This window comes from Limnohabitans sp. (assembly GCF_046052765.1).
In the GTDB taxonomy this organism is placed as follows: Bacteria; Pseudomonadota; Gammaproteobacteria; order Burkholderiales; family Burkholderiaceae_C; genus Limnohabitans.
Genome location: NZ_JAVLFQ010000064.1, coordinates 1 through 51,220, shown reverse-complemented (window position 1 = coordinate 51,220; position 51,220 = coordinate 1). Strand labels below are relative to the sequence as shown.

At 49.4% G+C, this 51,220-nt stretch carries 52 protein-coding genes and 1 pseudogene; 21 read left to right on the top strand and 32 right to left on the bottom strand.

What is annotated here, in order from left to right:
* The 5 genes and pseudogenes from AC9UG7_RS09070 to AC9UG7_RS09050 form a co-directional block, all read left to right on the top strand.
* Positions 1-396: pseudogene (locus AC9UG7_RS09070) on the top strand (hypothetical protein); the annotation flags it as partial.
* Positions 397-407: 11 nt separating this feature from the next.
* Positions 408-1,946 carry a caspase family protein gene (locus tag AC9UG7_RS09065; RefSeq protein WP_509586811.1) on the top strand — a complete coding sequence of 513 codons (1,539 nt, stop codon included), beginning with the start codon at positions 408-410 and terminating at the stop codon, positions 1,944-1,946.
* Between the two features lie 10 nt (positions 1,947-1,956).
* Positions 1,957-3,303: a Tol-Pal system beta propeller repeat protein TolB gene (tolB, locus tag AC9UG7_RS09060; protein WP_509586808.1), complete on the top strand. Its 1,347-nt coding sequence runs from the start codon at positions 1,957-1,959 to the stop codon at positions 3,301-3,303.
* The gene (locus AC9UG7_RS09055; protein ID WP_509586806.1) at positions 3,300-4,181 is read left to right on the top strand and encodes a formylglycine-generating enzyme family protein; all 882 of its coding nucleotides are present in this window, start codon (positions 3,300-3,302) and stop codon (positions 4,179-4,181) included. The genes tolB and AC9UG7_RS09055 overlap by 4 nt, the downstream gene beginning before the upstream one ends.
* A gap of 54 nt (positions 4,182-4,235) precedes the next feature.
* The gene (locus AC9UG7_RS09050) at positions 4,236-4,799 is read left to right on the top strand and encodes a hypothetical protein (protein WP_509586804.1); all 564 of its coding nucleotides are present in this window, start codon (positions 4,236-4,238) and stop codon (positions 4,797-4,799) included.
* A 145-nt stretch (positions 4,800-4,944) separates the two neighbouring features.
* Here AC9UG7_RS09050 and AC9UG7_RS09045 read toward each other — a convergent pair whose 3' ends face one another.
* From AC9UG7_RS09045 to AC9UG7_RS09010, 8 genes are all read right to left on the bottom strand, one after another.
* Positions 4,945-5,073 (bottom strand): hypothetical protein, encoded by a 129-nt coding sequence (locus AC9UG7_RS09045; RefSeq protein WP_509586801.1) that lies wholly within the window; start codon positions 5,071-5,073, stop codon positions 4,945-4,947.
* Between the two features lie 142 nt (positions 5,074-5,215).
* Complete coding sequence (locus AC9UG7_RS09040) at positions 5,216-5,518, bottom strand: HGGxSTG domain-containing protein (protein WP_509586799.1); 303 nt, start codon at positions 5,516-5,518, stop codon at positions 5,216-5,218.
* A 39-nt stretch (positions 5,519-5,557) separates the two neighbouring features.
* A complete protein-coding gene (locus AC9UG7_RS09035) occupies positions 5,558-7,285 on the bottom strand; it encodes a hypothetical protein (RefSeq protein ID WP_509586797.1) in 1,728 nt (575 codons plus the stop codon).
* The gene (locus AC9UG7_RS09030; protein ID WP_509586795.1) at positions 7,282-7,740 is read right to left on the bottom strand and encodes a hypothetical protein; all 459 of its coding nucleotides are present in this window, start codon (positions 7,738-7,740) and stop codon (positions 7,282-7,284) included. The genes AC9UG7_RS09035 and AC9UG7_RS09030 overlap by 4 nt, the downstream gene beginning before the upstream one ends.
* Before the next feature lie 84 nt (positions 7,741-7,824).
* Entirely contained in the window at positions 7,825-8,064 is a 240-nt protein-coding gene (locus AC9UG7_RS09025; protein ID WP_509586793.1) for a hypothetical protein, read from the bottom strand.
* A 154-nt stretch (positions 8,065-8,218) separates the two neighbouring features.
* Entirely contained in the window at positions 8,219-8,911 is a 693-nt protein-coding gene (locus AC9UG7_RS09020; protein ID WP_509586791.1) for a hypothetical protein, read from the bottom strand.
* 2 nt (positions 8,912-8,913) lie between these two features.
* Positions 8,914-10,260 (bottom strand): tyrosine-type recombinase/integrase, encoded by a 1,347-nt coding sequence (locus AC9UG7_RS09015; protein ID WP_509586789.1) that lies wholly within the window; start codon positions 10,258-10,260, stop codon positions 8,914-8,916.
* A 455-nt stretch (positions 10,261-10,715) separates the two neighbouring features.
* The gene (locus AC9UG7_RS09010) at positions 10,716-11,705 is read right to left on the bottom strand and encodes a helix-turn-helix transcriptional regulator (protein WP_509586787.1); all 990 of its coding nucleotides are present in this window, start codon (positions 11,703-11,705) and stop codon (positions 10,716-10,718) included.
* A gap of 285 nt (positions 11,706-11,990) precedes the next feature.
* Between AC9UG7_RS09010 and AC9UG7_RS09005 the strand changes: the two genes are divergently transcribed.
* The 9 genes from AC9UG7_RS09005 to AC9UG7_RS08965 all read left to right on the top strand — a co-directional run bounded on the left by AC9UG7_RS09005 (position 11,991) and on the right by AC9UG7_RS08965 (position 19,900).
* Positions 11,991-12,260 (top strand): hypothetical protein, encoded by a 270-nt coding sequence (locus tag AC9UG7_RS09005; protein ID WP_509586784.1) that lies wholly within the window; start codon positions 11,991-11,993, stop codon positions 12,258-12,260.
* Between the two features lies 1 nt (position 12,261).
* Positions 12,262-12,564 carry a hypothetical protein gene (locus AC9UG7_RS09000; protein ID WP_509586782.1) on the top strand — a complete coding sequence of 101 codons (303 nt, stop codon included), beginning with the start codon at positions 12,262-12,264 and terminating at the stop codon, positions 12,562-12,564.
* Between the two features lie 694 nt (positions 12,565-13,258).
* Positions 13,259-14,038, top strand: coding sequence for an ABC transporter ATP-binding protein (locus AC9UG7_RS08995; protein ID WP_509586780.1), 780 nt, complete (start codon positions 13,259-13,261; stop codon positions 14,036-14,038).
* Positions 14,028-14,750, top strand: a complete 723-nt coding sequence (locus AC9UG7_RS08990; RefSeq protein ID WP_509586777.1) for an ABC transporter ATP-binding protein — start codon at positions 14,028-14,030, stop codon at positions 14,748-14,750. Before AC9UG7_RS08995 ends, AC9UG7_RS08990 begins: the two co-directional genes overlap by 11 nt.
* A 20-nt stretch (positions 14,751-14,770) precedes the next feature.
* Positions 14,771-15,985: an ABC transporter substrate-binding protein gene (locus tag AC9UG7_RS08985; RefSeq protein WP_509586775.1), complete on the top strand. Its 1,215-nt coding sequence runs from the start codon at positions 14,771-14,773 to the stop codon at positions 15,983-15,985.
* Positions 15,986-15,990: 5 nt separating this feature from the next.
* Positions 15,991-16,875 carry a branched-chain amino acid ABC transporter permease gene (locus tag AC9UG7_RS08980; RefSeq protein WP_509586773.1) on the top strand — a complete coding sequence of 295 codons (885 nt, stop codon included), beginning with the start codon at positions 15,991-15,993 and terminating at the stop codon, positions 16,873-16,875.
* Between the two features lie 4 nt (positions 16,876-16,879).
* Complete coding sequence (locus AC9UG7_RS08975; protein ID WP_509586771.1) at positions 16,880-17,830, top strand: branched-chain amino acid ABC transporter permease; 951 nt, start codon at positions 16,880-16,882, stop codon at positions 17,828-17,830.
* A 45-nt stretch (positions 17,831-17,875) separates the two neighbouring features.
* Positions 17,876-18,937: a cyclase family protein gene (locus tag AC9UG7_RS08970; RefSeq protein ID WP_509586768.1), complete on the top strand. Its 1,062-nt coding sequence runs from the start codon at positions 17,876-17,878 to the stop codon at positions 18,935-18,937.
* A gap of 159 nt (positions 18,938-19,096) precedes the next feature.
* Positions 19,097-19,900, top strand: coding sequence for a globin family protein (locus tag AC9UG7_RS08965; RefSeq protein ID WP_509586765.1), 804 nt, complete (start codon positions 19,097-19,099; stop codon positions 19,898-19,900).
* Here AC9UG7_RS08965 and AC9UG7_RS08960 read toward each other — a convergent pair.
* From AC9UG7_RS08960 to arsH, 20 genes are all read right to left on the bottom strand, one after another.
* Positions 19,893-21,071 carry an MFS transporter gene (locus AC9UG7_RS08960; protein WP_509586762.1) on the bottom strand — a complete coding sequence of 393 codons (1,179 nt, stop codon included), beginning with the start codon at positions 21,069-21,071 and terminating at the stop codon, positions 19,893-19,895. The two genes, AC9UG7_RS08965 and AC9UG7_RS08960, sit on opposite strands and share 8 nt — an antisense overlap.
* Before the next feature lie 297 nt (positions 21,072-21,368).
* Positions 21,369-21,782, bottom strand: a complete 414-nt coding sequence (locus AC9UG7_RS08955; protein WP_509586759.1) for a nuclear transport factor 2 family protein — start codon at positions 21,780-21,782, stop codon at positions 21,369-21,371.
* A complete protein-coding gene (locus AC9UG7_RS08950) occupies positions 21,779-22,954 on the bottom strand; it encodes a CaiB/BaiF CoA transferase family protein (protein WP_509586756.1) in 1,176 nt (391 codons plus the stop codon). The genes AC9UG7_RS08955 and AC9UG7_RS08950 overlap by 4 nt, the downstream gene beginning before the upstream one ends.
* Positions 22,954-24,123, bottom strand: coding sequence for an acyl-CoA dehydrogenase family protein (locus tag AC9UG7_RS08945; protein WP_509586753.1), 1,170 nt, complete (start codon positions 24,121-24,123; stop codon positions 22,954-22,956). The genes AC9UG7_RS08950 and AC9UG7_RS08945 overlap by 1 nt, the downstream gene beginning before the upstream one ends.
* Positions 24,124-24,132: 9 nt before the next feature.
* Positions 24,133-25,002 carry an HTD2 family dehydratase gene (locus tag AC9UG7_RS08940; protein WP_509586750.1) on the bottom strand — a complete coding sequence of 290 codons (870 nt, stop codon included), beginning with the start codon at positions 25,000-25,002 and terminating at the stop codon, positions 24,133-24,135.
* Positions 24,999-26,300, bottom strand: coding sequence for an ABC transporter substrate-binding protein (locus tag AC9UG7_RS08935; RefSeq protein ID WP_509586747.1), 1,302 nt, complete (start codon positions 26,298-26,300; stop codon positions 24,999-25,001). Before AC9UG7_RS08935 ends, AC9UG7_RS08940 begins: the two co-directional genes overlap by 4 nt.
* A gap of 19 nt (positions 26,301-26,319) precedes the next feature.
* A complete protein-coding gene (locus AC9UG7_RS08930; RefSeq protein WP_509586744.1) occupies positions 26,320-27,072 on the bottom strand; it encodes an SDR family oxidoreductase in 753 nt (250 codons plus the stop codon).
* Positions 27,073-27,092: 20 nt separating this feature from the next.
* On the bottom strand, positions 27,093-28,526 hold the full coding sequence (locus AC9UG7_RS08925) for an aldehyde dehydrogenase family protein (RefSeq protein WP_509586741.1): 1,434 nt from the start codon (positions 28,524-28,526) through the stop codon (positions 27,093-27,095).
* 21 nt (positions 28,527-28,547) lie between these two features.
* Entirely contained in the window at positions 28,548-29,219 is a 672-nt protein-coding gene (locus AC9UG7_RS08920; protein ID WP_509586738.1) for an ABC transporter ATP-binding protein, read from the bottom strand.
* Positions 29,219-29,962 (bottom strand): ABC transporter ATP-binding protein, encoded by a 744-nt coding sequence (locus tag AC9UG7_RS08915; RefSeq protein ID WP_509586735.1) that lies wholly within the window; start codon positions 29,960-29,962, stop codon positions 29,219-29,221. Before AC9UG7_RS08915 ends, AC9UG7_RS08920 begins: the two co-directional genes overlap by 1 nt.
* A complete protein-coding gene (locus tag AC9UG7_RS08910) occupies positions 29,959-30,900 on the bottom strand; it encodes a branched-chain amino acid ABC transporter permease (protein WP_509586732.1) in 942 nt (313 codons plus the stop codon). Before AC9UG7_RS08910 ends, AC9UG7_RS08915 begins: the two co-directional genes overlap by 4 nt.
* 1 nt (position 30,901) lies before the next feature.
* Positions 30,902-31,807 carry a branched-chain amino acid ABC transporter permease gene (locus AC9UG7_RS08905; protein WP_509586729.1) on the bottom strand — a complete coding sequence of 302 codons (906 nt, stop codon included), beginning with the start codon at positions 31,805-31,807 and terminating at the stop codon, positions 30,902-30,904.
* Between the two features lie 122 nt (positions 31,808-31,929).
* The gene (locus tag AC9UG7_RS08900) at positions 31,930-32,211 is read right to left on the bottom strand and encodes a DUF427 domain-containing protein (protein WP_509586726.1); all 282 of its coding nucleotides are present in this window, start codon (positions 32,209-32,211) and stop codon (positions 31,930-31,932) included.
* Complete coding sequence (egtD, locus tag AC9UG7_RS08895) at positions 32,208-33,170, bottom strand: L-histidine N(alpha)-methyltransferase (RefSeq protein WP_509586723.1); 963 nt, start codon at positions 33,168-33,170, stop codon at positions 32,208-32,210. Before egtD ends, AC9UG7_RS08900 begins: the two co-directional genes overlap by 4 nt.
* 10 nt (positions 33,171-33,180) lie before the next feature.
* Entirely contained in the window at positions 33,181-34,386 is a 1,206-nt protein-coding gene (egtB, locus tag AC9UG7_RS08890; RefSeq protein ID WP_509586720.1) for an ergothioneine biosynthesis protein EgtB, read from the bottom strand.
* A 17-nt stretch (positions 34,387-34,403) separates the two neighbouring features.
* Complete coding sequence (locus AC9UG7_RS08885) at positions 34,404-34,766, bottom strand: glutaredoxin domain-containing protein (protein ID WP_509586717.1); 363 nt, start codon at positions 34,764-34,766, stop codon at positions 34,404-34,406.
* Positions 34,767-34,840: 74 nt separating this feature from the next.
* Positions 34,841-35,254 (bottom strand): type II toxin-antitoxin system PemK/MazF family toxin, encoded by a 414-nt coding sequence (locus AC9UG7_RS08880; protein WP_509586714.1) that lies wholly within the window; start codon positions 35,252-35,254, stop codon positions 34,841-34,843.
* The gene (locus AC9UG7_RS08875; RefSeq protein WP_509586711.1) at positions 35,251-35,529 is read right to left on the bottom strand and encodes a hypothetical protein; all 279 of its coding nucleotides are present in this window, start codon (positions 35,527-35,529) and stop codon (positions 35,251-35,253) included. The genes AC9UG7_RS08880 and AC9UG7_RS08875 overlap by 4 nt, the downstream gene beginning before the upstream one ends.
* A gap of 328 nt (positions 35,530-35,857) precedes the next feature.
* Positions 35,858-36,379 (bottom strand): DinB family protein, encoded by a 522-nt coding sequence (locus tag AC9UG7_RS08870; RefSeq protein WP_509586709.1) that lies wholly within the window; start codon positions 36,377-36,379, stop codon positions 35,858-35,860.
* Between the two features lie 446 nt (positions 36,380-36,825).
* The gene (gene arsH, locus AC9UG7_RS08865) at positions 36,826-37,527 is read right to left on the bottom strand and encodes an arsenical resistance protein ArsH (RefSeq protein WP_509586706.1); all 702 of its coding nucleotides are present in this window, start codon (positions 37,525-37,527) and stop codon (positions 36,826-36,828) included.
* An 82-nt stretch (positions 37,528-37,609) separates the two neighbouring features.
* Here arsH and AC9UG7_RS08860 point away from each other — a divergent pair, with 82 nt between their 5' ends.
* The gene (locus AC9UG7_RS08860) at positions 37,610-39,364 is read left to right on the top strand and encodes a cation:proton antiporter (RefSeq protein WP_509586703.1); all 1,755 of its coding nucleotides are present in this window, start codon (positions 37,610-37,612) and stop codon (positions 39,362-39,364) included.
* 203 nt (positions 39,365-39,567) lie between these two features.
* Positions 39,568-40,110 carry a hypothetical protein gene (locus tag AC9UG7_RS08855; protein ID WP_509586700.1) on the top strand — a complete coding sequence of 181 codons (543 nt, stop codon included), beginning with the start codon at positions 39,568-39,570 and terminating at the stop codon, positions 40,108-40,110.
* Positions 40,111-40,115: 5 nt separating this feature from the next.
* Here AC9UG7_RS08855 and AC9UG7_RS08850 read toward each other — a convergent pair whose 3' ends face one another.
* Both AC9UG7_RS08850 and AC9UG7_RS08845 read right to left on the bottom strand, forming a co-directional pair.
* The gene (locus AC9UG7_RS08850) at positions 40,116-41,261 is read right to left on the bottom strand and encodes an alpha/beta fold hydrolase (RefSeq protein ID WP_509586697.1); all 1,146 of its coding nucleotides are present in this window, start codon (positions 41,259-41,261) and stop codon (positions 40,116-40,118) included.
* Between the two features lie 49 nt (positions 41,262-41,310).
* On the bottom strand, positions 41,311-43,623 hold the full coding sequence (locus AC9UG7_RS08845) for a xanthine dehydrogenase family protein molybdopterin-binding subunit (RefSeq protein ID WP_509586694.1): 2,313 nt from the start codon (positions 43,621-43,623) through the stop codon (positions 41,311-41,313).
* Here AC9UG7_RS08845 and AC9UG7_RS08840 point away from each other — a divergent pair.
* From AC9UG7_RS08840 to ntrC, 5 genes are all read left to right on the top strand, one after another.
* The gene (locus tag AC9UG7_RS08840; RefSeq protein ID WP_509586691.1) at positions 43,615-44,445 is read left to right on the top strand and encodes a competence/damage-inducible protein A; all 831 of its coding nucleotides are present in this window, start codon (positions 43,615-43,617) and stop codon (positions 44,443-44,445) included. The two genes, AC9UG7_RS08845 and AC9UG7_RS08840, sit on opposite strands and share 9 nt — an antisense overlap.
* A gap of 202 nt (positions 44,446-44,647) precedes the next feature.
* The gene (gene glnA / locus AC9UG7_RS08835; protein WP_509586688.1) at positions 44,648-46,063 is read left to right on the top strand and encodes a type I glutamate--ammonia ligase; all 1,416 of its coding nucleotides are present in this window, start codon (positions 44,648-44,650) and stop codon (positions 46,061-46,063) included.
* A 92-nt stretch (positions 46,064-46,155) separates the two neighbouring features.
* Complete coding sequence (locus AC9UG7_RS08830) at positions 46,156-46,563, top strand: hypothetical protein (protein ID WP_509586685.1); 408 nt, start codon at positions 46,156-46,158, stop codon at positions 46,561-46,563.
* Between the two features lies 1 nt (position 46,564).
* Positions 46,565-47,632: a nitrogen regulation protein NR(II) gene (glnL, locus tag AC9UG7_RS08825; RefSeq protein ID WP_509586814.1), complete on the top strand. Its 1,068-nt coding sequence runs from the start codon at positions 46,565-46,567 to the stop codon at positions 47,630-47,632.
* Between the two features lie 49 nt (positions 47,633-47,681).
* Complete coding sequence (gene ntrC / locus AC9UG7_RS08820; RefSeq protein ID WP_509586682.1) at positions 47,682-49,214, top strand: nitrogen regulation protein NR(I); 1,533 nt, start codon at positions 47,682-47,684, stop codon at positions 49,212-49,214.
* 69 nt (positions 49,215-49,283) lie between these two features.
* Here the strand turns inward: ntrC and xth are convergent, their stop codons facing one another.
* Together xth and bioB are read right to left on the bottom strand one after the other, a co-directional pair.
* On the bottom strand, positions 49,284-50,066 hold the full coding sequence (xth, locus tag AC9UG7_RS08815; protein WP_509586679.1) for an exodeoxyribonuclease III: 783 nt from the start codon (positions 50,064-50,066) through the stop codon (positions 49,284-49,286).
* 8 nt (positions 50,067-50,074) lie between these two features.
* Positions 50,075-51,073: a biotin synthase BioB gene (gene bioB / locus AC9UG7_RS08810; protein WP_509586676.1), complete on the bottom strand. Its 999-nt coding sequence runs from the start codon at positions 51,071-51,073 to the stop codon at positions 50,075-50,077.
* Positions 51,074-51,220 lie beyond the last annotated feature (147 nt).

Genomic DNA, 51,220 nt, shown 5'->3' with positions numbered 1-51,220 from the left:
TCAGCATTACAGAAAGTGCAAGCAAAGTCTGTGACGATGTTCATCGATGCTTGCTACAGCGGTCAAACAAGGGGCGGTGAAGTACTTATTGCAGGTCTGAAGCCGATTGCTTTGAAAGCAGATGAAAAAGCGTACCCACCAGAGTTCACGGTTATCACAGCCTCTGCGGCAGACCAGTTTTCATCAGCGAGTCAAGACTTAAAGCACGGCATATTCAGCTTTTATCTGATGAAGGGGATGGAAGGTGATGCAGACTTAAATAAAGACGGCAAAATCACTTCAGGAGAACTACAGCAATACCTATCTGAAATGGTTGGTAGGCAAGCTATGGGACTTAATCGCACGCAGAACACGCAGCTATTTGGTGATGCTGCAAGAGTGCTGGTCGGCAGGTAAAGGACGAAATTGTGAAAATATTTAGCAGATTAGCAATAATGGCGTTGACGGTTTTTTTAGCTGGCAGTTCTATTGCACAAAGTCAACTGCCTTCTTGCGTGGGTAAAGATGCCAGACGCTGGACAAATTGCCAAGGGATTCATAACTTTGCCAACGGTGACCGTTACGAGGGTGAGTTTCAGGACGGCAAGTTCAATGGATGGGGTACTTACTACCATCTGGCAAATAACCAATTCCGTGGCGATAAATATGTTGGTAAATTCCAAAGCGGTTCGCGTCAAGGTCCCGGTCGATATACCTCAGCTAATGGTGGAGAAACTCTAGAAGGTGTCTGGAACGTAGGTGCGTTTGTTCGTGCTGAGAAGGTCAACCTTCAGGCTCCAACTGACTTTGCTTTGCTGGATGAACGTAAACGCATTGAGGAGGAAAAGATGCGGCTGGCTGAAGAGCGCCGCCAGATGGAAGAAGAGCGCAAAAGGCGTGAAATAGCCAAAGCCAATACAAAGATGGATTTGCGCATCACCACATCTGAGCCTGATCCAAGCGGGCTTGTCCTGCTATCAATCCAGACTGGGGTGGATACCAGTTCATTGAGGATCAATGGCGAAGAGCTGGGTGGCAATGAAAAAGGGGCATATCAGATCAAGCGCCTGCCTAAGGTGGGGCAGGACACAACCTACAGTGTAGTAGCCGTTGACGGTTACGGTAATGCAGTAAATAAAAGCATTGTGGTCAAGGGTCAGAGTGTAGCGACCTCCAAATTTGTTACTACCTTGAACCCTGAAACTCTAAAAAAATCAGCCACAAGGGATGCGGTTGCCATCATTATTGGCATTCAGGATTACAAACGCCTTCCTAAAGCGGATTTCGCCAACGATGATGCTCGCTCATTTTATGACTATGCTGTAAGGGCTTTGGGTATCAAGCCTGAGAATATTAAGATGTTGATTGATGGAGAAGCCGAGCAGGTCGAGATACTTAGTGCATTCAAGAGTTGGTTGCCCGCTTATGTCAAAAAGGATAAAACTGATTTATATGTGTTTTATAGTGGACACGGGCTATCATCCACGGACAGCAAATCACTTTTTTTCCTGCCGCAAAACGGTCACAAAGACTTTTTGTCTGAGACTGGTATAGACCAGAGCAGTCTTGTGTCTGCTATTTCAGCTGCAAAGCCCAAGTCAGTTACCCTTTTTATTGACAGCTGCTACAGTGGTAGCACACGCACAGGTGAGACTTTGCTAGCCAGTGCCAGACCTTTTGCTCTTAAAGCCAGTGAAATTATGTTTCCAAGCAACTTTACGGTAATCACAGCTTCATCGTTAGATCAGATCTCATCATCCAGCCCAGAACTAAAACACGGGATATTTAGCTTTTACTTGATGAAGGGCATGGAAGGCGGGGCTGACTTAAATAATGACGGAAAGATAACGACAGGTGAACTGCAAAGCTATCTGGCTGATGCCGTCCCGCGCCAAGCCATGAGCATGAATCGTAAACAGGAGCCGCAGTTGGTTGGAGACGCTGATAGAGTGCTTGTTACGCGTTAAATAAATGTCTGTGAAAAACAAATTCGGTTTCATTTTATTTAGTGCTGTACTGATTTATTTTCTTTTTAATGGATTGACAGTATTAGCTCAAGTTTCATTTGTTGATGAGTTGGCACCAATTGAAGGTATTGATATTGAAAAAGAAAAGAAGAAATTAAAAATACAAACGTTAAACATAAGCGATAAACAAATATTGATTGGCATTGCTGACTTAAGCGGTGGTAATTCGTCACCGCAAAATATCTCGCAAATCATTGCGGCTGACCTTGACAGAAGCGGGAAATTCAAAACCTCTAACCTCGGAATTGCAATAGCTGAAAACATCCGGCCAGACTTTGTAGTCATCAATTCAAAAAATATTAATGTCTTGCTGACAGGAAGTGTGACCCCTCTTTCAAACGGAAATTTTGATACCCGTTATCGCTTGTGGGACACCGTCAAAAACCAAGACTTAGGCGGTAAAGTCTTCGTTAGTACCCCAGCAGATTTGCGTTTCGTCGCGCACAGAATTGCAGACCAAGTCTACGAAAAATTAACAGGCGATAAAGGTATTTTCTCCACACGTATCACTTATGTCACTAAGTATTCAAATCGACATATGTTATTGGTAGCAGATGCAGATGGTGAAAATGCACAGACTGCGCTCACCAGTCCCGAACCCATCATTACACCGAGTTGGTCTCCTAACGGTAACGAATTGGCTTACGTGTCCCTAGAATCGGGAAAACCCGTGGTCTATATTCACAACATAAGCACTGGCAAACGCCGGGTGCTGGCCAATTTCAAGGGTTCTAACAGCGCGCCCACTTGGTCACCTGACAGCAAAAATTTGGCCTTCACGCTCAGCATAGATGGCGGCTCACAAATTTTTCTGATTGACGCTGCCGGTGGTGAGCCTAAGCGCATCACCCAATCGTCTGGCATTGATACAGAACCCGTTTTCACTCCCGATGGCAGTGCGATTTATTTCGTCAGTGATCGTGGCGGGTCACCTCAAATCTACCGCATTCCCTCGTCCGGCGGTATTGTGCAGCGGGTGACATTCAGTGGCGGCTACAACATTTCTCCTGCTCTGAGCGCAGATGGAAAATGGCTTGCCTACATATCCCGAACAGGTGCTGCCTATAAGCTTCAGTTGATGGAGTTGTCTACTGACAAAGTTACCACACTGACTGATACAACGCATGATGCAAAACCCAGTTTCGCCCCGAATGGCAAGCTTATTCTTTATGCAACTCAGATACAGGGAAAAGAAGTTCTTATGACTACCACACTCGATGGTAATAGCAGAGTAATTCTGTCTGTACGAACATCAACTATTGGAGAACCACATTGGGGGCCTTTTTTGAAACCATGAACATAATTTATATATTTTTAATTGATTTGTCGGTGGTTTTCTTTTTGAATTCAGCTCATGCACAGGTATCCAACATAGAAGGCCTTACGCCAATAGAGGGTGTGATGATTCCAAAATCACAGTCAATGCATCAACAAATATTGAAGCCCCTTGCAGTATTCAAAGATTGCGATGAGTGTCCTGAGATGGTTGTGATTCCTACTGGTAGTTTTTTGATGGGTTCACCACCTGATCCAGAGCAAGATCCCTTTAGTAATGCAAAGCCCGTCAAAGCTGGAGAAGAAACCGAAAGACCTCAGCACCGTGTCAATATTCAACCATTCTCAATCGGTAAATATGAAGTTACGCAGGGGCAATGGTTTGCTGTGATGGGTAACAACCCAAGTTCAAATAAAGGACGCACACTTCCTGTTGAAAATGTATCTTGGGATGATGCTCAGGTGTTTGTGCAAAGGCTCAGTCAAAGAACAGGTAATAAATACAGACTACCTTCTGAGGCTGAGTGGGAATATGCCGCACGGGGAGGAAGTACCACTACATATCCTTGGGGTAATAGTGACGCTGAGTTACATGTTTATGCTTGGTTCAAGGGAATTGCTAATGCAACAAATCCTGTGGGATTAAAAAACCCAAATCAATTTGGTCTGTATGACATGCTAGGTAATGTGTGGGAGTGGACTCAGGATTGCTGGAATGGCAACTACAAGGGTGCGCCTACAGACGGCAGTGCATGGACGCAAGAAGATTGCTCCCGGCGGGTTTTGCGCGGCGGTTCTATGTACAACGATCCGCAGTTTTTGCGTACCGCTAACCGCAGCTGGTACACCACAGCCTTCCGAATCAGCAACTACGGTTTCCGTGTTGCCATGACCCCTTGAATCTTGAATCTTGGCTTCTTTACATCTTTGCTTGCGTGAGCATGATTTTATTTCATGAAACTACTTAAAAGAGTCTTTGCGGTTACCTTGTTTAGCTTGTCGCAGGTGGCATACGCACAGGTGTCTAATGGTGAAGGCTTTACCCCGATGCAAGGGGTTGTGATACCCAAAGAAATTCAAATCACTCCCAATTCAAAAAAAGCTTTATTTATAACTGCAAATCTTGAAGTCGAATCAAAAAACTTCATTCAACAATTATTGAAAAACTGGTCGTCAGATAACGTTTCCGCATTGGGTTTTCTAAAAGATTCCTTAGCTGATGAAGTAGATTTTTTTGGAAAAATGACTCCAAAGAAATCAATAATTGAAGAAAAGTCAGTTGCTATCAAACGCTGGCCTATACGTTCTTATGTTGAGCGACCTGCATCACTTTCTGTAATTTGTGATAAATCAAAAAGAATTTGCAAAGTATCTGGCTTACTTGATTGGAATGCAAAGAATCCAGATAAAAATCGAACTTCATCTGGCGTAGCTCAATTTGAATACCAATTAGATTTTACAAACGGATCACCCCAAATCATATTGGAATCAAGTCGGGTAATTGAAAGAAAAAATTGATTTGATCCTTAAAGTTACCGTGAATTCAATAATTTTGTAAATCTAGAATTAATTGATTTTTAAACCTGATCATTTGCTAAATTACCAGTAAATGCAAGACCTCAACTCGCAGTTAATTCTTAACTTTAAGTTAAGAGCAGTTAATTTACAGGAAGTTTTGCAGTTGTTCAAACCCCATGACGCGCACATCCGTGCGCGATGCGTCCCGAAAGTCTGCACCTGCCTGTTCAATTGACTGCACCCACATAGCCCAGACTTTTTTCGTAATCAGCATATCGATCGGCTGTGAGCATTATTTGCCGATAAGGGCTTCCAGCAGAACCAGTATACCAACACGCCTTGTGCGGTATTTGGCCCCATTTTGTTGATTAGGCAATAAAGCCCATGACGCATGCGCACGATACATGTGTGGAAATTCATGGGGTCAGCATCCGTTTCAGCCACTGAGACCGATTAAAACGCTGCTTAGCGAGGTTTGATAGGTGTTCCCTGCCTCCAGCATTCAACCAAGCTTGAAAGCCCTTCTTGGCCCTTTCTTTCTGCCCTGATGCCATGCGTTTAGCAGTTGCTTCCCCAATAGCTTTTCTACCCTCAGAAGTCCGTGGGCCTGTACTCATACCGCCATGGTTTTTGCACCTTCCGTTAGCCAGTGCTTGGGCTTGGCACGGATGCCCCGTGCTTCTAGCGTGTGCGTGGCATTTTTTGTGTAAACGTTTCATTTGAAAGAGCCTATGTTTTTCAATTTTTTGAAGATTAAATTAGAAAATTTCATTTTCTATTGCGTCAAAGTAATCCGCTGAATCCGCTGAATCCGATGCTGGGGGTGTTTCATTTATAGACATGGCTGTATCAAACGAATAGACTTTCCATTTTTCAGCGTTTCCTGTGCTCTTGACCTTTTGGAGCTTCATGCCGTTGACAACCCGTCCCTCGTAACGTGAGAGCGCTTTTCCAAGCTTTTGGCGGTTAATGTCTTGGCCTGAGCCTGCAATCTCATGTAACACCTCCATGAGTTCAGATTCATTTTTCCCATTGAATTCCACCCGTTTGACCACCTCTCGAACCATCATTGGAATAGCACCAAAGACGCTTCGCCAAGCCGCAAGTAGCCTTCCCGCTAACTCGCGGTCAGGGTCTTCAAGTTGCTGATCAAAAATACGGGTGGCAGGGTCTGGTTTGCCAAGCCAAATGAGCGGCTTTCTTACTAACTGTGTCCAAGTATCAAAACTTGCAATCGGTTTTGTTTTGATACCGCTAACCTCTGGGTTAGTAATACCCCCCCTTACGATCGTGAGCGCCGCACAGAGGTACTTAGCTCTTGCGGCCCTGACCTTTTGAACTGGATCACTTTTGAATTCACGTGCCGCAGGCATTTCCATGTTGGGGTCTAGAAATATGGTGAGAGTTCTTCGCGTCATATCCCTGACTGGGCCTACATTGTTGCCAGAGCTGAGGAGCAAGCTACGCGTTCCAACTCGGGCAACTTTTGTTTGTCCCAAAATTCTTCCCTCAATGAACTCTTCGGTGATGGCTGAGCAAAGCGTTTTAAAAGGCTTTAGGTCGCTGGTCAGGTTGTCAAAAACAATAGATGATGGTGCCTCCAAGAATGTTGCGAGTAAATGCTTTTGGCACTCCTCTTCGGAACTTGGAAATGCAAGTGCTGAGGGTTTTGTGTCGGACGCAAATGCACAAAACAATGCACACAAGTACGACTTACCACTTGCAATCTGGGGGGCGCTCACGTGGGTAAGTGGCGCGGCTGGGAGACTAACCCTGATACTGGCGGTCAGGATTGTTGCAAGCGCTGCCGACCTGTCGTGTGGATGTTGAAATGGAAATTCATCGAGTAAATCATTAAGTTCGGCAAGCGCAGTAGTGCATTGCTCTCGCGTGGGTTCCTCTGGCACGATGTATTCCGACTCATTAAACACGCCAAATATCCCTGTAGCAAGGTCGTAACCAGAATTTATCATCAACGAGCCATCCTCACGAAGGTAGGGCTGCCTGACGATGGATCGTAGGATGTTTAGGTGCTTGAAGACCGCTGAGTCAAACAGAACATTTACATGCCTAGCAGGGGGGTCAATGTCATATTCCCCCCCACCCTTGGCAAGACGCTTCCAATTAATATTAACTGCAAGGTCTTTAACCAGTGCATTTTTGGTCAATACACGAATGCGTTTCCCTCCAAACTCTGGGTCAGTGTCAACAGTCACGACCATCCCTGCGCGTTGGTAGTAGTTCCCTTTTTCAAAGAGAACCTTTTCAGCTTGTTCTACAACGTCGTGAAGGTTTCCACCGAACACCAAGATTGATGTCTTTTCATCATCCAAGCCATAGTGATTTGTTACAACCTCAAAATCATTTAGCGTTAAGACTCCATCGGTTTGATCGGATTCATCGCATCCGTTAGGCATAAGTTTTTTCGCCTGTGCTATTTTGGCATCGATGATCGCGGTAGCTGATGTGCTTTGAAATTTGCTCATGGGTTGTCCCCCCAGCCAAGTTTGCGCGGTTTTACTTTCGTCTCATATAAGATATATGCAATACGTCCTGAGGATTTATTGAGGCGTTCGAGATCGGATTCATTCAGGTTGAGGCCATTGGCAAGATTATTTGCACACACTGCAACGAAATTCGCCTCTATGTCTAGTATTTCCAATGCCTGCGACGGTGCAATAAGCCTAGGTGTTTTCCTTGGCTCCTTGCCTGATCTATTCCTTGGTGGGAAGGCTTCACTTACCTCAAGTCCCATACATGCAAATATTCTTTCAAATGAGCATCCTGCAAAGCATTTAGCAAGAACAGCCCCCTCATCAGTTTCACAAACGCTTAGCGAAGGTTTTTTATCTTCATGTGCTGGGCACCTCGCCGACCACTGCCCATCTTGACGTTGTCTTGGATGTTCAAGTCTGGAAAGCACTTTGTCTATGGGTTGCATGCCAGTCTCCTTTGTGCAGTGGAGTGGCCTTCTAACTCAAAGAAGCATTTTGGATCGGGCAGTTGGTTTCGGTCGTAGCTCATATCAACCTCCAACTAAGCGACGGATTTCATTAACTGACCAATGAAGCCTGCCGTTAATTCGCTTTGGCCTTATGGGGCCATTTTCTCTACAGGCCCAAATTCTCAGTGTTTGAGGCTTGCGATTCAGGTAGAACGCACCTTGCACGGTATCAACTGTTGGGCTGTTTATAGATGAGAGCAGGGGGAAGAAGGGGTTTGAGGTGACTTGCTCAATTTCTGCTTTGGCGTTTTCGGTTTTCATGATTTTTCTCCAAGTTGGCGACCATCGCCAGTTCGGACTGTGAAAACCATCAAAATTTTTTTAAAGCCGGTGGTTTTAAAAAGTGTTTATTTACAAGCGTTTAGATTATTTAGCGTTGACAAACGGAGGATTTAAGTGGGGTATTTAACAATGTTTACTCGTCTTGTAGATGAGTTGTTTTGTATTCAACCCATTGATCTTTCCATCTTGATAGCTCTTTTGAATTCTCAAAAGCCTTTGAAATTTTAGCTACTGAGTAACCTCTATGCGTTAACGAGGTCGCGATTATCAAAGGGTTCCATGTCGCCTCATACATCACTCCTTTCTTTTGTCGTCCGGGAAGACCTTTTGTCATTTGAGCGGTTAACAGCCACTTACTTGGATCGCTTAAATATTTTTTCCATTTCTGATAATCTGCGTGTATACCGTCAAATGCGTGCGCAATTTCAGTTCCTGAAACACCCCGTATGTGAATAACTTCTTGAGGCTTGTTCGACTCAATTGAGAGGGGTATATTTTCCTTTTTGTTTGGATCGATAGCACAAGCAAGAGCCTCAGGAACAGGCCAATTATTTCTGATGAGCAATTCAACCCATTCTGCTTGCGATGCTGGGGTTTTACCCTGTCTTTCAAATAACTTGAACCTTTCCCAATAGTTGTAAGCATACGCAGATAGATCGGCATCATCGTCTTTAAAGAAGCGTCGATTCCTTGGTGAGTACCCTGCAAAAATAAGTGCGGCTTCTTCTATTGACCATGGTTCTGTGAAACTTAGCCATAGTTGAGCTTCCTCCAAGGTCAGTTCTATGATTTTGTCCTCAAAGTTAGTGATATTTTTTTCAATCATATTTAAACCACCAAATGAAGTTTATTGTTAGTCTCAATAGATTTATGTGCGATCACACCAGCTTGTTCAAGAACCCAAGACTCAATCCGTTCATGATGAATTCGTAACAAATCCAGTGGTCGAACGGTATAGTGCTTTTCTGCGGTTGCGCTTGGTTTGTGACCCATAATTTGTGCAACTACACCAGTTGGAATTTCCAACCACTCGCTCAGACTTCTGAATGAGCGCCGGAGTCCATTCAGCGTCAAATTTTCAATGGAAGCCGACTTGCATGCGGCTGAGTGCATAGGGTCGAGGCGAGACATATGCTCATGAGGACGATCCAGTCTTGGACTTGAGAACACCCATTGATTTCTTCGCGGAAGTTGATCCAATAAGCTCCGCACATACGGAGTTAAAGGAATAACTCGCACACCTTCAACCTTGTCCCGGATGGTGATGCCATTCCATTGCCAATTGATATCTTCCCATTTCATGACGAGAATTTCACCCGGCCTTGCCCCTGTGAGAAGCACTGTCTTCAAGTAGGCGGTAACGGTGGGATTGGTGAGTTTCTCCACTGCATCAAACCAAGCAAGTAGCTGCTCTTTCATCAGTGCGTCATTTTTGACTTTCACTTTGCCAAGAGCTTCTTTGGTTTTTTGAGTTTTTGCAGCGTTTTTTATCGGTGAAATAGCCGCGTAAGATGGTTGCTCTGCACACCAGTTAAGAAATGCCTTCAAACAGCGCCACCCCAGTTGCGCAACAGTTGGCCTAATCTTGCCTTCCTTTTCGGCCCATGCTTCTACGACTGCGGGTGACACATTTTTTAATTTCATGTCCATGAAATGATTCAGCGCACCTGCTGTTGATGTCAAAGTAGGGTGATTAGTTCTTGGAATTCCCCCGTCTTTGCATAAGCTGATGTGATCTTTGTAGTGCCTTTCGCCCCAGTAGGGTTTACGAGCGGCAATATACAAGCCCCAAACCTCCCTGACAGTTATGGAGTCCACTTTTTCTTGTTGCCGTTTAGCTGCTTGTTCGGCAATTTGTTGTCGACTCTGTTCGCGTGGGTCAATGCCAGTGTCCAGAGTGACGCGCAGTCTGTTGGCTTCTGCTCGTGCTAGATCAATACTCCATGCGGCCACACTTCCGATTGTTCTGCGTATGGTCTGGCGGTTCAGTTTTGATTCAAAGACGAATGATTTGGCTCCACTGGCCGTAACTCTGACTCGCAAAGACGGTGATTTGCTGTCGCGCAAAAAAGCCTGAAATGCGCCAGCAGGGCAGTTCAGTCGCTCAATAAGACCAGAGGTCAATTCATGCGGTACGGTTAGGTCTATCGGGCTGTTACGACTTTTTCTTGGCATCCGATTGCTCCTGCTTCAAATTCATGATCCATGTAGCCACCATGTAGCCACCTTTCTTCAATTTTGATGAATCCCAATCAACAGGAGTACTGTGCATTTGATCAGTAATTTGCACGTAAGATGTTGATTTATATTGATTATAGTTGCATTGATCAACAAAAGCAAATGCTAATTAGAGCGGATTGCAAATCCGTGTAGGTCGGTTCGACTCCGGCTCGCGCCTCCATCTCAATCAACAACTTAGCCCATGAGGGGCATTTGTTATGACTGATTCTGATTGCTAGTCCTTTGGGTTGAAGGACAGTAAAACGACAAGCAACCCTACTTGATTCCCACCGACACATAACTGATGCTGCGCTGACTTTTCCCCTTCGGGGTAACCAGATGGCCGGCGATACCCCCTTATCCCCATCAACTTACTAGCAGTTCAACCCTGCCGTATGCTTACCCTCAATTTAATTATTCTCTTTTCTTAATGACCCGGGAGTGACGCCAAACTTATTTTTGAAAGCGGTGATGAAATGGTTCACATGCGAATAGCCAATTTTGTGAGCAATGGTCTTCATCGGAATATCAGTCTTTAATAATCCATAATGGGCTTGTTCTAACCTCTGGTTGGATAAAAAGTTATAAATGGATTGACCGTATTTCTCAAAGAATGCTTGATTCATTTTTGCAGGGCTTACACCGTACTTTTTTGCAATATCGTTTAATGTCGGTATAACGCCAGAAATTTGTAGAAGTTCAGTGTGTAATCCGATTAAATCAAATTTAGCATTCGAAATCTTATTTTTAAAATTTATGGCAGAAGATATATAAATATTCAAATCAACTAGATATTGAAGAATGAGAGAATTTGCAAATAGTTGTCGAATACCACCAGATAGATGTGATGGAGTGCAATTTGCAATCTGCATTGAAATGGAATCGGGTACTTTGATTTGACAGTAATCAGTAATTTGTAACAGACCTAAATTTTTAAATAGCTCTTCAACTTCTTCTGACCCCAAAAGTTTAATCAATTGATTCTCTGGAATAAATAAAATAGAACAATGGATATCTTCATCAGTAAGCAATATTTGACTAACATCTAATATTTCCGTTCGACCAAAAAGATCAAAGCCAGACACCCTGCTGATTCGATCATTATTTTTGTGATTGATGGTGATCATGCTGCCCTTGTGCATCATATGAATGACAAGGGTAGCTGTTGACGGTTCTACTGTAAATCTTCCTAATGGTATTTCTGCAGGGCGATCTTCATTAATGAAATGATGAAAATCCTTAACTAAAGAGATGCCGTCATGAAACTCGATGTGTTCTGCGAAGCCCTCCGCTAATTCAGCTGGGTAGGGATAGGGTATTTTTACAATCGAACCTCTCCATTCTGAGGGTTCAATATCAGTATCAAACAACCAATCAATTTTGTGAATTACAGACGGCATATTTTTTTATTAAATTTCTCAAAGGATAACGTTTCCTGATTAAACAGACAATTGAAACTTTACCTAAATTGACTTGGAGATATTTCGTAGATTTACAAAAATATTTCGTAGAAATATTCCAATAGAAAATTAATCCGTAGCAAATAGTTTATTTTTTGTAGTTATCAGGAGATGACTTGACATGTCTAATTTATAAAATATTTTATGGTCATTTAAATCGAAAAAATTTATTTGTTAATTCTAAATTATTTTTACAAATAAATTCAAACTTGGAACTATGAGTCAATGACAAAAAAAATATTGGTAATTTATGAGGTAAAAAATGTTGATTGGTGGATTTTGAATAATAAATTGAAACAAATTGGTGGATCATTGGGAATCAAGTTTCAAATTTTCAGAAAAGCTAATACAAATTTGGTTGGCTACATTGCAGAAATACCCAATGTGGATCTGTTGGACGGGATATTGCTCAACACCACTCTTTTATCTGACTCATTCAAAGCCCATGGAGTAATTGTTGAAACCATAGAAATGCTCGAAGAAGTGGAAATTTGATATGCTGAAGGTAGATAAATTAAATCGACTGGGAGATGTTGAAAATTTAAAGTTGTTAGATGAGTTATGCCTGTGGATAGATAAAAACTTGGATTCATCTATAAGCATCAATGATTTAGTGGAGCAAACCAAACTGTCAAATAAGGATCTTCAATACTTATTTGAAAAATACAAGCAAACTACGCCGATGACATACATACGAAAACAAAGAGAAATTGCAAGAATAAATTTGGAAAATAAAAATAAATATTTAATTACCAAAGAAAGAATAACGCCCATCTTTTGGGGAAAAGAAATTGAATAATTCAAAGCGCAAAACTATTGCGTGTAATGACAGTACTTGCACGCTCATCCACTATTTGCCATAGCTAATCGGTACATACCACCTGTGAGCCAAGGAAAACTCATACCGCATTCCTTCAATCCTTGATTGCCAAGTATCCTGAGTGATATGACTACCTACAAAGCAAAGTTACACTTTGTATTTGAAAGATCAAATATAAAACGACAGTTTTTTATAAGTAATGCAATTTTAATAATATTCGCGAACATAAGCGCAGGGCTTATTGATGGCATTACGCTTGAAATAAGATTCAGCCCTGTGTCCCACAGACCTGTTTTTAAATACCCAGCTATTTACTTTATACTTTGACTGACTTTGTTCAATCGCATTGCATGCTGTCAATCTTCCTTGTGCTGATTGGGAAAATAAACTGCAAAAGCAGGTGAGCAAAGCAAACCACTGTGAGTTAAAACTGAAAGCGTGTATTGACAAACAATACGGCAACCCTAGGCGTGAATTGAATTACTGCCGGCACATAGATAAAACTTCTCTGGCCTTAGATGCCAAAGCCAGCAACATTTCGCTAACTTAAGACATCGCTGACTGTAAAAAAACATGCGTCAAAGATTGATTTCGAGGGTTAACCATAGGTATTCAAGCCCATAGCAGGCGCGAAGATACTTTGTTGCAGACAAGTAGTGAATAGGCGCTGAAGATGGTCGACGATGTCATCCTGGAAACACATAAGCTGGTCAAGGAGTTCAAAGGATTCGTTGCTGTCAATAGCGTGGATTTACACATACGCCGAGGTCAGATTCACGCTTTGATCGGTCCTAACGGTGCGGGTAAAACAACCTTCTTCAATCTGCTGACCAAATTTCTCATACCCAACAGTGGTCGTATTTTGTTCAACGGCCATGACATTACCGCTGAAAAGCCAGCCCAAGTTGCCAGACGCGGCATTGTTCGTTCATTCCAAATTTCAGCAACCTTTCCCCACTTGACGGTTTTGGAAAATGTGCGCATTGCATTACAGCGCTCTCAAGGCTCTTCATTGGATTTCTGGCGATCTCAAAACAGTCTCAATCGGCTGAATGACAAGGCCATGCAATTGCTGGCAGAGGTAGATTTGGCTGATTTCGCCGCTGTGCAAGCGGTCGAATTGGCTTACGGTAGAAAACGTGCGCTGGAAATTGCCACCACCTTGGCTACTGAGCCTGAACTGATGTTGCTGGATGAGCCCACACAAGGCATGGGCCACGAGGACGTGGATAAAGTCACACAACTGATCAAAAAAGTCAGCGCCAATCGAACGGTACTCATGGTGGAGCACAACATGGGGGTGGTCTCTCAAATCGCCGATACCATCAGCGTACTGCAGCGCGGACAAATCATTGCCGAAGGGCCGTATGCCAAGGTTTCAACCGATCCCTTGGTGCTAGAAGCGTACATGGGCAGTACACACAACACCTTGGAATCCGCGCATGTCCAATGAATCCAATGATTCAATTCCTTTTTTGCAATTGCAGGGAGTGAATGCTTTTTACGGCGAGTCGCACATCTTGCATGGCGTTGACATGGTGGTGAATCAAGGTGAACTGGTGACCTTGCTCGGGCGAAACGGTGCGGGCCGCACCACCACCATCAAATCCATACTGGGTCTTGTCGGGCATAGAAGCGGGTCTATCAAAGTGCTGGGTCAAGAGACCCAGGGGTGGTCTACGCATCAAATTGCTCGGCTGGGTGTGGGTTACTGTCCAGAAGAGCGCGGTATTTTTGCGAGCTTGAGTTGTGAAGAAAACTTGTTGTTGCCGCCAGTGATTGCGCCAGGCGCGATGACGCTGGAAGAGATTTACAGCTTGTTTCCCCACTTGTATGAACGTCGTCACAGCCCAGGTACCCGCTTATCTGGCGGTGAGCAACAAATGTTGGCCATTGCCCGCATATTGCGCACAGGTGCCAAGTTATTGCTGCTGGACGAAATTTCTGAAGGACTGGCGCCGGTGATCGTGCAATCTTTGACCCGCATGATCCAAACCTTGCGCGAACGTCAATTCACCATTGTGATGATCGAACAGAATTTTCGATTCGCCAGTGGTTTGTCAGATCGTTTTTATGTGATGGAGCATGGCAGGGTGGTTAAAGGTTTTGCTGCAACTGAACTTGATTCACACATGGCTATGCTTAACCAATATTTGGGTGTTTGATTTTTTGTAAGGACAGAGATATGAAATTTTCATTAAAAACTTTATTGGCCTTGATGTTGACCGCTGCTGGGTGGCAGGCACATGCACAAATTTCAGATGGCATAGTCAAAATTGGCGTACTGAACGATATGTCCGGTTTGTATGCAGACATCTCAGGCCCTGGCTCTGTGGTGGCAGCGAAAATGGCAGTAGAAGACTATTTGAGATCCAGCAAAAGTACGCTCAAGGTTGAAATTGTCAGCGCCGATCACCAAAACAAACCTGATATTGGCTCTAACATCGCAAGACAGTGGTATGACACTGACAAGGTAGACATGATTATTGATGTGCCCACTTCTTCTGTGGCGTTAGCCATCAGTCAAGTCAGTCGCGAAAAAGGGAAAATTCATATCAATACGGGCGCTGCCACTGCAGACTTGACGGGTAAGTCTTGTTCGCCCAACACCATTCACTGGTTGTATGACACGTGGATGTTGGCCAACGGCACGGGCAAGGCGGTGGTTCAGCACGGTGGCACCACTTGGTTTTTTCTGACAGCTGATTACGCCTTCGGTCAAGCGCTTGAGCGTGACACGGAAGCGGTGATCTTGAAAAACGGTGGCAAGGTTTTAGGCAAAGTTCGTCACCCATTGGCAACACAAGACTTTTCATCATTTCTTTTGCAAGCGCAGGCATCGAAAGCCAAAGTGATAGGACTGGCGAACGCTGGCGGGGACACCACCAACTCCATCAAACAGGCTTACGAATTTGGAATTGTCAAAGGTGGTCAAACACTGGCTGGCTTGTTGGTGTTTTTGACCGATATCCATTCTTTAGGTCTTGAAAAAGCCCAGGGTTTGTATTTGACTGAAACTTTTTACTGGGACTTGAATGACCAGACCCGTGCTTGGTCCAAGCGATTTGCAGCATTGAACAATGGCAAGTACCCCTCCATGGACCAAGCCGGTGTTTACGCAGGCATCATTCATTATTTAAAAGCGATTGATGCGGCCAAGACTGACGACGGCACCAAAATCGCACAAAAGATGAAAGACCTGCCGACGGACGACATACTGTTTGGCAAAGGTTCGGTACGCAAGGATGGCCGCAAACTTCATCCCGCTTATTTGTTTGAAGTCAAAAAGCCTTCGGAATCCAAAGGCCCTTATGACTATTACAAATTGTTGGCCACTATTCCTGCTGATCAAGCATTTCGTCCGTTGAATGAAGGCGATTGTCCGCTGGTGAAGAACTGATACTGATGGAAATTTTCGGCATCCCATCCCAAGCTTTGTTTGGTCAACTGTTGATCGGATTGATCAACGGATCCTTTTACGCATTGCTGTCGCTGGGATTGGCCGTGATTTTCGGATTGCTCAATATCATCAACTTTTCTCACGGTGCGCAATACATGATGGGGGCGTTTGTGGCCTACCTGTCTTTGCAATGGTTGGGCTTGAACTACTGGGTGGCGTTGATTCTGTCGCCCCTGTTGGTCGGTGCGACGGGAGCCATGATCGAAAGAACCATGTTGGTCAGGCTCTACAAACTTGACCATTTGTATGGTTTGCTATTGACCTTCGGACTGGCTTTGATGATTCAAGGCTTGTTTAGAAATGCCTATGGTGCATCCGGCATGCCTTATGCTGTTCCAGAGGTGTTCATGGGTGCGGTTGATTTAGGTTTTATGTTTTTACCCAAATACCGGGCCTGGGTCATCGTGGCTTCCATGTTGATTTGCTTTAGCACTTGGTATGTGATTGAGCGGACCAAGCTGGGATCGTATTTGCGTGCTGCTACCGAAAACCCTTCCTTGGTTCAGGCGTTTGGCATTAACGTTCCTCGCATGATCACTCTCACTTATGCATTTGGCGTTGGTTTGGCTGCGATTGCTGGCGTCATGGCTGCCCCCATTTACCAGGTCAGCCCGATGATGGGTGCGGACATCATCATTGTGGTGTTTGCGGTGGTGGTCATTGGTGGTATGGGCTCTATCATGGGTGCGATTCTTTCTGGGTTTGGATTGGGTTTGATGGAAGGATTAACCAAGGTTGTGTATCCGGAAGCTTCGAATACGGTGATATTTGTCATCATGGCAATTGTGTTGTTGATCAAGCCTGCAGGGTTGTTTGGAACGGAAAAATAAAGCCATGAACAACCCTAATTTCGGTACGCAAGATGTGAAGCACCAATGGGTGGCGTTTGCTTTGATGTTTGCCTTTTTTGCCGTGGCGCCTTATTTTGTTTATCCGATTTTTTTAATGAAGGTCATGTGCTTTGCTTTGTTTGCATGTGCATTCAATTTATTGTTAGGGTTCGGTGGTCTGCTGTCATTTGGTCATGCCATGTTTTTTGGCACTGCAGGATATGCGGCCGCCCACGCATCCAAGGCCTGGGGATGGAACCCTGAGTTCAGTGTGTTGTTTGCTACTTTATGTGCAACCGCATTGGCATGGTTGGTGGGTTTACTGGCGATTAGACGACAAGGGATTTACTTTGCCATGATCACTCTGGCTTTATCGCAGATGGTGTTTTTTGTTTTTCTGCAAACCCCTTTCACTGGCGGTGAAGATGGTATCCAAGGCGTACCTCGTGGCTTGCTGCTGGGCCTTTTTGATTTAAGTAACAACACTGCCATGTATATATTTGTCATGGTTGTATTTTTTGCGGGCTTTGCGCTGGTTTGGCGAATTGTGCATTCACCCTTTGGGCAGGTGCTTAAAGCGATTCGAGAAAACGAGCAACGGGCTTTATCGCTAGGGTTTGACACTGACAATTTCAAATTGATTGCATTTGTTTTGTCGGGTTTGGTGGCTGGTATGGCGGGTGGTACCAAGGCACTGGTATTTCAATTGGCTTCATTGACCGATGTGCACTGGACCATGTCAGGCGAAGTGGTGCTGATGACATTGGTAGGCGGGCTGGGAACTTTGTTTGGTCCAGTGGTGGGTGCTGCGGTGATTGTCACCATGCAAAACTACCTGGCCCAGCTGGGTTCTTGGGTCACCGTGGTTCAAGGTTTGGTGTTTGTGCTTTGCGTCATGCTGTTTCGTAAAGGCGTGGTGGGTGAAATTGCTGGCTTTTTGCGAAAACCTTTATAAACAGATTGACATGCTGATTGCGTTGCCAGATGAAGAGGTGGTTACATGAGTCAATCAACACGATGGAAACAGCGTCCGCCCGGTTCTACTTGGGGAGACTTCGGCCCTGACGATCAAGCGGGGCGTATGAATTTATTGACGCCGAAAAAAGTGTTGCAAGGCATGGCTGAAGTCAAGCACGGCTTGACCTTTAACTTGAGTTTGCCGCTGGACTTTCCTGGTGGCAGTGTGCTCAACCCTAGGCGCAATGCGCCGGTATTACGCCCCACGGTTCGCAATGGCAAACCGAATATGAATTACCAATTGTGGTGCGACGATGCTTTGTGCACCGATGTCATGAGTGACGATTTGGTCATCATGCATTTGCAGTACAGCACGCAATGGGACAGTTTGGCGCATGCAGGTTCAATGTTTGACGCCGATGGCGATGGAGTGCCTGAGCCTCTTTACTACAACGGCTACCGTGCAGGCATTGATGTGGTCGGTCCTGACAAACCCGAGGGCGCAGGTATTTTTGATTTCATCAATATACCTAAACAATCCACCTCCTATGCCAAGGCTTTGGGTATTGAAGTCATGGCTGAGCGTTGCGTGCAAGGTCGCGCGGTGATGGTAGATTTGCACGCGCATCTGGGCCACACAGGGGAAGCGGTGGGTTATGACACTTGGATGCGCGTGCTTGAAAAAGACAAGCTTGAAATTGAATCCGGGGACATGGTGTGTATACACACGGGCTTTGGCGAAGTATTGCTCGGCATGAACCGTCAACCAGATGCTGGTGTGTTGTCACGCTCTGGTTGTGCCTTAGATGGACGTGATGAAAAACTGAAACAATGGATTACCGACAGTGGACTGATAGCGCTTATCGCGGACAACTATGCAGTAGAAACACATCCCGCTTTGCCTGGTGACGGCGCATGTGCGACCTTGCCATTGCATGAACATTGTTTGTTCAAGCTAGGGGTTCACTTGGGTGAGTTGTGGCATCTCACGCCATTAGCAAATTGGTTGAGGCAGCATCAACGACACCATTTTTTATTGACCGCACCTCCTTTGCGACTACCGGGGGCTGTAGGTTCTCCTGCAGCACCTATTGCGACTGTATAAAAAGTAATGCATAGATATTATCTTTGAATGATATAAATCCATTTATCCTGTCAAAGTGATTGTGTAAGCATGGGCATAGGTACATAATTAAATTTGTTATTTTGAGAATCAAAAATATTTGTATTTCACTGGATTACTGGCGAGGGTCATTTCAAAATCATGGCGACATTGACAGAAGCAGAACTCAAAGAAAAATTTGAACACGGCATACAACTGTTTTATGACGATGTATTAGAAAAGAAGGATCTTCGACATTTCTTTTTTGGCATCAACATGCAAAAGTTGATCGACGATTACTATCTTTACAAAGATTTCGTCATGGGCAAGCCTGATCGCTATTACAAAGAGATGGTCATGCAAACCTGTCCTTCTGAAATTCAGGTGAAGGCACCACAGTTTGATGAAATTTTGATTTCATTGAGGAACAACTTGAAAATTGCAGGGTATTCGAAATTAGAGATACCCAAATTCTCAGTGCATATTTTGGAAGTCATGGAAGAAACCAGGGCGCAAAAATCCGATGCTGAAGTGAAAGTCTGGAAACCGTTTGAGGTGACCAACGAGTTGATCAGCGATCTCTACAATAAAAACCGCACTGACGCACGGGTTGAAAAAAACGGCGATGTTTACGGTACCCGCGGTTTTTTGTATCCATTTTGGACACGTGTCTCTCAAGCCAATCAGGAGATTATTTTGATTGGCCAGGCATTTGCTGCCAGTGCTTTCACGCCAGTGGCTGAAATACAAACCCTGTGTGATCAGATCAATGAAAAAATCACCCACCAAGCATTCTCTGTGCGTGAGGGGCCAAATGGCGCTGTACTTTTTGCACGTCATTCATTTTCATATGCCAAGGGTGTGCCGGTTCGCATGTTGGTGAGAGCCGCAAAGCAATTTTCATCAAGCTTTGAAGCGGGTATGAACATGGATGTCAACAAATTGCTGGCCAGAAAATCTAGTTAATACCGCTGGCGACGCTGGGACTTTGCTTAGCGACGAAAAGTCCAACCCACGCAATGCCAACAGCCACTGCTGCAAACGCGGGACTGAGCATTCCAAGGTCAAGGCACTTGGACAAGATGACGACACCAAGCGACTGCCCGAGAAACAAAACGCTGGCAAACAAGGTCACTGCGGTACTGCGATTGTGAGGCGCCATTTGGGTCGCCTGGGTCTGTAAGACGTTATGCAGCATATACAGTCCTAGCCCAGTCACTAAGCACGCAAGCAAGGCTCCTGCGGTATGAGCGCTCCACAAAAGTATCACTAAACCAGAAGCGATCAACCCGCCTCCGGCTCGGGCTAAACCTGCTTCGCCGTATTGTTTGAGCCAATGCTTGGCAAATTGGCTGTACATCAAACCGCCCACACCATATAACAACATGGCGGCGCCAGCAGACGATGCGCTCAATCCAAAGTCTTTGATCAACATGCTGGGAACGAACACCATGGCACCAAACGCCAATGCACCTTCGAGCAGTGTCAATAAAAGTATTTTTTGAACGATGGTTTGTTGCAACAGTTGTAAAGTCTCTTGCAAGTACATGGCTGCAGTGTTGGTTGGTTTATCGCTTTGAGGTTGGTAGCCTTGGTACATTGCGCTGCGAAAAAGCAGGAAAGCTGAAGAGGCAAACAAAACCGCAAGTGCAGCAAAGGCCCAGCGCCATCCCAGATACTGCGCCGCAAAACCGCCAAACCATTGACCAGCCATTAAGCCAGTTACGGTAGCACTCATCAGCCTGGCCAGTGTCTGTTGTCTTTCTTCATACCCAACCTTGTCGCCAATCCACGCCATGCTCAAAGGAATAATGCAAGCAGCGATAGCGCCCATGGCGGTTCGCACCCATGTCAGTGCTTCAAGCCCTGAAGACAAAAGAGTCAGTACGCTCAGTACTGCGCTGATACCAGCGGCCCAAGTGACCAATCGGATATTGCCCAGGCGTTGTCCTAAGGGACCGTATACCAATTGCATGACGCCGTAGGCAATGGCAAATACGGCAATCACATGCGATGCTTGACCCTGCGATACATCGAATTCAGTTGCCCATTGCACCAGCATGGGATCGCACACGCGCATGGATGCCATGCTGGCAAAAGCTACCAAGCCCAATAAACGTATATCCCGACCAGTCATCTGAACCACTTGTTTGTCATTGAATGTCTATTGTCGTCTTGAATGGATATAGCTTTCAAAGCTATTGCTGTATGCATTTGTATGTATGTGCGCATAACCATGCGCCTCGCATTCCCTGAGTGTGAACGCTGTGACATCAGTCGCTTTCCTTTCGCTGTCTTACAGATTAACTGCTCCATCAGCGTGAGTGGGAACGGTTTTTTTCAAATCGCATTGGTGTTGTGTTGGCCTAAACATTCAGGTGCCACTGAAAGGTGACTTTCCATAGTGTCAATATACGAGGCCAACTGATATTTTTTAATTGGCAAGTATCTGCCAAGGTTCACACAAGCCAGCACGTAACAGCATGCGTTCTGCGCTGTCGTTCCACACATCCATTTGGACGATCAATCCACCGCGAATAACATAGCGGTCCACATAGCGGTTGCCTTCAAATGGTGTGCCATCCAACCATGCACCATACAGTGTGCCTATGTTGTACACAATGGTTTCGTCTGGCTTGCTGCCAACCACCACATCGGTTTGTTCAAACTTTTTCTTTACCCATTGATAGCGACTGGCATTGAAAGCGCTGCACTCGCTAGGGTCCGTCATTTCGCGAGCGCCAGTGAAACGAATACGCAGCTCGGGAGATACAAACGCACGCGCTGCAACTGGGTCAGGGATCATGATGACCCGCAAAAACTCTTCGATTATTTCTTTGGCATTCATGGCGTGTGATTTTGGTTTATCTGTATACCGAGCTCATCCAGTATGCGTTGCGTGTGTTCACCGACAGTTGGTATGGCGCCCATGGTGTAGTTGAACGCGTCGCTTTGGCCGGGCGGCAACAGTGCAGGTAAAGCGCCATGTGGTGTGTCAATCTCTACCCAGCGTTTGCGAGCTTTCAATTGCGGATGTGCCCATACATCAGCCATATTGTTCATACGTGCATTGGCAATTTGCGCTTTGTCCAATCTTTCAATCACTTGCGCTGCAGTTAACGATGCAAATACCTGAAGAATGAGGGGCTCCAGCAATTGCTTGTTTTCGTGGCGAAGTTTGTTGCTGCTAAAGCGGGTATCGCTAGCCAAGGCGTCGTCAAGCATCACCAGCTTGCAAAACTGCACCCACTCTCTTTCATTTTGCAAACCCAGCATGACGCTGTTGCCGTCACCCGCTAAAAAGGGCCCGTAGGGATAGATGGTGGCATGTGATGCGCCGTTGCGCGTAGGTGCTGGCGCGTTGTCGGTGGCGTAATACATGGGAAACCCCATCCACTCTGTCAAGGCTTCCAGCATGGATACATCGATGTGCGCGCCTTCGCCAGTTTTGTCTCTGTGTATGAGAGCCGCCAAAATACTGGTGTAAGCATACATGCCTGCGGCAATGTCAGCGATCGAATTCCCACTTTTGCTAGGTTGTTCAGGAGTGCCAGTGATGGACAAATAGCCCGCCTCACTTTGTATCAATAAGTCGTAGGCTTTTTTGTCACGGTAGGGGCCGTCCAAGCCGTAGCCCGAGATGTCGCACACGATCAGGCGCGGATGCAGGGTGCGCAAGCTGGCTGCATCCAGTCCCATGCGTGCAGTCGCGCCTGGCGCCAAATTTTGTACCAGTACATCGGCTTTATGCAACAGTTGCTTGAGAACGGCCAAGTGCTCAGGATTTTTCAAATCCAGCGCCAGACTTTCTTTGGAGCGATTGACCCAGACAAAATGCGAAGAAGCACCACGCGCACGTTGGTCATAGCCGCGTGCAAAATCGCCGTCACCTGGGCGTTCAACTTTGATGACGCGCGCGCCCAAATCGGCCAACTGCCGAGTGCAAAAAGGTGCAGCTATGGCGTGTTCTAAAGACACCACGGTGATGTGGTCCAGCGGTTGAGAAGTGGTTTTTGACATCAGTAGGACTTGGGCAAACCCAGAACGTGTTCGGCTATGTAAGCGTAGATGAGGTTGGTGGAAACCGGCGCGACTTGGTAGAGCCGGGTCTCGCGGAATTTTCGCTCAATACCGTATTCGCTGGCAAAACCAAAACCGCCATGGGTTTGCAAACACATATTGGCAGCTTCCCAAGAGGCTTTAGCAGCTAAGTACTTGGCCATATTGGCTTGTGCGCCGCAGGCTTGGTGCGCGTCAAAAAGTTTGCAGGCTTGATAGCGCATCAGGTTGGCCGCTTCGGTTTCCATGTAGCTGTCAGCTAGCGGAAACTGTATGCCTTGGTTTTGGCCTATGGGTCTGCCAAATACCTCGCGAGTGTTGGCGTAATCGCGCGCCTTGGTGATGAACCAGTATGCGTCTCCTATGCATTCAGCGGCGATGAGGGCGCGTTCAGCATTCAAACCGTCGAGGATGTACGAGAAACCTTCGCCTTCGGCACCGATCAAATTTTCTTCTGGAATTTCTAATTCATCAAAAAAAACTTCATTGGTTTCGTGGTTAGGCATGTTGCGAATCGGCTTGAGCACCATGCCTTTATCCAATGCTTTTTTCACGTCAACAATGAACACCGACAGACCTTGGCTTTTGCGTGTGATCTTTTCTAGCGGTGTGGTGCGCGCCAGCAAAATCATGAAGTCCGAATGTTGCACGCGTGAAATCCATACCTTTTGACCGTTCACCACATAACGGTCGCCACGCTTGACGGCAGTGGTTTTCAGGCGCGTGGTGTCGCTGCCCGTGCTGGGCTCGGTCACCGCCATGGATTGCAAGCGCCATTCACCACTGGCTATGCGCGGCAGGTAAGTTTGCTTTTGCGCGTCAGAACCGTGGCGCAAGACCGTACCCATGTTGTACATCTGGCCGTGACAGGCACCAGCGTTACCGCCTGAGAGATTGATCTCTTCCATGATGACCGAGGCTTGTGTCAGGTTCAACCCAGAGCCGCCATAGGCTTGCGGTATCAACGCCGCCAACCAACCCGCTTGGGTGAGCGCGTTGACAAAGGCTTCGGGGTAGCCGCGTTGTTCGTCCACGCTTTGCCAATAGGAGTTGTCAAACCCAGCGCACAACTGACGTACTGCATCGCGAATTTCTTGGTGTTCATCCGTGGCTGGCAATGCTTGATACATAGCTTGTCCTTAAGAAGTCCATCGGGCAGTTGCTTGCATGCAAACATCGCCTTGGTGGTCTTGCACCCAGACATGTACCTGCTCGTTGTCGGGATGTGCGCAGATGCTGATCGCATGTTGATCGGCGCGTACAAAGACCGGCTTGACGGCTTTGAACTCAAACGATTGCAGCGCACGAGGACTGTGTTGACGCAGTAACTCCACCATCCAAGTGGCCAGCAAGGGGCCGTGAACCACCAACCCAGGATAGCCTTCAACTTCAGTGACATACCGTCGGTCGTAATGAATACGGTGGCTATTGAATGTCAATGCCGAATACCTGAACAGCAATACATCGTCGGGGATGATGTCGCGTTGCCAGACTGCGGTAAACGCAGGTTTGACACCAAGGGCGGGCTTGGCACTGGCATCTGCGGCAGGCCTGAAAACTATGTCGTGCGTTTCTTCCAAACACAAACCCATGGCGTTACTAAAGCGGTGCATCACCTGTACAAATAAAAGTTCGCCGCTTTTACCGTGTTTATGTTGAACTTTCTCAATGCTGGAGACGCGTTGCACTTCTTCACCTAAATGCATGGCCTGGTGCCATTGCAACCGCCCACCTGCCCACATGCGGCGCGGTAAAGGCACCGGTGGTAAAAAACCGCCGCGCTTGGGGTGCCCGTCATCGCCAATATCACTTTGTTTGGCGACAGGTAAAAAATACAACCAATGCCACAAGGGGGGTAGCACGTCGCCATTTTTTGGTTCGGCGTCCTCGCGGTCTAGCATGGCACACAGTCCACGCACGGGCGTCAGGTTGAGCTGATCAGTCCTAGATTCAGACAAGCCTTGCCAGTGTTGCAAATGCGTCAGCGAGTTTGCATCTATCAGGTTCACTTGAAGTCAATCAGTTTGAGGCTGCTGTCGTTGAGTATGGAAGGGTTGATGGTCTTGACCCACGCGGGTGACTTTTGATCCAAGGGCGTTGTGACCAAGTCCGCAGGAACGATCATCATTTTGTCAAGCACCGCAAATGGAAATTGAGGAACTCGCTTGGTCACGCCAAGCAGTTGATCTTCCAAGCCTTGTCCATCATCTCGCATGCGAACCGTCCGTCCATAGCCTTTGAATTTCATTTTGCGCATGGCTTGTGCCACTTGTTCGGTGGTGGGCCATTTACCACCATTGGCTTTGATGGCAGCTTCGTAACCGGTTTTCAATCCGAATAAAGCTTGCGCCATATGGTAGGTGGAATAAATGGGATAAGCACCGGTCTTGGCTTTGAACTTGGAGACAAACGCCATGTGTTGGGGTTCATTGCGGGTTTCGGGATGCAGAAAATAATGGTCTCCTCGGGCACCGGCAATGATGCCAGGGGCCACCGCTTCCCCCAGACGCTCAAGCGAGCTTTCCAGCAACGGCAGCACAAACAAAGTGTTTTGATTGAACATGCCTCGCTGCGATGCTTGACGTACAAACGTATCAAGATCACCGCCCCAAGATGTATTGAGCACCACATCGGGCTTCATCGCCTGCAAACGGCTGATTTCAGTGGAGAAGTCAGATGCACCCATTTTCGGGAACATCTCAGCCACCACTTTGACATTCGGTTTGAATACGCGCAAGGTGTTGATAAAAATCTCCCATGAATCGCGACCCCATGCGTAGTCTTGGTTAACTACGGCGATGGTTTCGAAATTGGGTTTGGTTTTCATCAGGTACAACACAGTCGCGACCATTTCAGTGGTGGCATTGGCTTGTGTTCTCAGCACGTATTGGTAGCGTTTTTCTTCCAACAATTTTTCTGTGCCACAGTCCCACGCAATATTGAGTACTTTCAAATCTTCGGCCACGGGTGCGATCACATTACAGTTGCCGCTGGAGATGGCAGACAGCATGGTCTTGACGCCTTGTTCTTGTACCAAGCGGCGGTACTCAGACAACATCTTGTCTGGACCTGTGCCTTCATCGATAAAGCTGGCAGACAATTTGACGCCACCGATGCCGCCAGTGGCGTTGATGTCATCAATAATGATCTCTGCTGCTGCTTTGGCAGGCACACCGAAAACCGAAGCCGGACCAGATAAAAAAGTAGAAATGCCGATTTTCAATTCAGTCGGTTTGGTTTGAGCATGTGCACCTAGCGTAAGTGCTCCGAGTAACAGCAGGGAAGAAAAACATTTGAAGGTATGCATGAAAGTCTCCTGGAGATTTTTAAATGGTTCGGCCGCCGTCGACGGGCATTTCCAGCCCGGTGAAAAACTCAGCAGCATCGCTGGCAAGAAAAACCGCAGCAGCGGCCACATCGCTGGCTTGGGCAAAACGTCCCAGCGGTATGGTGCCTAGAAATTTTGCGCGGTTGGTCGGTGTATCAGGCAAGCCCATGAAGTCTTCAAACAAACCGGTGACACCCATGACAGGGCAAATGGCGTTGACGCGGATGTTCTCGGGGCCGAGTTCGACAGCCATGGATTTAGACAACAGGTTGACTGCGCCTTTGGATGCGTTGTACCAAGACAGTCCCGGGCGCGGACGAATACCTGCGACTGAGCCGATGTTCAAAATCACCCCATGCTTGTTTTGGCGCATCAACGGCACGACTGCATGGGCCATGTGAAAAATAGATTTCACGTTGACTGCAAATACCTTGTCGAACATGGCTTCATCGACTTCCAGCATGGGTCTGTTTGTGTGTGTGGTGCCCGCGTTGTTCACCACGATATCGGGAATGCCGAATGTGCTTACACAATGCTTCACCAAGGCCTGCACCTGGTCTGCGCGGGTGACATCGCAAGTGAACGCGCTGGCGTTTGCGCACAAAGCACTGGCGACGCGTTTGGCGGCATCCCCATTGATGTCAGCAACGATCACGCGCGCGCCCTCGTGCACATAGGCTTGTGCAATACCTTCACCAAAGCCGCCACCTGAACCGGTAACGATGGCAATTTTGTTTTTCAACTGAGTCATCTTGCTGCTTTCAAAAAATATTAACCATGGTATTGAATAACTGTCTTGGTGGAGCTCATTTCTTCTAGCGCCAGAAAACCTTTTTCACGTCCGTGACCGCTGCGTTTGACACCGCCGAATGGCAGTTCGACACCGCCACCGGCGCCGAATGAATTGATAAACACCTGCCCGCATTTCAGCGACTTGGCCACGCGTTGTTGACGCCCGCCGTTTTCGCTCCACACCGCTGCCAGCAAGCCGTAGTCGGTGCTGTTGGCGAGTGCAATGGCGTGCGCTTCATCGGTGAAAGACATGGCGGCCAACACTGGGCCAAACACTTCTTGTTGCGCCAACGGGCTGTCGTTGGGCACATGACCGAACAACGTAGGTGTCACGTAATAACCAGCGGCAGGTACGCCGGGGTCAATCTGTCCTTGTGCAAGCACAGGGTAACCGGCGGCTTTGGCTTGTTCGATGAAGCGGTTGACGCGTTGTTGTTGAGAAGGATTGACGACAGGACCGCAGTCCAGGTTCATCTCTGGAGTGCCGACGCGTACCTGTTTGAATTTTTCAGCCACAAGTGCGAGGAATGTGTCGTGAATGGATTGCTGAACCAGCAAACGGCTGCCTGCCGTGCAAGTCTGACCCGTGTTTTGAATGATGCCGCGCACAACCGTGGCAGCAGCTAATTCCAGATTGGCGTCTTCAAACACCAGATGCGGTGATTTACCGCCAAGCTCTAACGTGCATTTCACTGCGTGCTTGGCGGCGGCTTGTTGAATCAACACACCGACTTCGTTAGAACCGGTGAAGCTGATGAAGTTGATGTCCGGATGGTTTGACAACGCCGCACCGGCTTCTTCCCCCAATCCACTGACGATATTCAAAGCGCCAGCGGGGAATCCAGCTTGCAAAGCCAATTCAGCGATACGCAAACAACTCAGACAAGCGTCTTCAGCGGGCTTGACGACCACGGCATTACCCATGGCCAAGGCGGGTGCGATGCTGCGACCCATCATTTGCGCAGGATAGTTCCACGGAATGATGTGCGCCGTCACGCCCAAAGGCTCGCGCAGCAGGTTCACTTGGTAGCCGTTTAGAAAAGGGATCACCTCGCCATGCACTTTGTCTGCAGCGCCGCCGTAAAACTCGAAATAACGCGATAACACCACCATGTCATTGCGTGCGGTGCTCATGGGTTTACCAGTGTCACGGGCTTCAAGCAAAGCCAGTTCATCGGCATGCTCAGTGACCAAGAGGCTGAGTTTCATCATCAAGCGACCACGCTCGGTGGCACTGAGTTGACCCCAATCACCGTTTAAAGCGCTTCGAGCGGCATGCACTGCCAAGTCAATGTCTTTGACGTCTCCTCGGGGAATGTGTTCAAACACTTGGCCGTCGACAGGTGAGCGGACTTCTAATGTTTGCCCGCTGATGGCTTGGCAGGACTTGCCGTTAATGATCATGTGTGCCATGTGTCGTCTTTCTGAAAAACTTTAAGAGGTAATTGAAGCATCCAAGCTGAGTGAACCACGCTCCAGCAGCCAAGTTTGGGCGGGCATGTCGCGCAACAAACTGGCATTGGATTCAGTGATGATCACACTCAAGGCAGGGCGCAACTGACGCAAGCGACCTATGGCTTGCACATATTGCTCTGCGAGCACAGGGGCGAGACCTTGTAACGGCTCATCCAGCAACACCATGCGTGTACCCGTTATCAAGGCGCGACCCAATGCCACCATTTTTCCTTGACCGCCTGATAAGGCCGCACCTGAACGTGCCAGCATGGGCTCAAGTTGAGGTATCACTTCCAGCGCTGCATCTAAGCGTGATTGGGTTTCTGCAGCCGACAAGCCCAGTACCTCAGCAGGTAAGCGCAAGTTATCCAAAACGGACAGCGTGGGAAAAATCACCCTGTCTTCTGGGGCATAGCCTATGCCCAATGAAGTGCGTTGGTGTGCAGGTGTATGCAATAATTCGGTTTGATCGAATAACAACTGTCCTGACTTGGCGGGCACCAGCCCCATGATGCTGCGAAGCAATGTGGTTTTGCCGGCGCCGTTGCGTCCGATCAATGCGACTGTGGTGCCGGTCAATACATGGGCATGGATACGACGCAGCACTTGAATACCCGCGAGTTCAACTGAGAGTTGATCAATCAGCAACATCAGCGCGTCCCCAAAATTTCTAAACGCACTTGCGGTTGCTGAAGTACATCATCGGGTTCACCGTCAGCAGCAATCCGCCCGCCAATCCAAGCAGCTACACGCGTGGCATAACGCTTGACAATGTCAATATCGTGTTCGACAAACCAACTCGTGACTTGCCGCTCTGCCAAGGCTTGCATGACGGTGTCCATCAGTTGTATTTTGCTGTCGGAGCCGACGCCACTGGTGGGTTCATCCATGATCATCAGTTGCGGCTTGAGCATCAACGCCATCGCCACGTCTAACAATTTGCGTTCACCTTCGGGCAAAGCCAGCACAGGTAAATCGGCACGTTCGTGCAATCCCACCAAACGCAATGTGTCGTTCACTTCGCTGACATCAACAGCGTCAGACAAGGCGACAAACCACGACATATGGCCGGTACGCGCTGCTGCTGCAATTTCCAAACATTGTTTGACTGTGTGGTCGACAAACAATTGGGGCAATTGAAATGACCGGCCTAGACCCATTCGGACCAAGTGCCGCGGTTGGCGATCGGTCACATCTTGACCGTTGAACATCACCGTGCCTTGGTCAGGTTTTAAAAATCCGGTGCAGATATTGATGAAGGTGGTTTTGCCTGCGCCGTTTTGTCCGATCACGGCCAGGCGCTCACCATGTTGCAAATCAAAATCGATGTTGTCTGCGGCAATCACACCCCCAAATCGCAGACACAGGTTGCGGGTGCTTAACAATGCTGTCATGCATCCTCCTGATGTCTGTGAATAGACTTGCGACGCATCAAACCGACAATGCCGTCGGGTGCGAGGATGATGACAAATATCAACGTCAAACCCAGCAGCATTTGCCAAATGCCCGTCATGTACGCAGCGGCAAACAGCTTGACTGTCTCAAAAACAGCGGCACCGAGAAATGCACCGATGGCATGACCCGATCCACCGAGCACAGCAATGAAGACATATTCCCCAGAGTGCAACCAAGCGCCGATATCGGGTGTCACCAGTCCTTGCACCATGGCAAACAAAGCCCCTGACAAACCCACCAGCAAGGCAGACAATACATAGGCTTGCCACAAAATCAAACGAGCCGACAAACCCAAATATTCCAAACGGGTTTCATTGGTTTTGATGCCAGCCAAGGCTTCGCCTGCCGCAGATTTGAAATACCTTTGTACCAGCCAAACCATACCCACCACACACATCACCACCACTATCAGCAAACTGCTTTCAAAGTCTGCCCGCTCTAAGGTGAAGCCCAGCAGCGTGGGACGCTCCATGCGCAAGCCGTCGGTGCCACCTGACCAGTTGTACATCTTGCCCAGCATGGCAAACACCACCATGCTGAGTGCGAGATTGAGCATGCCGAAAAATATGCCCCGGTAACGCACCATGAATAATCCAATCACAGCACCCGCCAGACCACTGACCAGCAGGGCTGCTGATAACAAAACGATGCCATCAATGGCAGGGTATGCGCGGGTCACAAAGGCCACGGTATAAGCGCCTATGGCTGCATACAAAGCGTGGCCAAAAGAAACTTGTCCGGCGCGCATCATGACCGATACACCCAGACTTGCCAGTCCATAACACAAGCCCATGATCAGCGGTGTTTTGCTCCAGGGAAATTGCCAACCCAGAAGCAAACAGAGTATGGCGCCGACAAAACCGATCATATTCAACATGTCAAATCCTGCGCGCCTGAGCAACGGTAAACAGTCCGTCAGGTCGTACCAACAGCACCAAGGCCATGATTAAGTAGGGCACGGCCACTTCCCATTCTGGCGCGAGATACACAGCAGCAGAGCGCGTCAGTCCAATCATCAATGAAGCCAACAATGCGCCAGTGATTTGCCCCATGCCTGCGGTTGCCACGACTGCAAATGAAAGCACGATCATGTCGGCACCTGCGCCTGGCACCATGGAGGTTGTCGGTGCGGCCATGGCGCCACCCAAAGCACCTAAGGTGGCACCTAGTACAAAGGTCAGCCAGCCTACACGTTTGGCATTGATACCTAAAGCCGTCGCCATTTCACGGTGGTGCGTGACCGCCACCACTTGTCGTCCGGTTGATGTGAAGCGCAGAAAAAACATCAGCCCTGCATAACTGATCAAGGCCATCAGAGGAATTAGCACCAGTTGGTAACTCGTGTAGGTGACATTGAAAAAATTGACGGTGCCCAGTCGACCAATGATGTCAGGCGCGGAGTAAGGTTGCGTGCCCCAAATCAGTCGTTGCACATCTTCCAGCACCATGAAGCCAGCGAAAGTCATCAGTAACTGCTGCACCGGATCGCGCCCTTGAATACGGCGCAACAAACCTGCTTCAATCGCAGTTCCCAACACCAGTCCAACCATCAACGCAGCAATTGGCAAGACCAGCAGCAGTAAAAAAGTAGAGGGCGTGTTTTGCATGACTTGCAAACTCAAGGTGCAAGCTGCATAGCCGCCGAAAGCATACAAGGCACCGTGCGCGACATTGACAATACCCATGACCCCGCAGATCAGCGTCAAGCCTAGCGACACCATGAACAACAGCCCGGCATACGACACACCATCGGCCACAGCCAGCAGCACCAGATCCAAGTTCATATAAGCGACTATCTATCAAGCGAAAGCCGTTATTGTGGCTGAGATTGCACCTCAATTCGAGGAGTATCTGGGGTTTACCCTAGTGGGTAAAGCCGTAAATTGCAGCGCAACTGACGCGGTTGTTACTCAACGACCTTCACGCCTTTCCAAAACGCCACGCGGCCACGGATTTCTTCGGCCTGTGGCTTGGGATCTGCGTAGTACCAAACCGCATCGTTGTTCAATTCACCGTTGACCAGCAGCGACAAGTAGCTGGCCTGGCCTTTCCATGCACACAAGGTTTTGTGGTTGCTTGGGGACACAAAGTTTTTGTTCAAAGCATCTGCGGGAAAGTAGTGGTTGCCTTCAACCAAAACAGTGTCGTTGCTTTCTGCAACCACGGTGTCGTTCCAAATGGCTCTCATACTGAAGTCTCCTGTGAGTGGGGAATATTCAGCCAAAGCAGGCCGAAAAGATGTTGCGGGTCGGTCCAAACCGGACCGGCTTGCAAGCCTGCTGATTGTGCAGCCTGTTGTATGCCTGCAATGGTGAATTTGTGTGAATACTCGGTGTGCAGTGTTTCGCCTGCATCGAACGCATACGACTGACCATTCAAATGCACGGTTTGCGCTTTCAGGCTGAGCAAATGCATTTCAATGCGTTGCAGGGGTGCGTTGTAAAAAGCACTGTGCGCAAATTGGCTGAGATCAAAGTTGCAGCCGAGTTCACGGTTGGCGCGTGTCAGCAGATTCAGGTTGAACGCAGCGGTCACGCCTTGAGCGTCGTTGTAGGCCGCGTGCAAAACATCGGGCGACTTGATCAGGTCAACACCGAGCAGCAATGCGCCGCCTGCCAAGTGTTGAGCGCAGTTTTGAAAAAATATGTGCGCTTGCTGGGGCGAAAAATTGCCAATCGTCGAGCCTGGAAAAAATGCCACGCGCTTTTCCGCACCCGGCAAGGGCGCGGGCAATTGCCAGTCGCTGGTGTAGTCGGCCACCATAGGCTGTATGTGTAAGAAGGGAAATTCTTCTTTTAACAAACCACTCGCTGCTTGCAAATGCGAACCGGATATGTCCATAGGCACGTAACGCGCAGGTTGGCTGGCGGCATTCAACAGCAAACGTATTTTTTGCAGCGAGCCCGCACCGAACTCGATGATGTCTGCGTGTTCGCCCATGTGCTGCGCCATATCGCTTGCATGCGTTTGCAAAATGGACAACTCGGTGCGTGTCGGGTAGTACTCGGGCAATTCGCAAATGCGGTCAAACAGCGCAGAGCCTGCTTGGTCGTAAAAATATTTTGGTGAAATGCTTTTAGGCAAGAGCGACAAAGCCGCTTGCATGTCCTGCATGAAGTGCAGGCTTTCAGTATCTGGAGCGGTCATGTTGAAAGGTTTATAAATCTTTGGCAAGGCGCAAACCGCTGAACTGCCAACGCGCATGCGCAGGGAAAAAATTGCGGTAGGTGTGGCGACTGTGTTGCGATGAGGTGGCCAGACTGCTGCCGCGCAACACTTGCTGGCCGACCATGAATTTGCCGTTGTACTCGCGCACCGCACCGCTGGCGGGCACAAAGCCAGGGTAGGGCTCGTAGGCGGAGCGGGTCCATTGCCACACTTGTGCATGCATATCTTGTATTTCTGTGTGAGTGCTGGCGACTTCCCATTCAAATTCAGTAGGCAATCTGGCACCTGCCCATTGTGCAAATGCAGATGCTTCGTAAAAACTCAGGTTGGCTACCGACGCTTGCAGGTTTAAGGGCTGCACACCATTCAAACCAAATACCTGCCATTGCTCAGACGGGGCGCGCGGGTCTTGAGGGGCCAACCAGTAAAGCGGGCATTGCCAATCGTTTTGCAACACTTGCGCGCGGCCTTCGGACAACCACAAGTCGGCGTTGTCGTAACCGCCGTCTTGAATGAACGCCAGATACTCGCCGCAGTTCACCAAACGGTTGGCGATCTGAAAGCCTTGCACAAATCGCTGGTGCGCCGGGCTTTCGTTGTCAAACGCAAAACCTGTTGCATCAACGGCACGACCTAAGGTGCGTAAACCTTCATCAAAGCTCAACCATTGCAACTCTGCGTGGCTGGCGTTTGCGTGTTTGAAGTGTGCGTCGTAAGCGGGTAGCAGCGGGTTGCATGAAAGTAAATGCAGGGCATCGGTGAGCAGCAATTCCTGGTGTTGTTGTTCGTGGTTCAGACCGAGTTCAATCAAGGCCAAGGCTTCGCCAGAGAGTTTGCTTTCGTTCAAAAGCAATTGCTGCATGGCTGCATTCACGTGTTCGCGAAAAGCCAGCACTTGCGACAAAGCAGGGCGGGTCAACAAGCCGCGTTGCGGACGCGGGTGGCGCGGCCCCAGTGCTTCGTAGTAAGAGTTGAACAAATAAGCAAAGGCCTCGTCAAACACCTGGTAGCCGGGCAGGTAAGGCAGCAAGACCACGTTTTCAAAAAACCAGCTGGTGTGTGCCAAATGCCACTTGGTCGGGCTGGTGTCCGGCATGGATTGCACGCACTGGTCCTCGGCGCTCAAAGGCGCGGAGAGCTTCAAAGTGTGTTGACGTACAGCAGCGTAACGGGCGGATAAAGTGTTCAAAGGCATTCAGCCCATCTTAAGCTTCAAGTGGGTTTCTTTAATTCACCCGAGGCGATCAGGGCTTTCACGTCTTTGGCACCGCCCACAAACACTTGATTGACAAACACCATGGGAAATGTGGGCCAGCCGGTCCACATTTTCAAGGCATTGCGACGGCGCCATTGGCTAAGGTAACTGCCGTATTCCAAGTAATGCACCGCAAAGCCTGCATCGGCCAGCGCTTCACGCGCCTGCTTGACCATGGGGTTTTGCGCCATGCCAACAACAACCACAGCGTGTTGTTGCACCGCTTGTTGCACTTCAGTGACGATGTCTTGATGGTGCTGGGCAATGGTATTGCGGATAGCGGGGTGTATGTGGTCGGTGGCGAGGATGGGGCGGTTCATAGGGGTGCGGGAAAAGTGAGAGAGAGGAGAGTCTACGCTGTACAAATGTCAGTGGCTTGTTTGGTTTTGGGTAATTATCTAAACATGGCCGCTCGGTAAGCCGCTTCAACTGCGTGAACCACGGTCGCATGCAGGGTGCCCATTTTGGGTGAGTTGCCAAATGGGTTGCGCGGCGGTGGTTTGAAATAGCGATCGGACCAAGGTAAATCCAGCATCAGTTTGAAATCAAATTTGGTGTCGTAAGCGAGTCCTGCCAGTGCGTAAGCCGCTGGGTGCATGGTGTGGGTAATGGCTATTTCACCGGTTTTAAGGCGCCTGACGTTTTGCGATGTGCCGTACACCACAGAAACGATTGCACCGTCTTCGCGCTCATCTACTTGGATGACCAAGGCGGGTCTTGGTTTGGGGCCAGGCTCCATTTTGGGAATCTGTGGAAACAAACACCAAACGATATCTCCAGGCGCTGGTAGTGTCCAGTTGTTCTTCATTTAAACAATGTGGCTTTGGACAGGGACTTACCTGATGGCATGTGCGCTTTTGCGTCATTACGCAATGCGTTGAGTTGTGAGGCTTTCAGCGGCCCGTCATCAGGTTCGTAGGCGGGCAGTACATCGTTGGCAAATTTGGACAAAGCCATATGTATGACTTGTGTTTCGTTCATATCCAATTCTTTGGCCATGGCTTTGACAGTACCCCGAGTCACGCCAGATTGTGTGTCCTTAGACCGGAATTTAACCAACAGGCTATCGCTTGTAGTTGACATAAAAACCTCCTTTTAATATATACAAACTATATACTAATTACATCCGTGTGATCAGTCTTCTTCAAAAAAATCTGTGTCCAATCGCTTCAAGGCAAAGGTCTGGGCTGTGGATACGCCCAAGTTGTGTTCGATCATCAAGGCGGCAAGGCAGCAAGGCGGCTTCTTCGGAGTGAATGACTTTTTTGTGGGATTGGGTGCTTGTGACTGCGTCCCAGGTTGGTTTTGTGAAGTGCGGCAGTCAGCGGACTACCAGTGCTCACGCGCGACACGCGTCGCTATCAAACCTATTTCCCGGGCGTCAATCTCATTTCGCCGCCATAAAGCAGCTTTATTGGAATGTGGAATTCACGTTTTCAAACCTCGGCATAAACGGCAAATCGGTAGACCCGATATCAATGCCTTGCTGAGTCAGCACAGTGGTTAATTGCCCCCGATGGTGTATTTGGTGGTTGAACACATGCGTCACCAATACCCAGTGCGGCGCGGTGCGTTGACTGCCGTCTACCTTGCTCACATAGGTCAGTGTTTGCGCCAGCCATTCAGGTGTCAAGCTGCCGGCCCAAATACAAAGTCGTGCATCTAACTTTTCACGCTGTTTGCTCAAGGCTTGAAACCCGCCGAACAAATCTTGACCCATGGGTGGCACTTCTAAAGGTTCGCCGGTGAAGCGCGATAAAAATGCCAAGTCTGAATAAGCAATGTGATTGAGCGTCAAGTAAATGGATTTGAAGAACGCCCCTTTGTCGGCGTGTAATTCCTTTTCTGGCAGCAAAGCGCAAACCCTAACTAGCTTGTCGTTCATCCATTGGTTGTAGTCGGCCATCAACTGGCAGTAAGCGGCGTCAATCATGGGCAGGTCGCTTCAGTAGGTCAACGGGTTGGGCCTGGTTTGCTTGCGTGCATATGTTCATCCACACCATCCTACATCTGTGGACTGACCCTCATTTATCGTTGTCAACCTACGTACCAAATGGTGGCATAGCAATTGCTGGTAACAGGCAACTGTTTAACGACAACTGTCAAACGAAACAACCGTCAAGACTCACCGTGAATATCCCGCCCCCGCCGCTTTGTCAGACTTGTAAATTCCTGATGCCTTCGCCATCGGCTAAGACGGGGCTACGCTGTGGCTTTGATTATTTCAAGGCCTCAGAGATCGCGCGTAAATTCAAGCTGATGTCGCACTTTCCCGAGGTCAAGTTGGACAACGCCTGCGAAAAGTGGGATCCAAAATAGTGCTCGCTTGGAGGTATGGCACTGACTTGGTGCTTGCCAAACCATCAAACACTCAAACACTCAAAGTACTTTGGGGTCCAGAGGCTGTGCTTCTTTGCGCTCGCTGTACCTGTCCACCAGATAGTCTGATACAGAGCGTGTCAGCAAGGTGAACTTCACCAGCTCCTCCATCACGTCCACCACGCGGTCGAAATATGCCGATGGTTTCATTCGTCCGTTATCGTCAAATTCCTTGTACGCCATAGCAACTGATGATTGATTGGGTATGGTGATCATGCGCATCCAGCGTCCCAGCACCCGCATTTGGTTGACCGCATTGAACGACTGCGAACCTCCACTGACTTGCATGACTGCCAGCGTTTTTCCTTGAGTTGGTCGTACCGCTCCCAGCGCTAACGGTATCCAGTCGATTTGTGTCTTCATGATGCCTGTCATCGCGCCGTGTCTCTCGGGTGAGCTCCACACCATGCCTTCACTCCATGTGCACAGTTCGCGCAGTTCGACCACTTTCGCATGGGTATCGGGTGCGTCGTCGGTCAGCGGCAAACCACTGGGGTTGAAAAAACGCGTCTCACAGCCCATGGCTTGTAACAAGCGGGCTGATTCTTCGGCCAGCAAACGGCTGAATGAACGCTCGCGCAGCGAGCCGTAGAGCAGCAAGATTTTGGGTGGGTGATGAAGCAACTTGGCGCCGTGCAGTTTCTGGTTGTCTGGGATGTCCAGCAGGTCCTGCCGCAACTGCGGTAAATCTTGTGTGCTCATGAAAATGGTCAATATTTAGGAAGTAATAACTTTGTGGCATCGCTGCAGGTTGTCATGTTAACCACCTAACATTGAACCTGTGATGACTCCCTTAGAAACCACGCTCATTTATTTATTGTTCGCTGTCGTCGGCGTGGTCGGTTGTCGTTTATTGCATTTGCCCGCCATGTTGGGCTATTTGATCGCTGGTATTTTTCTGTCGCAAGGCGGCGCATTGATCGCGCAAAACGAAGTTGCGGTGGCGTCAGTCGCTGAAATGGGCGTGGTGTTGTTGATGTTTGTGATCGGCCTGGAATTCAACCTACCCAAGCTGATGCGTTTGCGTCATATGGTGTTTGGCTTTGGCATGGCGCAAGTCTTGTTGACCTTGCTCGGCAGTTTGCTAGGACATTTTTTATTGTCTGAACTCATGGCTTATTTGCAGTTACCCTGGGATTTACGCTGGCAGGGTGCCGTCGTGTTGGGTGCTGCGCTGGCCATGTCCAGCACTGCCATTGTGGTCAAGATGATGGCTGAGCGGTCCGAGCTAGATACGCAGCACGGCCGCCGTGTTGTCGGTGCCTTGTTGTTTCAGGATTTGGCCGTTGTGCCTTTGCTGGTGTTGATTCCTGCGTTGGGTCAAATGAATGAAGGCAATGTCTGGACCGAGTTATCTACTGCCATGTTGAAAGCCGCTGTGCTGGTGGGATTGCTGCTGTGGGGTGGCCAAAAGATCATGCGCGTATGGTTGCGCATCGTCGATAAACGCAACAGCGAAGAGCTGTTCATGCTCAATATTTTGTTGATCACATTGGGCTTGGCTTGGTTGACTGAGCATGCCGGTTTGTCCATGGCCATGGGTTCGTTCATGGCAGGTATGTTGATTGCAGAGACTGATTACAAGCACCGCGTGGAAGAAGACATACGGCCTTTTCACGATGTGTTGCTGGGTTTGTTTTTCATCACCTTGGGCATGAAACTCGATTGGCAGGTGTTGCAAATGCAATGGCCTTGGGTGTTGGTGTTGGCCTTTGTACCTGTGCTTGTCAAAGCGGTACTGATCGCAGTATTGGCCTACGCCGGAGGTGCGAGCAACGGCGTGGCGGCACGCACAGGCATTTACCTGGCGCAAGCCGGAGAATTTGGTTTTGTGCTGTTAACGCTGGGTTTGGCGCAAGGCTTGATTGATCCGCGCTGGTCCAACCCAGTACTGGCCGCGATGGTGTTGTCCATGCTCGCCACGCCTTTTTTGATTCAATACGCCGACCGACTGGTCTACCGTTTTTCACCCGACGATTGGCTGAGTCAATCATTACAAATCACCAATATCGCCAGTCATGCCATGGCCATCGACCACCATGTATTGGTGTGCGGTTTTGGCCATACCGGACGCAACCTGTGTCAATTGCTGGAGCAGCAATCCATTTCTTATATCGCGTTGGACGTCAACCCTGAGGTGGTCAAGAATGCGGTGCTTGATGGTCACCATGTGGATGTGGGCGATTCGTTTCAACTCTCCAACCTTGCATCTGCTGGATTGAACCGTGCGTCTGCGGTGGTCGTGAGTTTTGATGACACGGCAACCGCCTTGCGTGTGATTGAACTGGTCAAGCTTCACGCGCCCCAAGTGCCTGTGATTGTGCGAACCCGAGATGCCCACGACATGCAGCTGCTCAAGCTGGCCGGCGCGCACGAGGTGATTCCTGATGCCTTCGAAGTGAGCTTGAGTCTGGCCACCCATACCTTGGGATTGCTGGGCTTGACAGATGAAAAAATTAATCAATTGGTATTTACTCAGCGTCATTCACAGTATGCTGGGTTGAAGGAATACGCTGGAAATACCTCGGATAAACCCTAGGTTTTTATTTTTTTCATTAAATTTATAGAATTGGAGCCGATAACTACCAAATCTGATAAATCTATTTGCTGGGTTTGAGGCGCAGCTGGTGGACGGTATTCAGTCATTCCATACATTTTTTTAAGGTGAAGCCCATGTCCGAAAGCGTTTTCAAAACCATACCCAACACATTGGCACCCTGTGCCTGTTGCACCCCTCCCTCCATGACTCGTTCCGCGGGTATGGGCCGTCGTCAATTTTTGAATTGGGGTGCCGCCGGCGCTATGGCAACCGGTTTGGCGCTGTCAACGCCTGGCGCGAGCTGGGCAGGTGGCGGTAACTACGAATCCATGCTGGTCAACTGTATCGACCCTCGTTTCACCACACTCAGCTGGCAGTACATGGGTTTGTTGCAAGGTGTCAGCCGCGACAAGCTGGAAGACAACTACAGCCATTTCGTCATGGCCGGCGGCCCTATTGGTGCTGTGCATCCCAAGTTTGAAGCTTGGCACAAAACCTATTGGGATAATTTGGACATCACCGTTTCATTGCACCACATCAAACGCGTGGTCGGCGTGACCCACCGTGATTGCGGTGCGGCCAAACTGGCATTTGGTGAAGCCGCCGTGTCCAAGCGCGAAAGCGAAACAGAGGCACATGCCGAAGCCTTGGCAACGTTTCGCGATATGGTGAAAAAACGCCATCCCAAATTGAGCGTGATCACCGGCATCATGGACGTCAGCGGTAAGGTTGACCTGGTCGGTTAATCAGCTCAAAGCTGATTCAAGAAGTCTAGCAAGCGCGAGGTGACCCGTTGCGCTTGCTCTTGTTGTACCCAGTGACCTGCGTCTGGTATCAAATCGCAGAACCGCATATCCGTACACGCACTGGTTTGCATTTTTTCAAATGCACCGGGCACCTGGTAAATCCCCCAGTCTGAGGCGCCGGCGATAAACGCAGATGGCACACGGATGGTTTGACCACTGAATTGGGCTAATCGCATGTATTCTTGCTTGTCTGTGCCACAGCGATACCACTGCAAGCCGCCTTGGTAACCCCGTCTGCCGTACTCAGCCGAATACACCGCCAAATCTTTTTCTGGTAACCACTGACACAAGGCAATTTCTTCTGAGCTGGGCATGAACTCAGCCACTGCTTGCGCCATGTTTTTGTCCAAAGGCATCACGTAATAGTGAGGCAATTCGGCAAGCTGGTCTGCCTGCCATGACTGCAACCTGTAGGGCTGGTTTGCTTTCCAATCAGCGCTTTTGACATGGTAGTAAGCGCGCATAAAGTCATGCAGACCTTGCGGCGCACGCCACATGTCTTCGTTGGCGTGTGGTCCGGAGTAGTACCACTGGTAATGCTGACGCGGCGGATTTAAATCCGCCAACGCATGGACCTCTGCGGTCAAGTGCGCATAGACTTGCTCACCCACATCAGCGTTCGGCGGTCCGGCAAAGGGTGCACTCATCATCACCACGCTTTGAAATACATCAGGCCTAGTCAATGCGCACCATGCAGCAACAGGAGAGCCGAAGTCATGCCCGATCAGTGCGTGCACATGGGTGTGTCCCAAGGCTTTGACAAGCGCCAGCACATCATCCACCAGTTGCAGCATATGGCTGGCTCGCCAATCCCCATCCAATCTGTCATCGCCTCCGTGGGTGCGGCCATAGCCGCGTTGATCGGGTGCAACCACATGGAATCCTGCTCGCGCCAGATCGTTCATTTGATGACGCCAACTGAAAGCAAGCTCTGGGAAACCATGTAACAACAGCACTAAAGGCTTGCTGGGCGTTGTTGTGGTGTCATGACCGGCTTCCAACACGTGCATATCCAAACCGGTAGCGATAGGTATCTGGCGTGAACGTATGCCTAAGGGTAAGGGCAGGGGCGGCAGTGCAGCGTGAGTCATACAGATTACTTTCTGAGTAGCTAACCCAACATGCTAGAAAAAATCTGACTCAGGTGGTGGAGTCAGTCAGTGCCAGCGGCAGCGAACGCAAACGCTGACCCGTCAAAATGTACAAGGCATTGGCCACGGCAGGTGCAATCGGTGGTGTTCCTGGTTCGCCCACACCTTCTGGCGAATGCTCACTGGGCACAATGAATGTTTCCACCACCGGCATCTGAGGCAACCGTAACAATGGGTAGTCGTGAAAATTGCTTTGCTGAACCCGGCCTTGATCCAGTTGTATGTGACCATAAAGCGCGGCCGACAGTCCAAAAGCCACCGAGCCTTCGATTTGCTGTGCGATCAAATCTGGGTTGACAGCGGTGCCGCAGTCAATCGCGCACCACACCCTGTGCACTCTGATTTTTTTATCAGTTGCAGATACTTCGGCTACTTGCGCGACGATGCTGCCAAAGGATTCATGCAAGGCCAAACCCATGGCACGCAGACTGCCATCGGTATGTTGATAGGGCACCGCTTTCCAGCCACTTTTCTCTGCAGCCAGTTGCAGCACACGCGCATGGCGCGGGTGGTTTTTGAGCAGAGATAAACGCATGGCGAGCGGATCCAACGCTGCTTCACGGGCGACTTCGTCCATGAAACTTTCCTTGAAAAACGCTTGGTGCGAATGACCTACCGAGCGCCAGAATCCCACCGGAATCGGCAAGTCCACCGCGCAGTGACCCATGCTGGCATTCGGCCATTCATAGGCTTGGTCAAAAGCACCTTCAGCGGTTGTTTTGTCTGGCCCGCCGCCTGGCACGCCAAACATACGGCTCAGCACTTGCGGCACGATGGCTTGGCTGGCCGATGTGTTTTGCCATGCCAGCAATTGCCCTTTTTCATCCAAGCCCGCAGTGAAACGGCTGACGCATGCAGGGCGGTAAAAGTCGTGTTGCAATTCCTGACTGCGGTCCCACAACAGTTGCACAGGCGTTCCTGTGCAAGCTTTGGCAATGAAAGCCGCCTGAGCGATCACATCCATTTCTAGGCGTCTGCCAAATCCGCCGCCCAGTAAGGTCAAATGCAGTTGCACTTTGTCGCTTGCAATATCCAAGACCTTGGCCACCACGTGGCGTGCCAAATCGGTGATTTGGGTGGAGGCCCATACCTGTGCGTTGCCATCTTTAAAAAGCACAGTGCAATTGAGCGGCTCCATCGGTGCATGCGCCAAATAAGGTGCGCTGTATTCGGCCTTCAACAACTTGGCAGATCCACCGATCGCTTTTTCGACATCGCCATTTGAAAAATACGTGAATTCGCTTTTGCTGTCTAAAGCGGATTTGAAGGTCTGTTGAATGGTTTTGTCTGAGATATCGGTTGCTTTGCCCTTGCCCCATTGAATGGGAAGTGTGCGCAAACCTTTCATGGCTTGGTACGTGGATTGCGCCACTACCGCCACACCTGTGGTGCTGCCATACATTTCAGGCAAGGCCAAGATTTTTTGAACCCCGGGCATGGATTGCACCTGCGTGCCATCGAAACTTTGCAATGTTCCGCCTAACTCCGGGTTCATCGCTACACATGCAAACAGCATGCCTTGTGGTCGAACATCCATGCCAAAGACAGCGCTGCCGTCTACTTTGGATGCGACTTCTAAACGCGGCATGCTTTGACCGATGAGTGTGAATTGGCCTGTGGTTTTCAGCTTGACTTGTTTCGGTGGAGCCTGGGTTGACGCCAAAAGGGTCAACTCGCCCATCCGTGCTGACTTGCCAGAGGCGTGAGAGACCACGCCATCTTTGACCGATATCTCATCGGCTGCTACTTGCCATTGCGATGCAGCAGCAGCCACCAGCATGGCGCGTGCACTTGCACCGGCCTCACGCATGGGCAGCCACAAGTCCTTGATGCTTGAGGACCCGCCGGTCATCATCAAGCCAAACTCGCGCATGGTTTTACCGGTCAGTTGTTGAGCGACTTCCTTGAGTTTGCCGTGGTTATCGGGATGAAAAGGCAAACCATCTGCAGCCACCGCCTGGTTGTTGTAAATGTTGTCTATGGGTGCTTGTTCGATGCGTACTTGGTCCCAGCGGGCATCTAATTCATCTGCCAACAGCATGGCCAGACCTGTATAAACACCTTGACCCATTTCGCTGCGGCTCATCACCACCGTCACGCTGTCATCATCGCCAATACGCACCCAGCCGTTGTAAGCCGGTTGACCTTTGATGTCTTGCAATGGCAGGGAGGTGCGCATTCTTTGTCTGGAAGGCAACATACCCCAACCCACCACCAAAGCACCAGTGCCAATCGCCAGTGCGCCCAATAGGTGTCTTCTTTTCACTTTTCTGTCCTTGTTAGGATTGCTTGTATGAACCATTCAACCACAGTGCCTGATTTCGGCCTGATCATCGTCGGTGATGAAATATTGTCCGGTAAACGTCAGGATAAACATTTGTCCAAGGTCATCGAATTGATGTCTTCGCGTGGACTCAGTTTGAGCCACGTGGATTATGTCGGAGATGACCCGCAGCGTTTGACGCAAACTTTACAGCGTGCCTTTGAGCATAGCGGCGTGGTGTTTTCGTGCGGAGGCATTGGCGCGACTCCGGATGACCACACGCGTCAGGCTGCTGCTGCTGCGCTGGGTGTGCCCTTGGTTTTGCACCCACAAGCAGAGCAATTGATTCGCGAGCGCACGCGGGATGTGGCGCAAGAGCAAGGACTGCCTTATGAGCCTATGCGTGAAGACAATATGCACCGTTTGAACATGGGTCGATTTCCGCAAGGGGCATCCATCATTCCCAACCCTTACAACAAGATACCTGGCTTTACTTGTCAGGGGAAAGCGGGGACCGTGCATTTTGTGCCTGGCTTTCCAGTCATGGCCTGGCCGATGCTCGATTGGGTTCTTGATCAGTTTTATGCGGGCTTTGCACGCATTGGCCAGCGCATGGAAAAATCAGTCATCGTCATGGGATCGATGGAAGCCACACTCACACCATTGATGGAAGCGGTTGAAGCCGAGTTCACAGGTATCAAGGTGTTTAGCTTGCCAAGCGTAGACCATCCCGAGTACGGCCGGCATATTGAGCTCGGTGTCAAAGGGCCGGTTGGGCAGGTAGAACTGGCATTTGTTAGCTTACTCAAGGGTTTGAGTCATTTTGGTGCGCAATTAGGCCCCGAATTAGTGCGAAATTAGTTTTGCACTAATTCGGTGCGGCACTGAAAGCTTGCACATGGAATGGTTTTGATGTTTTTGCTAGCTGCAAGTCCCATCAGGGGCACGGTTTGATCTGAACGCATGGTGCTTTCAACTTTTTTGTGACTTTTTGCCAAGTGGCATAAATCATGCACGACAATCATGAACTTTCTATTTCCCACTAACCTCTCAGGAGAAACTGATGGCCAAGACCGTCGCCGACGTCATGAAGGACGTCAAGGACAACGAAATCAAATTTGTTGACTTCCGCTTTACCGATACCCGTGGCAAAGAGCAGCACGTGACCGTGCCGATTTCAGCGTTCAACGAAGACAAATTTTCTGAAGGCCATGCGTTTGACGGTTCTTCCATCGCCGGTTGGAAAGGCATTGAAGCTTCTGACATGTTGTTGATGCCAGACGCCAACACCGCCTTTCTTGACCCCTTTTTCCAAGATCCTACTTTGGTCTTGTCTTGCGACGTGCTCGAACCCGGTGACGGCAAAGCCTATGACCGTGACCCGCGTTCAATCGCCAAGCGCGCGGAAGCTTATTTGAAAGCCTCCGGCATGGGCGACACCGCTTACTTCGGTCCCGAGCCAGAGTTCTTCATTTTTGACAACGTGCAGTGGGGCAATGAAATGTCCGGCGCGTTTTTCAAGATCGACGAATACGAAGCCCCTTGGAACAGTGGCGCCAAACTCGAAGGTGGTAATCATGGTCACCGCCCTACGGTCAAAGGCGGTTATTTCCCCGTACCTCCAGTCGACAGCACCCAAGACATGCGTGCCGAAATGGTCATGTTTCTCGAAGAAATGGGTATACCGGTTGAAGTGTTTCACCACGAAGTGGCTGGTGCCGGTCAAAACGAAATCGGTACCAAATTCAGCACTCTGGTTGAGCGTGCTGATTGGACACAAAAACTCAAATACGTGGTGTGGAACGTGGCCAATGCTCACGGCAAAACCGCCACCTTTATGCCCAAGCCCATTGTCGGTGACAACGGCTCAGGCATGCACGTTCACCAGTCCATCTGGAAAGACGGCAAAAACCTGTTCGCAGGCAAAGGTTATGCAGGTTTGAGCGATACCGCGTTGTTCTACATCGGCGGCATCATCAAGCATGCGCGCGCTTTGAACGCCATCACCAACCCGACCACCAACAGCTACAAGCGCTTGGTCCCTGGATTTGAAGCCCCGGTGAAACTGGCTTACTCCAGCCGCAACCGCTCGGCTTCTATCCGTATTCCTCACGTCGCATCCGACAAGGGCCGCCGTATCGAAGCACGTTTCCCCGATCCCATGGCCAACCCCTACCTGTGCTTTGCTGCACTGATGATGGCGGGTCTGGACGGCATTGAAAACAAAATCCATCCCGGTGAAGCTGCCACCAAAGACCTGTACCACTTGCCACCCGAAGAGGACGCATTGGTGCCGACCGTGTGTCACAGCCTCGACCAAGCGTTGGACTATTTGGACAAGGGTCGCGGCTTCTTGACCAAAGGCGGCGTGTTCACCGACAGCATGATCGATGCTTACATCGAACTCAAAATGCAGGAAGTCACACGTTTTCGCATGGCCACCCATCCGGTGGAATTCGACATGTACTACTCTCTCTGAGCACAGACATGCGAACCAATCTCGGGCTGCCAAGCCCGTGACCAGAGGGCGGCAGTATGCCGCCTTTTTTTTCATCTTCGATAGGAGGCGTCATGATCAAGCCAGTCAATGTCCTTTGTGTCATGGCCTGCTTGTGGTCGGCGAACGCTGTGGCACAGCAAACCACGCAACCGGTCTGGCGCTGTGGGCACGAGTTCACCAACCAACCGCGTCCCGGTCAGAATTGCCAGCAGGTGGACCTCCCAGCCGAGATCACCATGACGGCGCCGCGCAAACGTCAATCCCCCGACAAAGCCGCAGAACTTCCACCTATGCTTGTCATACCTCAAGTGGATATGAATGGACAAAGGCAGCGTGACGGCAACGCGAAAAGCATATTGAACGATGAGTTGGTGAAAACCCAAACACGTTGTTTGCAATTGCAGCCCAACAGCCCAGAGTTGGTGCGTTGTCGTGCAGATGAAGCCGCATTACGCCGTGAATTGGCGCGTGCGCCCTGAGATGGACAGCGCCATGCCTGAACAACGTTTCACTGCATTCGATTTGCTCGCAACCTTGGTGCTGGTGGTGAACACTGACAACCGAGTGCTGTTTGCCAATGCCTCCTTTGAAGATGTCATGGGCTTGTCGCGCCGCAGTTTGCAAGGTGTCGATGTGCCTGCATTGTTTGTCGATGAAATGGCTATCAGTCAATCCTTGGATGGTGCCAGACGTCATGATTTCTCGGCTTTGCGATTTGATGCACAACTCAAACGCCAGGGGGCGGAGCATTTTACCGTGCATGTGGTGGTGGCCTCTGCTGACAATGGGAGCGAAGTGTTGATCGAGTTGCTGCCCCAAGAAACGCAAAGCCGGCAAGACCGTGAGGAACGGCAGTTGGAGCACGCACAGGCCAACAAGGAATTGATCCGCAATTTGGCGCATGAAATCAAAAACCCGCTTGGCGGCATTCGTGGCGCGGCTCAGTTGCTGCAACTTGAATTGGATTCTCGAGATTTGACTGAATACACGCAGGTGATTGTGCGAGAGGCAGACCGTTTACAAACCCTGGTCGATCGCTTACTGGCACCGCACCGCCGTCCGCATGTGGTGGGCAATGTGAATATCCATGAAGTGTGTGAACGAGTGCGTACTTTGATACTCGCTGAATTTCCCAAAGGCTTGCAAGTACGGCGCGACTATGATATTTCGCTGCCCGAATTTCGTGGCGATATGGAGCAGTTGATTCAAGCGGTGCTGAATATCGCGCACAACGCAGCGCAAGCCTTGACAGATCGCATCAACGAGGGTGACGCATTCATTGTGTTGTCTACTCGTATTGCCCGACAAATTACCCTTGTGAAACACAGGTATCGGTTGGCACTGGAATTGCATGTGATTGACAACGGCCCCGGCATCCCCGAAGACCTCAGGGACCGTTTGTTTCATCCTCTGGTGTCTGGCCGAGATGGAGGCTCAGGTTTGGGATTGAATCTGGCTCAAACTTTTGTGCAACAACATCAGGGAGTGATTGAGTGTGACAGTCAAGCGGGGCGAACGGATTTCAAAATTTTGATTCCTTTGCCTTGAAACAAGTAAGCGCAAGCAAGCACCCAGAGACAACAGGCTAAGTAAACCCATGAAACCCATTTGGATCGTTGACGATGACCAGTCCATTCGCTTTGTACTGGAAAAGGCATTGATGCGTGAAAACCTGCCTACACGCAGCTTCACCAACCCCCGCGAAGTGTTACAGGCGCTGAACAATCTCTCTCCCGAGGACAGCCCGCAAGTACTGGTCAGTGACATTCGTATGCCAGGTGGTTCCGGATTGGACTTGCTGTCGCAAGTCAAAGAGCGTATGCCCGGCTTGCCAGTCATCATCATGACAGCATACTCTGACCTTGACAGCGCGGTGTCTGCATTTCAAGGCGGTGCATTTGAATATTTGCCCAAGCCGTTTGATTTGACCAAGGCTATAGAACTCATACGCAGAGCCTTAGAGGAAAGTCAGCGTGAAGCCGTGGGTGCGGTCGATGTTGACAGCACGCCAGAAATGCTAGGTCAAGCACCTGCAATGCAAGATGTGTTTCGCGCCATTGGACGACTCAGCCAAAGCAATGTCACTGTGATGATCACTGGTGAATCTGGCTCAGGCAAAGAACTGGTCGCGCGTGCTTTGCACAAACATTCGCAACGTGCAGCAGGGCCCTTTGTGGCCATCAACACTGCAGCGATTCCCAAAGATTTACTGGAAAGCGAATTGTTCGGCCATGAGCGAGGCGCGTTCACCGGTGCGCAAACCATGCGACGCGGCCGCTTCGAGCAGGCCGATGGAGGCACGCTGTTTTTGGACGAAATCGGCGATATGAAATTTGATTTGCAGACCCGTTTGTTGCGGGTGTTGAGCGACGGCAGTTTTTATCGTGTAGGTGGTCACAGCGCCATCAAAACCAATGTGCGAGTCATCGCTGCCACCCACCAAAATCTGGAGCAGCGTGTTGCCGAAGGATCTTTTCGCGAAGACTTGTTTCACCGTTTGAATGTCATTCGTTTGCGACTTCCGCCATTGCGTGAGCGGCACGAGGATATTCCGGTGTTGACACGTCATTTTTTACAACAAAGCGCACAACAGCTTGGCGTCGAGGCCAAGCGTATTTCAGATACTGCCATTGCCATGCTGCAAGACTTTGCGTTTCCAGGCAATGTGCGTCAGTTGGAGAATATTTGTCACTGGCTCACTGTGATGGCACCAGCTCAGGCGATTGAGCCCAAAGATTTACCTCCCGAAGTATTGAATCCAGCTGCTGTGCATGTGTCTGTGCCAAAAGCATTTAATGCAAGTGTCCAAGAATCCCCCGCCTCAGCCGAGGCTTTGTCTGCGGGCGTAACCGCGCCTTTGGTCCATGGCAGCACAGGTATAAGTATGCCCAAACCGTTGGTATTGAACATGCCCGGTGAAGATTGGCAAAGCGGTTTAGAGGCGCAAGCCATGGCCTTGTTGGTCGATGGTCGAACAGATGTGTGGGATGCATTGACCAAGCGCTTCGAAGCAACCTTGATACAAACGGCGCTGGCGCATACACGCGGTAGACGCATTGATGCAGCCAACAAATTGGGCATAGGCCGCAATACCATCACGCGCAAAATTCAGGAACTCGGTCTGGAGTGATGGCAAGCGCTGTTCGGTATTGGGTCGCGGTTAAGAGTGAGTACGTTCAGGTCTGGCTGAGTAGGGCGTTCAATTCAGGTTCAGTGTGACCACAACTGGCGTGTGATCGCTGGGGCGTTCGTTTTTGCGAGGCGCTTTGTCTATGTGGCAAGCCGCTACCTGCGTTTTCAATGCGGTAGACACCAGCACATGGTCTATGCGCAAACCCCGGTTACGGCGAAATGCAAATTCACGGTAATCCCACCAGGAATAACTTTTCTCTGGCTGATCGAACAGCCTGAAGGCATCGACCATTCCCAAATCGATCAGACCATGAAAATGTGCACGTTCTTCCTCGGTGCAATGGATGGTGCCGGCCAGCGCAATCGGGTCCCATACATCGCGGTCGTCCACGGTGATATTGAAGTCACCCATCAAAACCAATTTGTCGTGACGTGTCAGTTCATCTTTCAGCCATTGGTGTAACGCGTTTAGCCAGGTCATTTTGTAAACAAACTTGTCGCTGTCTGGCGCTTGGCCATTGGGGAAATATGCGCCGACCACGCGCACGCCATTGACCGTGCCGGTGATGACGCGCGCCATGTCGTCGGGAAAACCAGGGATGTTATGCACCACGTCAGTGATGGGGTGACGAGAAATAAGGGCCACACCGTTATAGGTTTTTTGACCAAAGAAAGCGACCTGATAACCAGCGGACTCAATCTCGGTTCGAGGAAATTTATCGTCTGTGGTTTTGGTTTCTTGCAAAGCAAGCACATTGATGGCTTCACTGCCGGTATGTGCGTTCAGCCAGTCGAGAACCTGCGGCAGACGTACGGTGAGAGAGTTGACGTTCCAGGTGGCGAGTTTCATTCAAACACTTAACTAGTGGTCATGCCCAATTTGCCCAGCAAAGCCTGATCGCGTTGCCAATCTGGGTTGCCAGTGGTCAAGAGTTTGTCACCGTAAAAAATGGAATTCGCGCCCGCCATGAAACACAGTGCCTGTATGGCTTCACCCATTTGCTGGCGACCGGCCGATAAACGAACGCGTGCCGTGGGCATGGTGATCCGGGCCACAGCAATGGTGCGAACAAACTCCAGCAGGTCTAGAGACTCGGTGCCATGCAAAGGCGTGCCTTCGACTTGCACGAGATTGTTGATGGGCACAGACTCGGGGTGAGGTTGCAGGTTGGCAAGTTGATGCACCAATCCTGCACGTTGCGCGCGGCTTTCGCCCATACCGACGATGCCACCGCTGCACACGTGCATGCCTGCGCTGCGCACATGCGCTAACGTGTCTAAGCGCTCTTGGTAATCGCGTGTGCTGATGATGTCGCCGTACAACTCTGGCGCGGTGTCTAGGTTGTGGTTGTAATAGTCCAGCCCCGCATCTTTCAAAGTGTCTGCTTGCGATGCGCTCAGCATGCCCAGCGTGCAGCAGGCTTCCATGTCCAAATCCTTGACGGTGCGAATCAGTTCTGCCACTTTTTCAATGTCGCGGTCCTTGGGTTCACGCCAGGCTGCGCCCATGCAAAAACGGCTGGCGCCGTTCTTTTTGGCTTCAACAGCGGCGGCTTTGACAGCATCAACATCCAACATCTTGGAGGCTTCCACACCGGTGTCGTAATGCACCGACTGCGGGCAATAACCGCAGTCTTCGGGGCATCCGCCTGTTTTGATCGATAACAAAGTAGAGAGTTGCACTTCGTTCGGGTTGAAGTGTTCGCGGTGAATTTGTTGGGCCTTGAACATCAAATCGTTGAAGGGCAGATTGAACAAGTCTTCGATGGTCTGGCGAGACCAACGTTCATTCGCAGGTACTGCGGCTTTGGAGGGCTTGATGAAATGAACGGTTTGTGGTGTGGCTGTGGTAGGCATGGGCATGTGCGGGGATGGCTAAGACTCTTGAATATAAAGTAAACGGGTCATGGTAATTGGGTAATTAGGGTCAGGGTAATTGGGGTCAGATACCAACTGTCTCTTATACACATCTGACGCTGCCGACGATCTTACGCGTGTAGATCT

Bases quoted from the DNA above. Each gene is read 5' to 3' on its own strand.
- AC9UG7_RS09035 (WP_509586797.1), bottom strand. From the start codon at position 7,285: ATGAGCAAATTTCAAAGCACATCAGCTACCGCGATCATCGATGCCAAA.
- AC9UG7_RS08950 (WP_509586756.1), bottom strand. From the start codon at position 22,954: ATGTCAAAAACCACTTCTCAACCGCTGGACCACATCACCGTGGTGTCT.
- AC9UG7_RS08840 (WP_509586691.1), top strand. From the start codon at position 43,615: ATGAACCATTCAACCACAGTGCCTGATTTCGGCCTGATCATCGTCGGT.
- AC9UG7_RS08860 (WP_509586703.1), top strand. From the start codon at position 37,610: ATGACTCCCTTAGAAACCACGCTCATTTATTTATTGTTCGCTGTCGTC.
- AC9UG7_RS08905 (WP_509586729.1), bottom strand. From the start codon at position 31,807: ATGAACTTGGATCTGGTGCTGCTGGCTGTGGCCGATGGTGTGTCGTAT.
- AC9UG7_RS09020 (WP_509586791.1), bottom strand. From the start codon at position 8,911: ATGATTGAAAAAAATATCACTAACTTTGAGGACAAAATCATAGAACTG.
- AC9UG7_RS08845 (WP_509586694.1), bottom strand. From the start codon at position 43,623: ATGGTTCATACAAGCAATCCTAACAAGGACAGAAAAGTGAAAAGAAGA.
- AC9UG7_RS09000 (WP_509586782.1), top strand. From the start codon at position 12,262: ATGCTGAAGGTAGATAAATTAAATCGACTGGGAGATGTTGAAAATTTA.
- AC9UG7_RS08985 (WP_509586775.1), top strand. From the start codon at position 14,771: ATGAAATTTTCATTAAAAACTTTATTGGCCTTGATGTTGACCGCTGCT.
- ntrC (WP_509586682.1), top strand. From the start codon at position 47,682: ATGAAACCCATTTGGATCGTTGACGATGACCAGTCCATTCGCTTTGTA.
- AC9UG7_RS08935 (WP_509586747.1), bottom strand. From the start codon at position 26,300: ATGCATACCTTCAAATGTTTTTCTTCCCTGCTGTTACTCGGAGCACTT.
- AC9UG7_RS08875 (WP_509586711.1), bottom strand. From the start codon at position 35,529: ATGTCAACTACAAGCGATAGCCTGTTGGTTAAATTCCGGTCTAAGGAC.
- AC9UG7_RS08925 (WP_509586741.1), bottom strand. From the start codon at position 28,526: ATGGCACACATGATCATTAACGGCAAGTCCTGCCAAGCCATCAGCGGG.
- AC9UG7_RS08830 (WP_509586685.1), top strand. From the start codon at position 46,156: ATGATCAAGCCAGTCAATGTCCTTTGTGTCATGGCCTGCTTGTGGTCG.
- AC9UG7_RS09030 (WP_509586795.1), bottom strand. From the start codon at position 7,740: ATGCAACCCATAGACAAAGTGCTTTCCAGACTTGAACATCCAAGACAA.
- AC9UG7_RS08850 (WP_509586697.1), bottom strand. From the start codon at position 41,261: ATGACTCACGCTGCACTGCCGCCCCTGCCCTTACCCTTAGGCATACGT.
- AC9UG7_RS09040 (WP_509586799.1), bottom strand. From the start codon at position 5,518: ATGAAACGTTTACACAAAAAATGCCACGCACACGCTAGAAGCACGGGG.
- AC9UG7_RS08990 (WP_509586777.1), top strand. From the start codon at position 14,028: ATGTCCAATGAATCCAATGATTCAATTCCTTTTTTGCAATTGCAGGGA.
- egtD (WP_509586723.1), bottom strand. From the start codon at position 33,170: ATGACCGCTCCAGATACTGAAAGCCTGCACTTCATGCAGGACATGCAA.
- AC9UG7_RS09055 (WP_509586806.1), top strand. From the start codon at position 3,300: ATGAACATAATTTATATATTTTTAATTGATTTGTCGGTGGTTTTCTTT.
- AC9UG7_RS09005 (WP_509586784.1), top strand. From the start codon at position 11,991: ATGACAAAAAAAATATTGGTAATTTATGAGGTAAAAAATGTTGATTGG.
- AC9UG7_RS08915 (WP_509586735.1), bottom strand. From the start codon at position 29,962: ATGACAGCATTGTTAAGCACCCGCAACCTGTGTCTGCGATTTGGGGGT.
- AC9UG7_RS08920 (WP_509586738.1), bottom strand. From the start codon at position 29,219: ATGTTGCTGATTGATCAACTCTCAGTTGAACTCGCGGGTATTCAAGTG.
- AC9UG7_RS08945 (WP_509586753.1), bottom strand. From the start codon at position 24,123: ATGTATCAAGCATTGCCAGCCACGGATGAACACCAAGAAATTCGCGAT.
- AC9UG7_RS08970 (WP_509586768.1), top strand. From the start codon at position 17,876: ATGAGTCAATCAACACGATGGAAACAGCGTCCGCCCGGTTCTACTTGG.
- AC9UG7_RS08960 (WP_509586762.1), bottom strand. From the start codon at position 21,071: ATGACTGGTCGGGATATACGTTTATTGGGCTTGGTAGCTTTTGCCAGC.
- bioB (WP_509586676.1), bottom strand. From the start codon at position 51,073: ATGCCTACCACAGCCACACCACAAACCGTTCATTTCATCAAGCCCTCC.
- AC9UG7_RS08910 (WP_509586732.1), bottom strand. From the start codon at position 30,900: ATGTTGAATATGATCGGTTTTGTCGGCGCCATACTCTGTTTGCTTCTG.
- AC9UG7_RS09025 (WP_509586793.1), bottom strand. From the start codon at position 8,064: ATGAAAACCGAAAACGCCAAAGCAGAAATTGAGCAAGTCACCTCAAAC.
- AC9UG7_RS08955 (WP_509586759.1), bottom strand. From the start codon at position 21,782: ATGAATGCCAAAGAAATAATCGAAGAGTTTTTGCGGGTCATCATGATC.
- egtB (WP_509586720.1), bottom strand. From the start codon at position 34,386: ATGCCTTTGAACACTTTATCCGCCCGTTACGCTGCTGTACGTCAACAC.
- AC9UG7_RS08930 (WP_509586744.1), bottom strand. From the start codon at position 27,072: ATGACTCAGTTGAAAAACAAAATTGCCATCGTTACCGGTTCAGGTGGC.
- arsH (WP_509586706.1), bottom strand. From the start codon at position 37,527: ATGAGCACACAAGATTTACCGCAGTTGCGGCAGGACCTGCTGGACATC.
- AC9UG7_RS08965 (WP_509586765.1), top strand. From the start codon at position 19,097: ATGGCGACATTGACAGAAGCAGAACTCAAAGAAAAATTTGAACACGGC.
- AC9UG7_RS09010 (WP_509586787.1), bottom strand. From the start codon at position 11,705: ATGCCGTCTGTAATTCACAAAATTGATTGGTTGTTTGATACTGATATT.
- AC9UG7_RS08870 (WP_509586709.1), bottom strand. From the start codon at position 36,379: ATGATTGACGCCGCTTACTGCCAGTTGATGGCCGACTACAACCAATGG.
- glnA (WP_509586688.1), top strand. From the start codon at position 44,648: ATGGCCAAGACCGTCGCCGACGTCATGAAGGACGTCAAGGACAACGAA.
- AC9UG7_RS08975 (WP_509586771.1), top strand. From the start codon at position 16,880: ATGAACAACCCTAATTTCGGTACGCAAGATGTGAAGCACCAATGGGTG.
- AC9UG7_RS08855 (WP_509586700.1), top strand. From the start codon at position 39,568: ATGACTCGTTCCGCGGGTATGGGCCGTCGTCAATTTTTGAATTGGGGT.
- AC9UG7_RS08880 (WP_509586714.1), bottom strand. From the start codon at position 35,254: ATGAAGAACAACTGGACACTACCAGCGCCTGGAGATATCGTTTGGTGT.
- AC9UG7_RS08900 (WP_509586726.1), bottom strand. From the start codon at position 32,211: ATGAGAGCCATTTGGAACGACACCGTGGTTGCAGAAAGCAACGACACT.
- AC9UG7_RS09050 (WP_509586804.1), top strand. From the start codon at position 4,236: ATGAAACTACTTAAAAGAGTCTTTGCGGTTACCTTGTTTAGCTTGTCG.
- AC9UG7_RS09015 (WP_509586789.1), bottom strand. From the start codon at position 10,260: ATGCCAAGAAAAAGTCGTAACAGCCCGATAGACCTAACCGTACCGCAT.
- xth (WP_509586679.1), bottom strand. From the start codon at position 50,066: ATGAAACTCGCCACCTGGAACGTCAACTCTCTCACCGTACGTCTGCCG.
- AC9UG7_RS09045 (WP_509586801.1), bottom strand. From the start codon at position 5,073: ATGCTGATTACGAAAAAAGTCTGGGCTATGTGGGTGCAGTCAATTGAA.
- glnL (WP_509586814.1), top strand. From the start codon at position 46,565: ATGGACAGCGCCATGCCTGAACAACGTTTCACTGCATTCGATTTGCTC.
- AC9UG7_RS08995 (WP_509586780.1), top strand. From the start codon at position 13,259: ATGGTCGACGATGTCATCCTGGAAACACATAAGCTGGTCAAGGAGTTC.
- AC9UG7_RS08885 (WP_509586717.1), bottom strand. From the start codon at position 34,766: ATGAACCGCCCCATCCTCGCCACCGACCACATACACCCCGCTATCCGC.
- AC9UG7_RS08980 (WP_509586773.1), top strand. From the start codon at position 15,991: ATGGAAATTTTCGGCATCCCATCCCAAGCTTTGTTTGGTCAACTGTTG.